We start from the raw sequence: 56315 nt of genomic DNA on the forward strand, positions 1-56315 counted from the left end.
CGCCAGGGGCGCCGCCGCTCCGGGAGCAGCAGCGACGCCCGAATCCCGCCCACTCCGGCACCGGCCGGTGAATTCCATGCCGCTCCCCTCGGAAATCGGCACCCCGAAGGCACAGTTGACGATCCGATCGCCGACTGCCCTGTGACGCACATCACATCATAGTTCGTCATCTCACCGTGCGCAGTTATTCGTGTGCAATGCGTCATCCCCCGGGCGGGGCAGGGGAATTGCCGAAGCCCTGCTGCCGCCCGGCCGGGGCAGGCACCACGAGCGAGGAGAGATCACCATGTCAGGTTGCATCGCCCGGAACACCGCAAGGCTCGGGATGGTGGCCGCGGCCGCCCTCGGCGTGCTCGGCACCACGACCCTGCCGGCCGGGGCCGCCGCACCGGCCGCCGACCAGAGCATCTCCGCCGGCTCGGCCGCCGCGGCGCCCGCGGCCGTCACCGCCTCCTACCACTGCACCATCACCGCCGACTACGGCTGGCGCTGGGAGGGCAACTGCCGGATCTACTCCGGCCAGCTGCGCACCATCACCTACTGCGCCAACGGCACCTCCACCACCGGCCTCTGGATCGGCGCCCGGCCCGAGCCGTGGGCGGTCTGGGGCAACTGCCCGGGCTCCAGCTGGACCAGGATCGTCTTCCAGAGCCGCGGCTGACCCGACTCACGACCGGCCGGGCCACGACCGGCCGGGCCGACCGACCCGCTCCCCGACCCGCCCGCGGCAGCACGCCCGGCCGACGGGCACCGACGGCGTGAGGGGTGCCACCCGCACGGGTGGCACCCCTCACGCCCCTGCCGCGCAGGGCCGTCGGACACGCCCCGAGGCGTGTCCGACTCCGCCTCAGCCGAGGGGCGCCCCCGCGTCGGCCAGCAGGCGGGCGGCGTGCACCCGGCCGGCGTGCTCGACCAGGTTGATCAGCACCTCCTTGCCCGAGGCGCGGCGGCGCGCATCGCAGAGCACCACCGGGGTGCCGGACTCCAGGTCCAACGCCCGGGCGACCTCGTCGGCCCCGAAGTCCCGGGTGCCGGCGAAGCGGTTGACCGCCACCACGAACGGGATGCCCCGGTGCTCGAAGAAGTCCACGGCGGGAAAGCAGTCCGTCAGCCGGCGGGTGTCGGCCAGCACCACCGCGCCGAGCGCGCCCTGCGCCAGCTCGTCCCAGAGGAACCAGAACCGGTCCTGGCCCGGGGTGCCGAAGAGGTAGACGGACAACCCCTCGCGGATGGTGATCCGGCCGAAGTCCATGGCCACCGTGGTGGTGGTCTTCTGCTCGACCCCGCCGGTGTCGTCCACTCCCCGGCCGGCCTCGGTGAGCAGCTCCTCGGTGCGCAGTGGGCGGATCTCGCTGACCGAGCCGACCAACGTGGTCTTGCCGACCCCGAACCCGCCCGCCACCAGGATCTTCAGGGCGAGCACCGGGGAGTCCGCCGGGGTCTCCTCCTCCTCGTCCTCGGGTCCGGGTCGGGGTCCCGGTCCGGGTCCGGGTCCGGGTGGGCCGTCCCCGTACAGGCGGTCCGCGGAGGAGCGCTCGCGGTGCGGCTGGTCGGTACAACACCCCTCGGTGCAGGACCCGTCGGTGCAGAACTCGTCGGCATGCGGGTGGCCGTGGCGCGGGTGGTCAGAGTGCGCGGAGTCCATGGACGACCTCCTGGAGGATGCGCTCGTCAGGGAGCAGTGCGGGCGGGACGGGGCGGCCGACCCGGATGTACCCGGCCGCCAGCAGGTCGCCGAGCAGCACCCGCACCACGCCGAGCGGCAGGTCGAGGCCGGCGGCGATCTCGGCCACCGGGAGGCCGCCGCCCCGGCAGAGGCCGAGGATCCGGGCCTGCTCGGGCCCGACCGGCAGGTCCGGCGCGTCGGGGAACCCGGCGGGGTCCGGGACCTCGCTGACCACCAGCGCGATCAGGTCGAACTCCTGCCCGCTGGGCCTCGTCCGTCCCCGTGTCATCGCGTACGGGCGGACCAGTGGCCCGGCCTCGTCGTCGTACCAGCGCGAGTGGTGGGCGGCGGCGAGCGGGTTGCGCTGCTGGTGCGGACGCGGCACCGGGTTCACCGGCCGTCCGCGCTGCGCGGTGGTGTGAACAGGTGCTCGCCGACCCGGCGGACCAGTCTGGCCATCTCGTAGGCGATCAGGCCGAGGTCGGCTTCGGCGGTGGAGAACACCGCCAGGCAGGTGCCCTCGCCCGCGGCGGCCACGAACAGGAAGCCGTGCTCCAGCTCCACCATGGTCTGGCGGACCTCGCCGGCCCCGAAGTGCCGCCCGGCCCCCTTGGCCAGGCTGTGGAAGCCGGAGGCGACCGCGGCCAGGTGCTCGCCGTCCTCACGGCCGAGGCCGGCCGAGGTGCCCATGGCGAGGCCGTCGGCGGAGAGCATCACGGCGAACCGGATCTCGGCGACGCGCGAAACCAGCTCGTCGAGAAGCCAGTTGAGCTCTCCCGCGCGGTGGGTGGTGCCGATCATGGGCGCTCTCCTTCGGGGTGGTGCGGTGGGAGTGGATGGTGCGGGGGTGGCGGTGTCCCGTCCGGGCGTCGGCCCGGACGGCCGTCCGGCCACCGCCGCTCGGGGAGCTCGCCCCCTCGGTCGTCCGGGCCCTTGCCGCGGGCCCAGCCGGCCTGGAAGGCGGCCATCGCGGCGCGGGCCGCCTCCGGGTCCCGGCCTGCCGCGCACGCGCCGGCCGGGCGACGGCGGCCGGGCCGCGGCTGCGGCGGGGCCTCGCGCAACTGCGGGACCAGGCTGGTCTGGCGGACCCGCCGGGGCAGTTCGTCCGGTTCCGCGGGCCCGGCCGGCCCGGTGAGCCCGGCAGGCCCCGCGGTTCCGGCGCCCGGCCGGGCGGCGGGGGCTGCCGGCGGGCCGTCCGCCCGGGCGCCGGAGGCCCGGAACGGGACCGGGCGCAGGACCCCGGGGTCGGCGCCCCGGGCTCCGAACGGCAGCAGCGCCCCGCCTTCCGACGACGGCCCGGTGCCCGGCAGGCCGTCCACCGGGGTGGACCCGGGCCTCACGAAGACGGGCCCGGGTCCGGGCCCGGCCGACGCGGGTCCGGGCCCGGCCGACGCGGGCTCGGGTCTGCCCTCGTGCTTGGCGAACGCGTGGGGTTGCACGGCCTCGGGCCCGTCGGCCTCACCCGCGGGGAAGGCGTGTCCGGTGTGCCGGGGCCCACCGGCCGGCCGGCCGGTGGGCCCACCCACCGCCGGTTCGACGTCCAACTCCGGTACCGCCGCTGGGCGTTCCCTGCGCCTCCGCGGGCCGTCACCGGCCAGCAGGGCGGTGGGCAGCAGCACCACGGCGGTGGTCCCGCCGTAGGCGGAGGTCTGCAACGACACCCGGACGCCGTGCCGTCGGGCCAGCCGGCTGACCACGAACAGGCCGAGCCGGTCGCTGTCGAAGAGATCGGTCTGCTCGGCCGCGGCGATCCGCCGGTTGGACTCGGCGAGCACCTCCGGCCCCATCCCGAGGCCGCGGTCCTCGATCTCCAACGCGTAGCCGTTGCCGACCTGTTCACCCCGGATGCGCACTCTGGTGTGCGGCGGCGAGAAGCCGGTCGCGTTCTCGACCAGTTCGGCGACGAGGTGGGTGAGGTCGGCGACGGCCTGGCCGGTGACCGCCACGTGCGAGAGCCGGTGCACCTCGACGCGGGCGTACTCCTCGACCTCGGAGACCGCGGCGCGCACCACGTCCAGCAGCGGGACCGGCTTGCGCCAGGCCCGGCCGGGGGCGGCACCGGAGAGGATGATCAGGCCCTCCGCATGGCGGCGCATCCGGGTGGTGAGGTGGTCCAGCCGGAAGAGGTCAGCCAGCTCGGCCGGGTCCTCGGTCCGCCTCTCCATGGCATCCAGCAGGGTCAGTTGGCGGTGTACGAGCACCTGGCTGCGCCGGGCGAGGTTGACGAACACCCCGGAGACCCCGGAGAGCACCTCGGCCCGTTCGACCGCCGCGGTGACCGCCGCCCGCTGGACGGTGCCGAGCGCGCCGTGCACCTGGCCGATCTCGTCGCCGCCGTACACCGGGGCGGACACCTCCGCGTCGATGTCCACCTCCTCCCCCGCGCGCAACCGCCTGATCGTGGCGGGGAGTTTGCGTCCGGCCAGCTCAAGTGCCGAGTTCCGCAGGCCGATCAGCTCGGTGACCAGCCCGCGCCCGATCTGCACCGAGATCACCAGTGAGGCCACCACGCCGACCAGCCCGAGCAGCACGGCCAGCCCGGCCGGGGTGAACAGGCCCAGCGCATACGGGTCCTCCCGCTCGGACGCCGCCCGGCCCGCCGTCTCCTCGACGGCGCGCAGGTCGCGGGCGACGTTGCCGACCGTCACCGACCACCGGTCGGACGGGACGGCGGCCACCGCGGCGCGCCCGTCGGCGGCGGCGCGGACCCTGTCCTCGTAGGAGACGAGGTCCCGGTGATCCTGGCCGCCGGTGACGGCGAGCAGGGCTGCGCGGTCCCCGGGGCGCAGATCGGCGGCCGAGCCCTGCTCGAACTGGCGGCGGGCGAAGGCGGCGCCGGAGAACTCGCGCAGTTGCTCCTCGGTGAGGCCGCCGGCGAGCTGGGCGGTGCGCAGCAGGGCGTCCTCGCGGCTGAGGAGTTCACGTGAGCGGGCGAACTCCAGCAGCACCCGGGCGTCCGAGGCGACCCGGTGGTCCTGCATCGGTGTGAGCGCGCAGGCCACCGCCAGCGCCCGGTCCACGGCGGCACCGTACGCGGCGTAGGCCTCGGGCCAGCCGACACCGCGGGCCGGCACCCGGCTGCGCAGCTCCGGCAGCGCGCCGACGGCCGCGCCGAGCGCGTCGAGCCGGGCGGTGGCCTCCGGACCCAGTCCCAGGGCGTCGGCCCGGTTGTACCCCTGCCCGTTGTCGCCCTGCCCCTTGTCGCCCTGCCCGCCGGGCCCCTGGCCGCCCGGGGCCCGGCCGCCGCCCGGCCGGGTGTCGAAGAAGAGCGGGGCGAGGGCACGGTCGGTGGCGGCGGCGGCCTCGCGCAGGGCGCTCTCCCGGGTGGCCCCGGGGGCGGCCAACACCTGTCCGGCGGCGGCGCGTTCGGCCTGGAGTCCGGCCACGGTCGCGCCGACGGGGGTGAGGACGGTGCGCTGGGCCTCGCGCAGTCGCATCAGGTCCCAGACGTCCTGGGCGGCGGTGACGCTGGCGAACCCCCAGAGCGCCAGGACGGAGACGACGGGGACCATCAGCAGCGCCACGATCCGGGCCCGCACGGTCCGGGGTCGCAGGGCGCGCAGCCCGCGCTGCCCGGGACGGGGGCTGCGGCGGTCGGCTTCACGAGCCGGCCGGACGGGCGGCCCGGCGTGGGAACCCCGGCGGGTACCGGGCGCGGTACCGCGGCTTTCGCGCATGGGTGAGGAGCCTTTCGGGCGAGGCGGGACGGGGCGGTGAGGGGGATCCGTGCAAGGGAGCGGCGGAGCGGTCCGGCGAAGGCGCGCGACGGCCGACGGCCGGCTTCGGGCTTCCGGCTTCGGACTTCCGGCGGCCGGCGGCCGGCTTCCGGCTTCCGGCTTCCGGCTTCCGCGGACGGCGTCGGCCGGGGCGGCCGGCCTGCTCAGGCCGCGCGGTGGTGCTCCCCCGGCGCCGGGCTCGCGGCCGTCGTCGGGAACTCCTCGATGGTCAGCTCACCCGCCTCCCGGTAGGCGGCACGCTCCTGGGCCGTCGGGGAGAGGGCGACGAAGGCCGAGGTGAGGAAGAGGAAGGAGCCGAGGCCGACCGCGAGCGGGAAGACGAACTCCATCGGTGCGGCCCCGCCGAGCCCGCTCCGGACGGGCTCCAGGTGGACGTGGACGGCGGCCATGCCGGTGTAGTGCATACAGCTCACCGCGAGGCCCATCACGAGTGAGGCGCCCACCGCGGCGTACACGTTGCGGATGGTCACGGCGGCCCAGAGGGCGGCGGTGGCGGCGCCGACGGCGATCAGCACGGAGAGCGCCACCGTGCCCGGGTCGTAGTGCAGGCCGCCGTGCAGCCGCAGGGCCGCCATGCCGAGGTAGTGCATCGCGGCCACGCCGAGACCGGTGGTGAGCCCGCCCGCCAGCAGTGCCAGGCCCCGGTGCCGCCCGTAGCCGACGGCGACCGTCCCGAGCCCGGTGACCAGGACCGCGACCAGCAGGCTGAGCACGGTCAGCGGGACGTTGTAGCGCAGCTCCGTGCCGTCGACCGCGAAGCCGAACATGGCGACGAAGTGCATCGTCCAGATGCCGGACCCGATCGCGGCGGCCGCCGTGAGCAGCCAGTTCCGGCGTGAGGCTCCGGTGGCGGCGAGGCCGCGCAGGGTGCAGCGCAGGCCCAGCGCGGCCCCGGCGCACGCCACCACGTAGGAGAGCGCGGGCGTCAGCCAGCCGGAACTGAAGTGGTTCATCGTGCCCATGGGACCTCCGGTCGACCGGTCGGGCCCGGGGGCGGTGGACGCCGGGCCCGGGCTCCCTGGGCCGGGCGGACTCCGAGTGGAGGGCATCGGGCGGTGACCGCTCCGGGCCGGTCGGGACCAGTCCGGGGGATCGATCACCCGTCATATGCCAGCCGCACGTGCGCTTCTGGTCCGGGGTGCGTGGGACGCTATCGGGGCCCCGAACGGGTTACGCGAAGATGTGAAAAGCTGCCCGTGCCGTGCGGGAGCTGTGTTCGAATGGGTTGGTCCTGTGCCCGCGCGCTCCGTCCCGCGCGCCCGGTCCCGCGCGCCGGCTCCCGCCCGCGTGACCGCTCCCGCCCAGGCACCAGGTCCGGCCCCGGACCCGGCGCGGTCCGCCCCCGGGCCGCGGCCGAAGCACGGCGGGGAACGGCGGGGAACGGACGACGACGGCCCCGTCAGCGTGGCGCGACCCGAATCCGCATCGGGCTGTCCACCCGCAGCGTGATGCCCTGGCTGAGCGCCACCCGGCGATCGATCAGCTCGAAGTCGAAGTCGCGCAGCAGCACTCCCAGGGCGAGCACCGACTCCAGCATCGAGAAGTGCTGCCCGATGCAGGCCCGCGGGCCGCCGCCGAACGGGTACCAGGCGTACCGGTGGCGCCCCTTCTCCCGCTCGGGCAGGAACCGGTCCGGGTCGAACCGCTCCGGCTCCTCCCAGTGGTCGGGGTGCCGGTGGGTCACCAGCGGCGCCACCAGTACCTGTGCACCGGCCGGGATGACGTGCCCGTCGATCACCGTCTCGGCCACCGCCCGGCGCCCCGTCGCCGAGGCCGCCGGGTAGAGCCGCATCGCCTCCTTCACCACCCGGGTGAGGTACGGCAGGGCGTCCAGGTCGGCGGCGGTCGGCTCGCGTCCGGCGAGCACCGACTCCGCCTCCTCCTGGGCCCGGCGCCGCTCCTGCGGGTGCCCCGCCAGCAGGTGGAGGGCGAAGGCGAGCGAGGTGGCCGTGGTCTCGTGGCCCGCCAGCAGGAAGATCAGCACCTGGTCGCGCAGCTCGGCCGGGTCCAGCCGCTCGCCGTCCTCCCCGCGCGCGAGGGTGAGCAGCGCCAGCAGGTCGTCCGACCTGCTCCCGGCGTCCGGGCGGAGGGCGCGCTCGGCGATGATCCGGTCGCAGATCGCGTAGAGGTCCCGCTGTGCCTCGGCGCCGCGCCGGTTGGCGGGGGTCGGCCAGCCTCGCGGTGTGCGGACGGGCGAGAAGCCGCGTCCCAGGATGTACTCCGCCAGCGCCGGGAAGCTGCGGCGCACGACGTCGACCGCCTCCTCCACGTCGGCGCCGAACAGGATGCGGGAGACCGTGCGCAGCGCGAACCGGGACATCTCGTCCGCCACGTCCACCACCCCGCCCGGCACCGCCCTCCAGCGCTCGGCCAGCGCCTGCGCCTCCAGGGCGATCGCATCCGCGTAGCCGTCGACCCGGCGGCGGGTGAAGAGCGGCTGGATCAGTCGGCGCTGGCGCTGGTAGTCGCCGTCCTGGCTGGTCAGCAGGCCGTTGCCGACGCTGGTCCGCAGCTCGTCGTAGAAGGCGTGCTCCTTGCGGAAGTTGGCGGCCTCGCTGCCGAGCACCTGCTGGACGCCCTCCGGCGAGAAGATCAGGAAGAACTCGGCCCTCAGCCCGGGCGGCCCGGCGGTGATCCGGACCACGTCACCGTAGTCGCGCCGGGCCGCCAGGTAGGTCCGCAGCGGGCGGCGGGTCAGGTCGAACATCGAGCCGATCAGCGGGAGTCCGGGCGGGCCGGGCACCCGGGCGTTCGCGGTGGTCATCTGGGCCTCCTCCAGTGGCGACCCATCAAAGTAACTGACGAGTAGCCATCGGTGAAGGGTGCGCGCCCGGGGTGGCCACGGTCCTCCCGCGGCCGCCCCGTCGCACGACGCCCCGCCCTGCCCCCGCCCCGTCGGCCCACCGGATCCGCCGGAGGCGGCCCGGTCACTCGTACTCGGTGCCGCCCTTGCGCGTCAGGTAGGCGTCGCCGACCACCTTCGCGATCGCCCGGCCGCCCACCACCGGACTCCAGCGCTCGGTGACCGGGCGGATCACCACGCCCTCGCGAACGTGCAGTTCGCGCCCGGAGACGGTCTCCCGCCCCTGGGCGAACGCCAGCGCGGTGTCCGGATCGAACGGCCCGCGCCACAGCTCGGGCACCACCGGCAGCTCGCCGTCCAGCAGTTCGGCGGCCGGCAGCCAGCGCAGTCGCCCCTCCACCACCGCCGAGACGTCGAACGCGGCGTAGCCGGGCAGCTCGGTGCGGCCGGACTCGCCGTAGGTGAGGTCCTGCACCCCCGCGCCGAAGACCTCGCCGAAGACGCCGACCCGCTCGGCGCCGAGCCGCTCCGCCAGCCGGGCGGCCACCTCCGGTATGCCGTGGGCGCGCACGGCCCGCCAGTAGAGGTTGTGCTCGTCCTCGGCCAGGGCCAGCCCCTGGGCGCCGATGCCCTTGGACGAGACCTGCACCTCGCCGGTGGCGGCGTGGTAGGTGACCAGGCAGCAGCTGCCGTGCAGCTTCTCGGTCAGCACGACCGGCTCGCCGGGCTCGAAGATCCCGGGAAACCGCTTGAGGTTCTCGATGTCCACCCAGGGCAGCAGGTCGGGCGCGCGGACCACCTCGCCGTTCATGGAGGTGGGGATCGGCGGCCGCCACTTGGTGACGCCCAGCAGTTCGGCGAAGTCCTCACCGCTCTCGGCGGCGGCCGCCAGGTCGGTCCCGGCCAGCGCGCCGGGCCGGCAGACGATGCCCTGCGACAGCTCGCCGCGCAGCCGGACCGCCCTGACCCGGTCGGCCTTGCTCCCGGCCAGCCGTCCGGTCAGGCCCAGCTCCTCGATCAGCTCGGCGGGCAGCACGGCCTGTTCGGGGATGTACACGGCATGGTCCCCGGTCCGGTACGCGCCCTTGGCGACCACCGCGCGGTAGAGGCCGACCTGGGCGAGTTCGAGGGCGTCCGCGTTCGGATGGGCCAGGATGATCAGCCGCTCGGCGGTGACGCGCAGTGTGGACATGGGTGTGCTCCTCCCCCTCGGCCCGGCCGGTCGGCCGGCGATGCGTACAGGTCGTCCGCACGGGCCGCTCCCGCGACCGGAATGCGGACGGACGACGACCACTCTGGCGCCTCGGGGCCCCCGTGCGCGAAGGGTTTTCCGCCGGTCAGTGCCACGGCCGAGCCGATGGCGGACGCCGCGCGGGACCGGCGGCGGACGCGGCGCCGGGTCGGCCGCAGCGGAGCGGCACGCGCCCGGTGTTGAGGCTTCCGACAGCCCGCCGGCGACCGCCGGCACTGCTCGCCTGTGCGATGCGACAGACGATTTTCCGCTGGTATTTGCGGCACTATGATCGCTGTAACGGCCGCAGCTGCGGCAGCGTCCCCGCGCCCCTTCCGGCGCGCCCAGGAGGGGAATACCGATGAGCACCCGCACCACCCACCCCCGCAGACTCGCCGTCGCCGCCGCTGCGGCCCTCGTCCTCAGCCTCGGGGTCACCGCCTGCGGCAGCGACGGCGGCACCAAGGCGTCCGGGACGTCCACGAGCACCGCGCCGACGGGTGCCGCCACCGGCGACGCCGCCACCCCGAAGGCCACCGGCGACATCACGGTCTTCGCCGCGGCCTCCCTCAAGGAGAGCTTCACCGACCTCGGCAAGAAGTTCGAGGCCACCAACCCCGGCGCCAAGGTCAAGTTCAACTTCGGCGGCAGCTCCAGCCTCGCCACCAGCATCAACTCCGGCGCCCCGGCCGACGTCTTCGCCGCCGCCAGCCCGGCCACCATGAAGACGGTCACCGACGCGGGCGGCGCCACCGGCGAGCCCAGGACCTTCGTCAGGAACACGCTCACCATCGCCGTCCCCAAGGGCAACCCCAAGCACCTCGCCGCCCTCAAGGACCTCGCGGCCCCGGGCGTCAAGGTCGCGCTGTGCGCCAAGGAGGTGCCGTGCGGCGCCGCCGCCCAGACGGCGCTCAAGGCGGCCGCCGTCGACCTCACGCCGGTCACCCTGGAGCAGGACGTCAAGGGCGCGCTGACCAAGGTCGAGCTCGGCGAGGTCGACGCGTCGCTGGTCTACAAGACCGATGTGAAGGCCGATGCTGCGAAGATCGACGGCGTGGACTTCCCCGAGGCCGGCAAGGCCGTGAACGACTACCCGATCGCCGCGCTGGCCAAGGCCCCCAACAAGGACGGCGCCGCGGCCTTCGTCGCCTACATCCAGTCGCCCGAGGCGCAGCAGGTGCTGACCACGGCGGGGTTCCAGGCACCGTGAGCCGTCGCACCACCCGGTCGGCCGCCGGGGTGGCAGCCCCGGCGGCCGACCTGCCGCCCCGTCGACGGCGCGCGAACCGCGTCCCGGTCACGCTGCTGCTCCCGGCGCTGCTCGGGCTGGCGTTCCTGATCCTGCCGCTGGTCGGGCTGCTGGTCCGGGCGCCCTGGAGCGACCTCTCCGACCAGCTCACCAGCACCGAGGTGTGGGACGCGCTGCGCCTCTCGCTGGTCTGCGCCACAGCGGCCACGGGGGTGTCGCTGGTGCTCGGGGTGCCGCTGGCCTGGCTGCTGGCGCGCACCGAACTGCCCGGCCGGCGGGTCGTCCGGGCGCTGGTCACGCTGCCGCTGGTGCTGCCGCCGGTGGTCGGCGGTGTGGCGCTGCTGCTGGTGCTCGGCCGGCGCGGCATCGTCGGCTCCTGGCTGGACTCCGCCTTCGGCATCACGCTGCCGTTCACCACCACCGGTGTGATCGTCGCCGAGACGTTCGTGGCGATGCCGTTCCTGGTGATCAGCGTGGAGGGCGCGTTGCGGGCCGCCGACCCGCGCTACGAGGAGGCGGCCGCCACCCTGGGCGCCTCCCGGCTGACCGCCTTCCGGCGGGTGACGCTGCCGCTGATCGCACCCGGCATCGCCGCCGGCGCCGTCCTGGCCTGGGCCCGTGCGCTCGGCGAGTTCGGCGCGACGATCACCTTCGCGGGCAACTTCCCCGGCCGGACGCAGACCATGCCGCTCGCGGTCTACCTGGCCATGGAGTCCGACCCGGAGGCGGCGATCGCGCTCTCGCTCGTGCTGCTGGTGGTCTCGGTCGCCGTTCTGGTCGGCCTGCGCGAGCGCTGGATGCCCACGCCGTGAACGCCTCCGGGTACACCTGCGCCAGCGCCTTCGTACGCGCCCTGCCGCCGTCGCCACCGCCGTCGGCACCGCTGTCGCCGACGGCGGTGGCGGTGGTGGTGGCGGACAGGGCCGGACCGGCCGGCCTCCCGCTCCGCCCCGCGCACCGTGCCCAACTCGACCACGCCCCCCACTGGACGCCCACACCGTGACTGCCGACGCCCCCGCCCTCGACGCCCGGCTCCGAGTGGACCGTGCCGCCTTCAGCCTCGACCTCTCCCTCACCGCCGCCCCCGGTGAGGTGGTCGCCCTGCTCGGTCCGAACGGCGCCGGCAAGTCCACCGCCCTGCGCGCCCTCGCCGGCCTGCTCCCGCTCACCGGCGGCCATCTGCGGCTGGACGGCCGCATCCTGGAGGACCCGGCCGAACGCCTGCACACGCCCGCCGAGGAACGCCCGGTCGGCGTGGTGTTCCAGGACTACCTGCTCTTCCCGCACCTCAGCGCGCTCGACAACGTCGCGTTCGGCCCGCGCTGCCAGGGCCGCCCCAAGCGCGAGGCCCGCGCCGAGGCGGCCGACTGGCTGGAACGGATGGGCCTGGCCGAACACGCCGCCGCCCGCCCCGGCCGCCTCTCCGGCGGACAGGCACAGCGGGTGGCGCTCGCCCGGGCACTGGCCGTCCGGCCCCGGCTGCTGCTGCTCGACGAGCCGCTGGCCGCCCTGGACGCCCGCACCCGGCTCGACGTGCGCTCCCAACTACGACGCCACCTGGCCGAGTTCGAGGCGATGGCGGTCCTGGTGACGCACGACCCGCTGGACGCGATGGTGCTGGCCGACCGGCTGGTGGTGATCGAGGGCGGGCACGAGGTGCAGTCCGGCAGCCCGGCCGAGATCGCCCGCCGGCCACGCACCGACTACATCGCCCGGCTGGTCGGCCTCAATCTGTACCAGGGCAGCGCGGAGGGCCACCTGGTCACGTTGGCGGACGGCACGGTGCTGGCCACCACCGAGGAGCTGACCGGCCCCGCCTTCGTGGCGTTCCCGCCGTCCGCCGTGACGCTGCACCGGGAGGAGCCGCAGTCCAGCGCGCGCAACGTGTGGGAGCTGAAGGTCGCGGGCCTGGAGCTGCACGGCGACCAGGTCCGCACCGACCTGGCCGGCGCCCTCCCGATGGCCGCCGACCTGACGCCCGCCGCAGCGGCCGAACTCGACCTCGCCCCCGGCGCCACCGTCTGGGCGTCGGTCAAGGCGGCCCAGACGCACGCGTACCCGGCCTGAGCCGGGACCGGCGGGCCGGTGCGGGCCGGCGCGGGGGCCGCGGCGGGGACAGGCGGGGGCAGGGCCGGCGCGGGGCCGGCGCGGGGGCCGCGGCGGGGGCAGGCGGGGGCAGGGCCGGCGCGGGGCCGGCGCGGGGGCCGGCGCCGGGCTACTCCGCCGGCTCCACGAAGCCGGACTCGTACGCGGCGATCACCGCCTGGGTGCGGTCCCGGGCGCCGAGCTTCCCCAGCACGCTGCTGACGTGCGTCTTCACCGTCTGCACGCCGAGGAACAGCCGATCGGCGATCTCGCCGTTGGTCAGCCCGCGCGCCACCAGGCGCAGCACCTCGGCCTCACGGTCGGTCAGGGCGGCGCGCGCCATCGTGGCACGCGCCTCCCGGTTGCCCTGGCCGGCGGCGAGGCGGCGGATCGCGGTGGGGAAGAGCAGCGACTCGCCCGCCGCGACCAGCCGGACGGCATGGGCGATCTCGGCCGGCCGGGAGCGCTTCAGCAGGAAGCCGTCGGCGCCCGCGCGCAGCGCCTGGTAGACGTAGTCGTCGATCTCGAAGGTGGTCACGACCAGGATCTTCGGCGCCCACCCGCCCGGGGCGGCCGCGCCCCGGACCAGTTCGCGGGTGGCCGCCAGGCCGTCCGTCCCGGGCATCCGGACGTCCATCAGCACCACGTGCGGCCGCAGTTCGCGGGCCAGGGCGACCGCCTCGGCGCCGTCGCGGGCCTCACCGACCACCCGCAGGTCGCCCTGTGCCTCCAGTACGGCCCGCAGTCCGGCCCGGACCAGCTCCTCGTCGTCGGCCAGCAGAATGTCGATCATCACGCGCCCAAGCGTAGGGGCACCCGCACCGCCAGCACCCACTCGCCGGACTCCGCCCCGGCGGAGGCCTCACCGCCGAGCAGCACGGCGCGCTCCCGGATGCCGCGAAGTCCCTTGCCGCCCCGGCGCGGTGTGCCGCGGGCGGACGCGACGGCGCCGCCCAGCGCGTTGGCGCAGCGCAGCTCCAACCGGTCGTCCCGCAGGGTGACCCGGACGCTGATCGGCTCACCGGGCGCGTACTTGAGGGCGTTGGTGACGCCCTCCTGGACGATGCGGTAGCCCTCGCGGGAGAGCACTCCGGGCAGTCGCCCGGACGGCACGTCGATCCACGCCTCGACCGGGCTGCCGGCCGAGCGCGCGGTGTCGAACAGCCCGGGCAGCTGCTCGATGCCGGGGCGTTCCCGGGCGTCGCCCGCGCCGGGGGCGCCGGGGGTGGCGCCGGGGCCGCGGACGGCACCCGGTTCGCCGGTGTCCCGGAGCAGGACGAGGGTGCGTTCCAGGTCCTCCATCGCCTTCCGCCCGGTGTCCTCGATGACTTCGAGCGCCTTGGCGACGAACGCCGCGTCCCCCACCTCGCGCGCCGCACCGGCCTGAATGACCGTCACCGTCAGGGCGTGGCCGATGGAGTCGTGCAGCTCGCGGGCCAACAGGTTGCGTTCGAGAAGGCGTTCGGCCCGCAGTTCGGCGGCGGCCAGCCGTTCGGCCGGGGACGGACCCAGCAGCCGCCGCGCCATGGCGAGTTGGAGACGGCCGGCCCAGACGACCAGCCAGCCGAAGGCGAACAGCAGCGCCGGCGCCAGCAGCGGGTACCACGACAGCCCGTCCCCGGCGGGGAGTTCGAGGCCGCCCGGCGGCCGCGGTTCGGAGCGGAACAGCAGGTCGAAGGCGGCCGCCGGCACCAGGACGGAGAGGATCCCGACGGCCGTTCCGAGGGCGGTCCGGCCGACCAGCCAGACCGCCGTCCGCCGCCGGTCGGCCCACGTCCGGGCGGGTTCGGTGGCGATGTCCTCCTCACGCTCCGGCATCAGCAGCAGCCGCGCCTGCACGCCCTCCGCCCGACGCATCGCCGGGAGCATCGCCACCAGCACCAGCAGCGCCACGTCCGCCGGCACCGCGCGCAGCACGATCCCGCCGAGGCTGAAGCCGTACGTCCCCGGATAGACCATCAGCACGACACCGGAGAAGACCCATCCGACGGCCAGGTGCAGCCACCTCACGTAGGTGGCGGCGCTCAGCAGGGGCGCGAGTATGCGGGGCATCCCGCCATCCTGCCAGGTCAGCGCAGTACGACGCCCTCCCTCCCGAGAGGGAGTCAACTCCCCTCCCCGGCGGGATCCGCCGGGGAGGTCCGTTCCGGTCGAATGGGGCCATCGACAGCGGGACCGGCCGGACGGGCCGGCCCGGCAGGGAGAGCGGCCCGGCAGCGACCGGGCCGCAAGAACGACAGGGACAGGGAGGGCAGCCGTGATCCAGGTTCAGGGCCTCACCAAGGAGTACGACGGGACGCGTGTGGTCGACGACCTCTGCTTCGAGGTCCGACCCGGAGTGGTCACGGGCTTCCTCGGGCCGAACGGCGCGGGCAAGAGCACCACCATGCGGCTGGTCCTCGGCCTGGACCGGCCCACCGCCGGCCGCACCCTGGTCGGCGGCCGCCCGTACGCCGAGCTGGCCGACCCGCTGCGGCAGGTCGGCGCGCTGCTCGACGCCCACGCCGTGCACGGCGGCCGCACCGCCCGCGGCCAGCTGCGCTGGCTCGCCGCCAGCAACGGCCTGCCCGAGCGCCGGGTCGACGAGGTGCTCGCCCAGGTCGGCCTGGCCGACGCGGCCGGCCGCCGGATCCGCGGCTTCTCGCTCGGCATGCGCCAGCGCCTCGGGGTGGCCGCCGCACTGCTGGGCGACCCGCCGGTCCTCATGCTGGACGAGCCGGTCAACGGCCTCGACCCGGAGGGGATCCGCTGGATCCGTACCCTGCTCCGCGACCTGGCCGCCGAGGGCCGCGCGGTCCTGGTCTCCTCGCACCTGATGACGGAGATGGCGCTCACCGCCGACCACCTGGTGGTGATCGGCCGCGGCCGGCTGCTGGCGGACGCCGCCACGTCGGAGTTCATCGACCGGCACGGCCGCACGCGGACCAGGGTCCGCGCCGTGGACCAGACCAAGCTCGACGCCCTGCTCCGCGACTCCGGCCTGGCCGCCGAGCCGGTGGACGGCGGCGCCTGGGAGGTCACCGGCGCCGAACCCGAGCAGATCGCCGCACTGGCCGCCGCCAACGGCGTGGTGCTGTACGAGATCGCCGTCCAGCAGGACTCCCTGGAGGAGGCCTTCATGCGGATGACCGCCGACAGCGTCGAGTACCGGGCGGTGGCGGCATGAGCACCCCGGCCGGGCCGGCCACCACTGTTGCGAACGTCCTCCGGTCCGAGCGGATCAAGCTCGCTCACCACCCTCCGCTCGCTCTGGATCACCCCGCTGCTGTCCGTCCTGCTCACCGCCGGCCTCACCATCGCCGTCTCCGCCGCGCTCGGCGGCAAGGACCACAACCTCACCGACGACCCGGGCGTCGGCATCCACTACGGCCTCAACTTCGGCCAGGCGGCACTGGCCTGCTTCGGGATCCTGCTGGTCGGGCAGGAGTTCAACACCCGCATGATCGGCACCTCGCTCACCGCGGTACCGCAGCGCGGGCGGCTCTACGGCGCCAAGCTCCTGCTCGGAGCGCTGGTCGCCCTCGGCGTCGGCCTGGCCGGGGCGGCCGGCTCCTTCGCCGGGTACGCCGCCTTCACCCCCGGCGAGTGGGACGGGCCCGCGTTCGTGCGCAGTGCCACCACCGCCGTGGTCTACCCGGCGCTGCTGGTGGTGCTCTGCCTCGGCCTGACCGCCATGATGCGCAACCTCAGCGCGGCGATGGGCGTGCTGGTGCCGACCGTCTTTCTGCTCTCCCCGCTGCTCGGCGGCCTGCCGGGCGTCCGCCACGTGGTCCAGTTCCTCCCGGACCGCGCGGGCCAGTACGCCCTGCGCTACGCCGACGACCCCCAGGTCGTGTACGGGCACTGGACCGGCCTGCTGATCATGGCCCTCTGGGCCGCGGCGGCGGCGTACGGCGGCCTGCGCTCGATCCGCCGCTACCAGGCTTGAACCCGGGCGGCCCGCCGCCGACCACCCCCTCACCGACGACGACCTCCCGCGCCCTGCGGCGCCAAGGAAAGGAGAGCTTCCGATGACCACCACCGCCGCCGTACTCCGGTCCGAGCGGATCAAGTTCACCACGCTCCGCTCCCAGTGGATCGCCCCGATCGTGGCCGTCGCGCTCACGGTCGGCATCACCCTCGCGGTCAACGCCGCGTACGGGGAGGTGGACCACACCCCGGGCGAGGACCCGGCGGGCGGGATCTACTACGGCCTGCTGTTCGGTCACGTCGCCGTGGCCTGCCTCGGGATCCTGCTGATCGGGCAGGAGTTCAACACCCGCATGATCGGCACCTCGCTCACCGCCGTGCCCCGGCGCGGGCGGCTGTACGGCGCGAAGCTCGTCCTCGGCGCCGGGATCGGGCTGCTGCTGGGCCTGGTCTCCACGGCGGGCTCGTTCCTCGCGGTCGCCGGCACCGTCGGTCTGGACCTCTCCGTCCCGGGCATGGGGCGGAGCTTCCTGGCCGGGGTGCTCTACCACCCGCTGCTGGTGGTGTTCTGCCTCGGCCTGACGGCCATGATGCGCAACTTCACCGCCGCCCTCGGCCTGCTCACGCCGATGGTCTTCCTCGGTACCACGGCGCTGGCGGCGATACCCGGGGTGCGCGAGGCAGGCCAGTTCCTGCCCGACCGGGCCGGCCTGTACGCGATGCTCACCCAGCCGGACCCGGCCGTCCACTACAGCCACTGGACCGGGCTGCTGATCATGGCGCTCTGGGCCGCGGCGGCGGCGTACGGCGGCCTGCGCTCGATCCGCCGCTACGAGGCCTGAACCCGGACGGCCCCCGTTGGCCAGCCCCCGCCCGCCGGCCGTCAGCCGACGGCGGGGCGTGGGCACGCCTCCCGGCAGGCCCACGCCGAGCGCCTCCCGCTCAGCCGCGCAGGGCCGGGTGGTCCGCCACCACCGTGCAGCTCCCCGGGGCGATCTCCGTGAAGCCCGCGTCCTGGACCAGCGGCAGGCCACTGCCGACCAGCTCGGCCCAGGCATCCGGCGTCGCCGTGCGGACCGCCAGCGCGAAGCCGGACTCGGCCCACTCCTTGCGCTGTGCGTCGTCCAGCCGCCACCAGGCGAGCTGGGCCGCGTGGCCGGTCTGGGCCATGGTCTTCCCCGCGCTCATCTCCAGCTCGGGGTTGAGCCAGAGCACCGGCACGCCGGCTTCGGCGGCGTCCACCGGGCCGGTCTCCTCCAGATCGGTGCCGGAGACCTGGAGCTTGGCGAGCTCCTTGGGCCAGCCGTCCAGCGGGATCGGCGGGAACACCCGCACCTCCGCCTCCCGGCCGCTCACCGTGATCCCCGGCAGCTCGCAGGCCCGGCGCCACTCGCCGCCCCGGGCCCGCCGGACCACCTTGCGGATCCGGGCGTCCTCCCAGGCCGCCACCCGCTGCGCCCACTCGCCGTCCGGCCCGGTGACCCGCGGGTCGGCCAGCAGGGTGAGCACGGCCCGGGCCGAGGTCTCCAGCGCGTCGGTCCGCCCGGGCGGGGTGTCCCGCTCCAGCCGGACGACGAGCGGCAGCACGTACTGCGGCCGGGCGTCGCGTTCCTCGGGGGCAGGGTCAGGGACGGGGGCGTCGAACGGAGAAGTCACCCGTCAAGCATGCCAGCCCCCGTCCTCCGCGATCACGCCAGGTGAAGGTCGCACCGGGCGGACCCGGCGGCCGGGAGGACGGGGAGGACCGCACCGCGGGAACGGGGAGGGCCGGGCGGACCGGTGGAGGTGGGAGCCCCGGGCGGGCGCGGGTCAGGACAGGTAGTCCTCCAGCCCGCCGTCCCGCCGGATGTCCAGGGTCACGCAGTGGAAGCCCCCGCCGAGGACCCGCGAGTGGCGTAGCCGGTGCGGCAGGACGGTGATGCCCGCGTGTTCCAGCTGCTTGATCAGGCTCTGCTGGCCGGACTCCACGATGGCCGTGTCGGGGCTGACCATCAACAGGTTCATGCTGATCCAGCTCTCGCTGAGCGCGTGCTCGGGCGAGGCCACGGCCGGCTCCGCGGGCGGGCACCAGAGGATGTCCCAGCCGCGCAGCGGCTCGGGCACCGTCTCGGGGCTGATCCGCTCCGGGTTGAGCAGCACCAGGCCGGGCCGGAGCAGCGCGATGGTGCTGTCGATGTGGGTGTAGCCGTAGATGCCGCGCAGCGGGTGCAGCCGCAGGTCACCGAGCAGTCCGAGGGTGGACTCCAGCCATGTCAGCCCGAGTTCGTTGCCGCTGCGGGACACCTGGTAGAAGACGTCACGGCCGAGCCGCAGCACGTTGGCGGCGTCGAAGACCGGTTCGGCCTCGCCCAGCAGGGGAAGCCCGTCGGCGTCGAACTCGAAGAGCCCGTCGTCCAGCCGGGGGCGGGGGGCCGCCAACCACCGCGCCCCGCCCCGCAGGTACTCCTGGAAGAGGTCGCGCAGGCCGAACACCTCGAAGTAGCGGTGGCGCATCGGGCTCGCCACCTCGATCACCGTCTCGCCGACGACCAGCGTGAGGTCGCGCGGGCAGTAGGAGTGGAATCCGCCGTCGGCCCGCCAGCTCGGCGCGGCGAACTCTGCGGCGTGGTCGATGACTTCGGGCTGGTGCACGGTGACGCCGAGTCCGCGCAGGGTCGCGACCAGCGCGTCCAGGTCCTCCTCGGTCTCCTCCACCACCTGCTGCGAGTACGCGCCGACCGGGATCGTGGCCAGCTCGGCCGCACTGGTCTTCGGGAAGCAGGAGAGCCAGGACGAGGGGTCGGACTGCTCGGGCAGCCGCGCCCCCACCGCGGTGCCGACCACCACCTCGCGGAGCGTGCTGAACTCGTCCCAGCTGTGCACCGGACGGGCCGGCGGGGCCGGGCTGGCCGTTTCGGACATGACTCCCCCTTGACACGGATTCGGGAATGGCGGGCCGCACGAGCAACGGGAACAGCAAGAACAACGGGAAAAACGAGGACAACGGGAACTGCCGCAACATCAGAAACATCAGTAGCAGTCGCACCAGCCGCACCAGCAGAAACAACAGAAACAACCACGACGGAGGACTCGGCGAAACAGCCGGAAGCAGCGCGAAAGCCCGCAGGAAGCGAATGCCGGAAACGCCGCTCCGGTGATGGAATGGGCCAGGACGTCGGAGAAACCGCCGGGCCGGCACCGGCCGACCGTGGCGGGAGGTGAATCCACGGCCGGCCAGGCGAATTCGGAAGGTTGCCGGAGCCGGGATCGATCGCCAAGCTACCCGGCCGCCCGACGGCCGCGCAAGCAGGTGATCGACATTCCCGAGGCCGCCCGGCCGACTTACCGAATAACCGGGCCGTTGTTCAACTCCCCTTGTTCCGGGGCCGATCAATCCCTCCAGCCGCGCCGGATCCGGTGGCCGCCCGCCAGGGTGAGCAACGCCCCGCCGGCCGCCGCCAGCCCGGCCAGCGCCAGACTCTGCCGCCGGACCCGCCGGCGGTCGTCGGCGGCCGCGCGGACCGCCGCCGACAGGAACGCCCGCTCGACCCCGCCCGACGCCAGTTCACCCGCCGCCACCCGCCGCCGGACATGGTCCAACCGGGCTCCCCGGTAGAGCAGTTCGGGATCCTTGTCGGCCGCCGCCCAGCTGCGCGCGGCCGCGGTGAGCCGCCGCTGCTCGCCGAGCGCCTCCCGGCCCTCGGCCAGCCAGTCCCGCAGCCGGGGCCAGGCTTGCGGCAGGGCGTGGTGGGACAGCTCCACGGTGTCCCGGTCCAGCACCACCAGCCTGGCCCGGACCAGCCGTTCGAGCAGAGCCGGCACCCCGGGATCGTCGAACTCCCCGCGCCTGACCGGCTTTCGCACGCTGTCGCCGCCGGCGCCCGGGGCCGGTTCGCCGCCGAGCCGTACGAACACCGCCCGGGCCCGTTCCCGGTCGGCCGCACCCAGACCGTCGAACAACGCCTCGGCGGTCCGCGCGAGCGCCCCCTCGAACCCGCCGGTGGCCTGGAATCCGGCCAGGGTGAGCGCGTTGCCGCTGCGCCGCCGCCACGTCTCCAGCAGCGCCGCCGACAACAGCGGCAGCGCGCCGGGCTGCTGGGCCACCGCGGAGATCAGGACCGCGAGCAGCGCGCCCTCGACGGTGCAGCCGGCCCGCAGCGCCGGCTCGGTGATGGCCCGGCGCAGTTCGTCCGGCGCGGGTGCGCCGACGGTCAGCACGGCGCCCCGGCAGGCCTCGGCCAGGGCGGGGTGCTCGGCCCGCAGCGCATCGCCCTGGTCGGACCGCACCACCAGGACCACCCGGCACCGGAGGCCGTCCGCACCGCCGGCCCCGCCCGCCTTCCGGCCCGTCCCCTCCGCGGCCGCGACCAGCGCGTCCAGGAACCGGGCCCGTTCCCGGGCGTCCCGGCACCGCGTCCGCAGCTCCTCGCCCTGGTCCACCACCAGCACCGGATCCGCGGCCCGCGCCCGCTCGCACCCGGCGGCCTGCAGTCCTGCGCGCACGCCCCGCGTCTCCCCGGCCCGCTGCCCGAGCCGGGCGAGCGCCAGCGCGTACGCCTCCATCGGCCGTTCGCCCGGGGTGAGCAGCGCCACCGGCACCGCACGGGCGCCCGGCCGCGCCGCGCCCGCCCCCCTGCGCGGATCCCTCGCACCGCGGGGGCCCGCTCCGGTGCGGGCTCCGGCTCCGGAGCGGGGGCCCGCACCGGCGTTCGGGCCCGCGCCGCCGGGGCCACCGCTGCCGCCCAAGCCGCCCATCCGGGCCAGCAGACCCGCCCTGACCAGCGATGACTTGCCCACCCCGGACGGCCCGGTGACCATCACCAGGCTCCGCTCGCCCAGCAGCCCGACCAGCCGGTCCAGCACTGCCTCGCGCCCGTAGAACCGCTCCGCGTCCGCCGCCTCGTACGCCGCCGCACCCGGGTAGGGGGCGCAGCCGGCGTCCTGGGCGCGCCTCCGGGCGGCGGTGTCGGCTGCCAGCTCGGCGGCCAGCAGCTGCCAGCGGTGCTGCCACTCGCGGACGTCGCCGCCGCAGGCCTGCACGTAGGCGAGGGTCACCGCGAGGCTGGGCAGCCGGCGCCCGCCGGCGGCTACCGAGAGACTGGCGGCCGAACAGTGTGCCCGGAGGGCCAGTTGGCGGTACGGCGGGGTACCGGCCCGTTCCCTGAGCGCCCGTAGGTCGCCGGCGAACCTCAGCAGCGGCCCGTCCCCCTGGTCGAGTGGACTCTCCCGACGCGGCACAGCAGCCCCCTTCTCCGTTGAAGTGGTGACCTTCCTGTCCATCCCCCAAGATTCATCATGCGCAGGACAGTTGGCGCCAAACAATCGGACCTCCGGGCCGGTTGTTCCGAGTTGATGTTCAATGTCCAGCCGCACGGCGCCGAACAATGCCGGTGGGATAGAACCGGGAGCCGCAGCCTTCGCTGACTTCGGAGATTTCCATGAAGTTCACGCGCTACTGCCGTTCCCTGCTGTCCACACCCGCGATGGCGGTGGAGCGGTACGCCAAGAGCCACCAGTCCGGGGCCGATATCGCCATGGTCGACCTGGAGGACTCGGTCCCGCCCGCACGGAAGGAGGAGGCCCGCCGACTCGCCGAGGAGTTCTTCACCCTGCCGTCCAGCAAACTCGCCCGGAGCGCGGTCCGCATCAACTCCCTCTCCGGCCCGGACGGTCTGCGCGACCTGATCGCCATCACCCGGTACCGGGTGAAGCCGGACATCGTGCTGATCCCGATGGCGGAGTCCCCCCGCGACATCGAGATCGCGGCCGGAACCCTCGGACCGGACTGCCCGCAGACGGAGTTCCTCGCCGTCGTCGAGACGCCGCTCGGGATCGAGCACGCACCCGCCGTCGCGGCGGCCGGACACCGGCTGCGCGGACTGGTCTTCGGCTCCGCCGACTACGCGTTCGCGGTCGGCGCCGGGCTCTCCTGGGAGGCGCTGGCGCACGCCCGCGGCCGGGTGGTCAACAGCGCCCGCGCCGCCGGGGTGGAGGCGATGGACGCGCCGTTCTTCGAGGTCGCCGACGTGGCCGGGCTGCGCCGGGAGGCCGCGCTCGCCCGGGACTTCGGCTTCAGCGGCAAGATCGCCGTCCACCCGCGCCAGCTTCCGCTGATCAACGAGGCGTTCAGCCCTGACGAGGCGCTGCTGGAACGGGCCCGGCGGGTGGTCGCGGCGGGACGGGAGAACGGCCGCTCGGTCACCGTCGTGGACGGGGTGATGGTCGGCATGCCGTTCTTCGAGGCCTGCCAACGCCTGCTCGAACAGTTCGCCCCGCCGGAGCCGCCGCTGGCGCCCGCCCCGCCCGCACCCCCCGCACCGCCGGCCCGGCCCGCCCCGGCCGGATACCCGGCCCCGGCCACGCCAACCAACACCAGGGAGAAGTGACCATGACCGCAAACGCCGGATCGATCCAGGGCCCCCGCCGGTACCGCAACGCCGAGACGATGCTCGCCACCGCCGACCCGGTCTGGCAGGCCGCCGGTGCCAACGGCCTGATCGGCATCAAGGTGGACTCGGAGTCCAACAACCGGCTGATCGTCCGCGAGACCGGCCACGAGTTCGCCAACATGGTCTCCTGTGCGTACCTCGGCCTGAACAACCACCCGCAGGTCGCCGCCGGCGCCGTGGACGCGCTCACCGAGTCCCGGAGCACCTGGCTGGTCACCTCCACCACCCGGATCCGGCACAACCTGCTGGTGCAGTTGGAGGAGGAGCTGGGCGAACTCTTCGGCGCGCACATCCTGCCGGGCGCCTCCTGCACGGCGCTGACCGCGGGCATCCTGCCGCTGATCGCCTCCGGCCACCTCGACGGCACCTGCGACGGCAGGGGCGGCGGGCCCCGGGTCATGGTCTTCGACCGGTTCTGCCACTTCTGCATGGCATACGTGAAGCCGATCTGCGCGGACGAGACGCTGGTGCTCAACTGCCCGCACAACGACCTGAACTACCTGGAGGACATCTGCCGCAAGTACCCGCGGGTCGCCTACGTGGCCGACGGCGCGTACTCGATGGGCGGCGCGGCGGCCCTCGACGGACTGCTCGAACTCCAGGACCGCTACGGGCTGTTCCTCTACATCGACGACTCCCACTCGCTCTCCATCATGGGCGGGCGCGGCGAGGGCTTCGTCCGCTCCAGGCTGGAGATGAACCCGCTGACCGTCATCGCCGCCAGCCTCGGCAAGGGCTTCGGCACCGGCGGCGGCGTCGCGATGCTCGGCAACCGCGAACAGTTCGAGTTCCTGCACCGGCACGCCGGCCCGGTCGGCTGGTCGCAGAACGTCGCACTGCCGCTGGTGGGGGCCTCACTGGGCGCCGCCGCCATCCACCGCTCGCCCGAACTCGGCGAGCTCCAGGGCAGGTTGAACCGCAACATCGATCTCTTCGACGAACTCCTGCCGACCACCTTCGCCGGCAACGGCCTGCCGGTCCGCCGGGTCGACGTCGGCGACGCCGACCGCGCGGTCAAGCTCTCCGCCCAGCTCTTCGAACGCGGCTTCTACAGCTCGGCGGTGTTCTTCCCGATCGTCCCCAAGGGCGAGGCCGGCCTGCGGCTGATGCTGCGCGCCGACATGGACGAGCGCCTGATCACCGAGTTCGCCGGCCACGTCAAGGAACTCACCTCCGACCTCTGACACCTGGGAGCAGCGCATCATGGACGAACCCGAGCCGGCCGGCTACCGGCTGATCGGCGAGCGGCGCTACCGCGAGGTGGTCGGCCGCTACTACGAGGAGTTCACGGTCGGCGACGTGATCGAGCACCGCCCCGGACGGACGGTGACCGAGATGGACAACGTGCTGATGAGCATGCTCAGCATGAACGACGCCCCGCTGCACATCGACGCCGCGTACAGCGAACACACGCCCTGGGGGCGGCCGATCGTCTCCAGCCTGGTGACGCTCAGCATCGTCGGCGGGATGACCGCCCGCTCCACCAGCGGGCGGACCATCGCCAACCTGGGCTGGGAGAACATCCGGATGACTCACCCGGTGTTCGCCGGGGACACCCTCTACGCGGAGACGGAGACGCTCGCGAAGCGGCTCTCCGAGAGCCGCGCCGGGCAGGGAATCGTCAGCTGCCGCACCACCGGCGCCAAGTCCACCGGCGAGGTGGTGGTGGTCTTCGAGCGCAGCTTCCTGGTCCCGTTGCGCGGCCACGGCCTGGACGAGGTCGCGGGCTACTGAGCGGGGCCCGTGGGGCGGCGCCGCCCCACGGGCCTCCCCTCAGGTCTCCCGCCGCACGTCGACCAGCACCTTGCCCATCGTCTCGCGCGCACCCAACGCCCGGTGCGCGCCGGCGACGCCGTCGAGCGGGACGACCCGGTCGATCCGCGCGGCCAGCCGCCCCTCGCGCGCCAGCCCGAAGAGCCGCCCGGCGACGCCCGTGAACAGCACCCGGTCGTCCAGTACGTGCTGGAGCCAGAACCCCAGCACGCCGGCCGAACCCCCGGCCAGCTCGTCCACCGAGAAGGACTCCTCCGGTCCGCCGCGGGCCCCGACGCAGAGCAGTCGCCCGAACGGCGCCAGCGCCGCCAGCCCGGACCGCAGCACCTCGCCGCCGACGGAGTCCACGAAGAGGTCCACACCGCCCGACTCGCCGAGCCTGGCGGTAAGGTCCGGGCCGGCCGGGTCGAGCGCGGCGTCCGCGCCGAGCGACCGGACGAACTCCCGCTTGGCCTCCGTCGACGCCAGGCCCACGACCCGACCGGCGCCCAACTCCCGGGCCAGCTGCACCACCAGGTGCCCGACCCCGCCGGCCGCGGCCGTCACCGCCACCCGCTCGCCCGGCCGCAGCCGCCCGAGCAGGGTCAGCGCGCCGTAGGCCGTGGCACCCTGCTCCAACAGCGCCAGGGCCTGCTCGTCACCGACCCCGTCCGGCACCTCCACCGTGAACGCCTGGTCAGCGCAGGCCACTTGGGCGTATCCGCCGCCGGAGCGGAGCAGTGCGACCACCCGCCGGCCGTCGCCGCGGCGCCGCCCGACCACATCCACGCCGAGCACGGCGGGCAACGGGTTGCGCTGGTACTCGCCCTCACGGCAGTGCAGGTCCGCGTAGTTGAGGCCGGCCAGGGTGACGTCGATCAGCACCTGGCCCGGCCCGGCGGCCGGCTCGGACACGGTCTCGGTCCGGAACTCCTCGGGCCCGCCGTAGCGGTGGATCACCGCCGCCCTCATCACCGGCGGTCCCACGGCGCCGGTGTCCGTCACCGCGCGAAGAGTGTGAGCAGCCGGCCCTCCGCCGCCCTGGCCGCCGCCGCGTCCTCGGCGATCACGCAGTACATCACCGAGCCGTCGGCCGGGCCGAAGTCGGCGCTGAACACCACGCCGGTGCGGGTCACCGGGTCGAAGGCCAGTCCGGCCCGCTCGACCGCCGCGACGGCCTCCGGGAAGGACGGCACGTGGAGGCCGGCCAGCTCCAGGATCACCCGGGCGGCGCGGTGCCCGGCACCGACCAGCCGGGCGAACAACGCGTCGTGCAGGTGCGTCGAACCGGTCAGCCGTCCGTTGGTCTCGGTGAAGTACAGCTCGCCCTTGGGCGTGAGCAGGGCGTCCGCACTCAGCGTGCCGCGGTAGCCGAGCACTCGCAGCGACTCGCACAACCGGGCCGCCCGGTCGACGAGTTCGGCCAGGGTCCCGGCGTCCGGGGTGACCGGCGGGGTGATCTCGCCCACCACCACCGGGTCCATCACCATCTCCCCGCAGCCCGAGAGCACCGATCCGTGCGCGCCGATCGCGAACTCCGCGTACAGCGGTACCGCGTCCGCGAAGTACCGCTCCACGACGACGCGTTGGTTGCGCCCGCCGGTCAGCCAGTCCCAGCGCCCGGCGACGTACTCCGCGACCGCCGCCCGGTCCGCCAGCGGCACCACGCGCTGCGCACCGGCCGGGGTGACCTGCTCGTCCCGGCTGAGGACCTCGTTCCCGAAGCCCCCGGCCTGGTACTCGACCTTCATCATCACGCTGTGGCCCTGCTCCAGCAGGCCGTTGACCGCCGCCTCCACCTGCTGCGGCGAGGTGGCGACCGTTCCCGGCGGGACGGCCACGCCGGCGCCGGCGGCCAGCGCCCGGAACACCGCCTTGCTGTTGACCAGCGCATTGCCGCCCTGTGCGGCGAACTCGTGCCCCGGCACGGCGTGTCCGGCGCCGAGCGCGTCGGCGAGGTCGGCCACGGCCGCGTTCGGCGAGATCGCCAGCACCCTTCCCACCGGCCGCCCGTCCAGCGCGCGGCGCAGCTCCTCGCGGAAACCCGGGTCTGCCAGCCGGTCCGGGGTGAGGATGCCGTCGCCCTCGGCTCCCGACGGCGGTACGACCACGGTCAGGCTCTGCGCCCGGGTGCCGGTCAGCCCGGTGACGTACGCGAGGTACGCCGGGTCGGGCGCCCAGGGCAGCACCAGGACGTCGTCGTCCTCGGCGAACCAGAGCATCCGCTGGGCCCCGCAGCCGGCGAAGAGCCGCTCCAGCGGCGTCATCCCGGTGAGGTCCCCGACCATCTCCTCGGTGCGGTTGTTTCCGATGCACAGCGTCGTCATCTGCCGAACTCTCCCCATCGCCGGTCGGTGCAGCGCTCCAGATGTAGCGCACCGGGGTTGTTCGGGTCCGGGGCTCGGTCATTGAACAAAAACGGTGAACAACACCCGGCGCAGGACTCGGCGCAGGCGCCGGTGAAGGAGTCGGCGCAGGCGTTGGCGCAGGGCTCCGCGCAGGGCTCAGCGCAGGCGTTGCCGCAGTTCGTCGACGGCCGCGCGGATGCCGGCGCTGTACTCGTCCTCGGGCAGCGCGTCCAGGCTCAGCACGGCGCGCTCCAGCTGGTCGCGCGCCTGGTCGGGCTCACCGAGCTTGAGGTGGTCGGAGGCCAGGTTGAGGTGCAACGACGGATAGAAGGCGCGGACCTGGAGGGCGGACTCGTAGGTCTGCGCCCGCTCGGCGGTCAGCGAGTCGGCGGCGGCCAGCGCCCGCCGGTCCCACTCCAACTCGGCGCGCGGGTCGTCCTGCAGGTCGGCCAGGTAGTGGGCGAGGACACAGCGGTGGAACACGTCGCGTTCGCCGAGCGCCTCCCAGAGCCGCTCGAAACTCTCCCGGGCCTGCGCCGTCCGCCCGCGCTGCGCGGCCTGGACACCGTCGAGGCCCAGCGCGACCCGGGCCAGCACCGGATCGTCGGCCGCACCCGGTCCCCCGCCGGACACCTCACCGCCGAACACCCCACTGCCAGACATATCGGACATGCCCGCAGCCTAACCGTCCGCCACGCACCCGTGCCGGACCCGGCGGCGGCCGTACGACCGGCGGCGGCCGCGGAGCCGGCGGAAGCGGCGGAACCCGCGAGCCTCGGTTCCAGGCCCTCGGCCCTCGATCTGCGGCCTCAGCCTGCCTCAGCGCCGGTAGCCGCGCTGCGGGTCCCGCTCCTCCGCGTCCTCGTACACCAGGAACCAGCCCTCCGGGTGGGTCGCCGCGAGCAGCAGCTCGGTGCGCTGCTCGGCGGTCAGCTCCGGATCGCCGTCGTCCGGCCCGAAGACACCGAACAGCTCGTCGTGGCAGCCGTCCCAGTCGTAGTCGTAGAGGTCGGCCGGCAGGTCGCCCATCATGTCGGCGACCGATTCGGGCTGCGCACCGAGCAGTGCACGGGCGTCCACCAGTGCCATCCTCAGGGCGATCTCCTCGGCCAGGCAACGCGGCAGCGGCCACTCGCCGAGCGCGAGGTCGTCGGCCAGGTCGTCGAAGGAGCGGGCCATCGCCCGGCGCCAGCCCCGATGCAGGCGCCAGGTGCGCTGCGGCAGCCGGCCGAAGACGGTCCAGTCCGACTCCTCGCCGTCGGCGACCGGCTCGTCCTCGTGCTCCTCCAGGTCGTCGTAGGCGGCGTCGGCCAGGCCCAGCAGCTGGGCGTGGAGGAGGCAGGCGGTGCGCGGGGTGAGGGTCCAGTCGCCGGTCCCGCCGCCGTCCTCTTCGCCGTCGCCGCCGTCCAGCGGGAAGAGCTCAGCGAAGTCCGGCGCGAAGTCCTCGGTGACGCTGATCTCCAGCGTCCCGCCGATGGCCTCGACGCCGGGGATCGCGGCCACCAGCCGGTCCGGGTGGAGCAGTGCACCGAGAGCCGCGTTGGCGTCCTCGGCCACCTCGCGCAGCAGTTCGCGCCGCTGGCCTGCCGGGTCGATTCCGGCGAAGTCCAGCTCCTCGACGGCCGCGATCGCGGCCGCGCGCAACGCCGGCCAGTCGGTGATCCGCAGGCCCAGCACCACCGTCGCCTCGATCTCCTGCGCGCCCGAGTCCTCCGCCGCGCCCGGCCCCTGTGGATGATCGCTTCGCTCGCCCATGGGGCTACGGTACGGCTTTTCGGCCGCCCGATCACCGGTCTGTCCGAGCTTCCCCGTCCGACCCCGTCCTTCCCGACGCTCCCGGGCCCACTTCTCCGCGCCTCCGCTGTCTCCTTCCGGGAGCCGCTCCGTCCTCCTCCGTCCACCTCCGCTGCCCTCCGTCCTTCTCCTCCGGCCTGCTTCCGCTCCCCGCGCCCCCCTGCGACCCCTTGCGGCCTTCCGCGGCCCGCCCCGGCCACGCCTCTGGGCCCGGACGCCGTCCAGCCCGCAGGATGGGCCCATGGCGAACATCGACGAATTCGGCGGCGGGCAGCGCCCGGACGCCCAGGTACTGGTCGTGACCACCAACGACATCCCCGGCTTCCGGGTCGACCACGTGATCGGCGAGGTCTTCGGCCTGACCGTCCGCAGCCGGCACATCGGCAGCCAGATCGGCGCCTCGTTGAAGTCCCTGGTCGGCGGCGAGCTGCGCGGACTGACGAAGACCCTGGTGGAGAGCCGCAACGAGGCGATGGAGCGGCTGGTCGAGCAGACCAAGGCGCGCGGCGGCAACGCGGTGCTCATGTTCAGGTTCGATGTCACGGAGGCTGCTGACGTCGGGACAGAGGTCTGCGCGTACGGCACCGCCGTGGTGATCTCCCCGGCGACCTGATCCGGCCGCCCGGCCCGGCCTGCTGATCCGGCCTGCTCATCCGACTGCCTGCCCGGGCCGCTTCGCGGCAGCGGGAACAACTCCCGGGCCGCCCGATGTTTCACCGGCGTGACTGTTTACGGTGCAACCAACGACGGTGCGGCCGATGCCGGAACCCCGGCCGACGGGACCCGGAGGGTCGACGTCCTGGTGGTGGGCGCCGGGCAGGCGGGCCTGTCCGCCGCCTACCACCTGCGCCGCCGCGGCTTCGCCCCCTACCGGGCGGACGCCGACGGCGGCTTCGTCGTGCTCGACGCCGACGACGCCCCGGGCGGCGCCTGGGCGCACCGCTCGCCCTCCCTGCGGATGGCCACCGTGCACGGCTTCCACGACCTGCCCGACTTCGAACTGCCCGAGCCCGACCCCGACGCCCCCGCCCGCGAGGTGGTCCCGGGGTACTTCGCGGCGTACGAGGCGAAGCACGCGCTCCCGGTCGTGCGCCCCGTCCACGTCCGGGCGGTCCGCTCCGAGTCCGACCGCCCCGGCTCCCGGCTGCTGGTCGAGACCGACGCGGGCACCTGGTCCACCCGGGCGCTGATCAACGCGACCGGCACCTGGACCCGCCCCTTCCTGCCGCGCTACCCCGGCCACTTCGCGGGCCGGCAGCTGCACTACGCCGAGTACCGGGGGCCGGAGGAGTTCGCCGGCCGCCGCGTCCTGGTGGTCGGCGGCGGCGCCTCGGCGATCCAGGTGCTGTCGGAGGTCGCGGCCGTCGGCGAGACGGTCTGGGTCACCCGGACCCCACCGGTCTACCACGACGGCCCGTTCACCCCCGAGTACGGCCGGGCGGTGGTGGCCAAGGTCGAGGAGCGGGTCCGCCAGGGCCTGCCGGTGCAAAGCGTGGTGAGCGTGACCGGGCTCGGTCCGTCCGTCGCCTACCGCCGTGCCGAGGAGTTGGGCGCACTGCACCGCCGCCCGATGTTCGACCGCCTCACCGAGCACGGCGTCGCCTGGGGTGAGGGGCCCGGGAGCGAGGAGCTGCCCGTCGACGCGATCGTCTGGGCCACCGGTTTCCGGCCCGAGGTCGGCCACCTGGCCCCGCTCGGCCTGCGCTCCCCCGGCGGCGGCATCGCCCTCACGGGCACCGCCGCCACCGCCGACCCCCGCGTCCACCTGGTCGGCTACGGCCCGTCGGCCAGCACCATCGGCGCCAACCGGGCGGGCCGGGCCGCCGTCAACGCCCTCGTCGCACTGCTCGGCGAACCGGCGCAGGACGCCGCCGTGCCCGCACAGCAGTCGTAGCCGCGCCCCTCGACGGTCGTGGCCGCACAGCCGGTCGTGGCCGCGCCCGCTCGGCGGTCGTGGCCGCACAGCCGGTCGTGGCCGTACCCCTCGACGGTCGTGGCCGCACAGCCGGTCGTGGCCGTACCCCTCGACGGTCGTGGCCGCACAGCCGGTCGTGGCCGCGCCCGCTCAGCGGTCGTAGTCGACCGTCACCCGGTCGGTGAGCGGGCGGGCCTGGCAGGTCAGCACGTAGCCGGCGGCGAGCTCCTTCTCCTCCAGTGCGAAGTTGCGGCGCATCTCCACCTCGCCCTCGGTGACCAGGGCGCGGCAGGTGCCGCAGACTCCGCCCTTGCAGGCGAACGGCAGGTCCGGGCGGGAGCGCTGCGCGCCGTCGAGGACGGAGCGGTCGCGCGGGAGGGAGAGCGTGCTGCCACGCCCGTCGAGGACGACCGTGACCTCGCTGTACGCACCGTCCGCCGGCCCGTCCGCGGACTCCTCGGCGCGCTCGGCGACCGGCTCGTCCTCGGCGTGGAACAGCTCCTGGTGCACCCGCTCGCCCGGCACGCCCAGCCCGGCCAGCAACTCCTTCGCCCCGGCGACCATCCCGAACGGGCCGCAGAGCCACCAGTGGCCGACGCGCTCCACGTCCACCAGCGCCTTCAGCAGCGCGCCGACCCTCTCCGGGTCGAGCCGGCCGCTGAGCAGCTCGGCGTCCCTGGTCTCCCGGGAGAGCACGTGCACCAGCTGGAACCGGCCGAGGTAGCGGTCCTTCAGGTCGGCCAGCTCGTCGGCGAACATCACGGTGTCGCTGCGCCGGTTGCCGTAGAGCAGGGTGACGGTGGAGGTGCGGTCGGCGGCCAGCACCGACGCCGCGATGGAGAGCATCGGGGTGACGCCGGATCCGGCCGCCAGCAGCACGTGGTCGGCGGGCTCGCCCAGTTCGGGAGTGAAGAGGCCCGACGGGGTCAGCACCTCGACCTCCTCGCCCGGCGCGGCCTCGCGCACCAGCCAACGGGAGAACAGCCCGCCGGGCACCTCGCGGACCGCGATCCGCAGCGGGCCGCCGACGGGGGCGCAGATCGAGTACGAGCGGCGCTCGTCGGCACCGTCCACCACCCGGCGCACCGTCAGCGTCTGTCCCGGCCGGAACGCGAACTGGTCGGCGAGCCCGTCGGGCACCTCGAAGGTCACCGCGACGGCGTCCTCGCAGAGTCGCTCGACCGCGGCGATCCGCAGATGGTGGAAGGCCGGACGGCGGGCGGGACGGGCCGCCGGCGCCGGAGCGGCGGGGGTGTCCACGGGGCGGGCCGTGCTGGCGGGACCGGCGGCCATTCAGATCTCCTTGACGCGTTCGAAGGGCTCGCGGCAGTCGCGGCAGCGCCACAGCGCCTTGCAGGCGGTCGAGCCGAAACGGGACAGCTCCTCGGTGTCGCTGCCGCCGCAGAGCGGACAGGCCACGAGGTGGCGGGTCGGGCCGAGGGTCAGCAGGCCCGGGGACGTCCGGCGCCCGGCGGCGGGCCCGGGCGGGGCGATGCCTGCCTCGGCGAGCTTGCGGCGGCCCTCCGCGGTGATCAGGTCGGTGGACCACGGCGGGTCCAGCCGCAGCCGGACCCGGACGTCCGTGTACCCGGCCGCGCGCAGCCGCCGGTCCACGTCGGCCGCCATCTCGGCGACGGCCGGGCAACCGGAGTAGGTCGGGGTCAGCCAGGCGGTCACGGTCCGGCGGCCGACCGCACCGCCCGTCTCACCGCCCGTCTCTCCGCCCGCCCCGGTGCCCGTCCCGTCGCCGGCCGCGCCACCCACCTCGACCTCCGCCAGCACCCCGAGGTCGGCCAGCGTGAGCATGGGCAGCTCGGGATCGGGGACGGTGGCCGCGATCTCCCAGGCGTCGCTCAGCACGGTCACCACGTCGCCCCCGGGTGTGCGCGGGCCACCACCTGGAGTTCGGCCAGCAGCGGGCCGAGCGCCTCGGTGTGCACGCCGTCCCGACCGGCCCGGCCGCCGACCGTGGCCAGCGCCGGCGCCTGCGGCACGGTCAGCCCGGCCTCGGCGAGGACGGCGGCCAGCTCCCGCAGCACGGGTTCGCGCAGCGTCGCCGGGTCCACGCCGACCCGCAGCTCCACCGGGTGGGCCGTGAACAGCTCCTCCAGCAACGGCCAGACCGCGTCCAGCCCGTCCTGCATCCGCTGCGCCGAGAGCGGCGTGCCGTCGCCGAGCCGCAGCGTCCAGGCGGTGGCGTACTCGCGGTGGTAGGCCAGCTCCTTGACGCCCCGCGCGGCGACCGCCGCCAGCACCGGATCGCGGTGCCCGGCCAGCGCCTCGTACAGGGTGCCGCGCGCGGTCGCGAAGAGCAGCAGCCGGGCGACGGAGTACGCGAAGTCCCCGTTCACCGTCTCGACCAGGCGGACGTTCCGGAAGTCGTGCTCCTCGCGCCAGTACGCCAGGTCGTCCTCGGTCCGGCCGGAGCCGTCCGCCTGGCCGGCCCGGGTGAGCAGCTGACGGGCCTGGCCGAGCAGGTCGAGGCCCAGGTTGGCGAGGGCGACCTCCTCCTCCAGCTCCGGCGCCCGGGTGCACCACTCGATCAGCCGCTGGGCCAGGACGAGCGCATCGTCGCCGAGCATCAGGCAGTAGGCGGCGAGGTCGGCGCCGTCCAGGCCGGCCGGGACGGCCGTGTCCACGCCGAGCAGCGGGTCCGCGAAGCCCGTCCCGTAGGCCCAGCGGCCCTCGCCCTCGGGCCCGGGGGACGCCTCGGAGAGGCTCAGATAGAGGTGGTCGTCGTTGTGGGCGTCGTGGCTGACGTGGGCGCCGTGGTTGACGTGCGCGTCCTGGTTGACGTGCGCGCCGTGGTTGACGTCGCTCTCATGGCTGTCATGGCGGCCGGTCACGGTGTCGTCGGCCACGGTTTCGCCGGTCACGGTGTCGTCGGTCATGGTTCTGGTGCTCCCCGTCAGATGTGCGGGACATCCTCGGGGATGTCGTAGAAGGTCGGGTGGCGGTAGACCTTGTCGCCGCTCGGCTCGAAGAACGGGTCCCGCTCGTCCGGGGTGGAGGCGGTGATCGCGTCGGAGCGGACCACCCAGAGGCTCACGCCCTCGTTGCGCCGGGTGTAGAGGTCGCGGGCTGCGAGCAGCGCCATCCGGTCGTCGGACGCGTGCAGCGAGCCGACGTGGACGTGGTTCAGCCCGCGCCGGGGGCGCACGAACACCTCGTACAGCGGCCAGCCGGCCTTGGACTCGGTCACTTTCCGTTCTCCTGTTCCGCGTGGTGCTGGGCCTCGGTGTCGGACTGGGCCCCGGTGTCGGGCTGGGTCTCGGCGCGGCGCTTCCGCGCGTAGGCGGTGGCGGCCTCGCGGACCCAGGCGCCGTCCTCGTGGGCGGCGCGGCGGCGATCGATCCGCTGGGCGTTGCACGGGCCCTGGCCGTGGATGACGCGGGTCAGCTCGGACCAGTCCGGCTCCCCGAAGTCCCAGCCGCCACGGTCCTCGTTCCACCGCAGCTCGGGGTCGGGGAGGGAGACGCCCAGGTGCTCGGCCTGCGGGACGGTCATGTCGACGAAGCGCTGCCTCAGCTCGTCGTTGGTGTGCCGCTTGATCCGCCACGCCATCGAGCGGGCGGTGTTCGGCGAGTCGCCGTCCGAGGGGCCGAACATCATCAGCGACGGCCACCACCAGCGGTCCACCGCGTCCTGGACCATCCGGCGCTGGGCCTCGGTGCCGCGCATCAGCGTCATCAGCAGCTCGTAGCCCTGACGCTGGTGGAACGACTCCTCCTTGCAGATCCGGACCATGGCGCGGGCGTACGGGCCGTAGCTGCACCGGCAGAGCGGCACCTGGTTGCAGATCGCGGCGCCGTCGACCAGCCAGCCGATCACGCCGACGTCGGCGAAGGTGAGGGTCGGGTAGTTGAAGATCGAGGAGTACTTCTGCCGCCCCGAGATCAGTTTCTCGGTCAGCTCCGCGCGGTCCACGCCGAGGGTCTCGGCGGCGGCGTAGAGGTAGAGGCCGTGGCCCGCCTCGTCCTGGGCCTTGGCGAGCAGGATTGCCTTGCGGCGCAGCGACGGGGCCCTGGTGAGCCAGTTCCCCTCGGGCTGCATGCCGATGATCTCGGAGTGGGCGTGCTGGGCGATCTGGCGGATCAGGGTGGCCCGGTAGGCGTCGGGCATCCAGTCCCGGGGTTCGATCCGCTGCTCGGCGGCGACGACCGCCTCGAACCGCTCCTCCTGCACCTGCGCGGGGACAGGCTCGGCCACCTCTGTTGTCACCACGGTCCCCTCTCACGTCCTGCGGCGCGCTCGCTGCCGCGTGCCGCCTGCTGTCGTACGGCGCGGGCCGGGAGGCGGCTGGTCCGCCACCGCCCACGCTACCGACTGACCGTTCGGTCGGTTCCATTGTGCGTGGTGAGGCGGTGGCCTGACAAGGGAATCAGGCCGCCGTCCGCGACGCGCCCGGAACTCCTGCCCCGTGCACCCGGGGCCGCCGTCCAGCAAATGATCTTGCCCTCCCGCCCGGACCGGGCCGCCTGGGACGGCCCGGGACGGGCGCGGCCCGTTGGGGCAGGCCCGCTCCGAGGGGGAGGGTCGCGGATCGACAGGCGCGGGCTCGGACGGGCCCGAAGCCCTCCGGACGGGGCGGCTCGGCCATCTGTTCGCGTCGCGGAGGTCCGAGAAGTGGACGGGCGGATCCTGCGGATCGGCGACCGGTCCACCGCCGCGAACGCGCGAACGGAGGTCCACCACCGGACCGGGCGCTTCTGCCCGAGCCAGTGCATCGAGGGCCGCCAGCCCGGCGAGCCCCGATTCGTGCACCGCTACCGGCTTCGGTGGCTCATTCAACTGGCCCCGCACCCGCACCGGGAGGCCACCTACGGCCGTCGGTCGGCCGAGGCCGACGGCCCAGGACACTGCCTGGTCGAACGGCCGGGTGGGACGGACGACTGGGACGGACGACTGGGACGGACGGATGGGAGGGACGGATGGGAGGGACGGCTGGGAGTGACCGGCGCGGGAGATCGGCAGCACCCGGCGGCTGGGCAAGCCATCGACGGGGCGGGCCACGCGCAGGGTGGGCCACGGCGGGGCGGGTCACCGGCGGGTCGGGCCCCGGGCAAGGCGGGTCACGCGCAGGGTGGGCCACGGCGGGGCGGGCCGACCAGCAGGCCGGCCGACCTGCGTCACGGTCGACGGCGAGGTCGGCCGTCGACATTCGATACCGGACGGCACAAGGGCCGCAAAGCCACCGGGCGCCGGACTCCACGACGCGGCATGACGCACTCCACCCGTTTCTGCGACCCCGCCACCCGGGCGGCCTCCCGCTCGCATCGCCGATCCTGCACGCCCGGAGCAATCCGGTTGATCAGTCGCCGGGCGACGCCCAGGCCGACGGCCTCAGGCGGGCCAGCTCCTCCGCGCGGGCGGCGCGCTTGGCAAACACCTTCTCCTTGCGGTCCTCCATCCGGCGCAGCGCGGTGCGCCGGCCGCGGTGCGAGAGCCGGTCGATGTAGAGGCCGCCGTAGAGGTGGTCGGTCTCGTGCTGGAGGCAGCGGGCGAAGTAGCCCCGGCCCTCCACCACCAGCGGGCGGCCCTCCAGGTCGTGGCCGCGCACGACGGCGAAGTCCGGGCGCGCCAGCTCCAGGTACGGGCCGGGCACGGAGAGGCAGCCCTCCTCCACCTCGGCCAGCCGGCGGGCGTCGGAGGGCAGGTCGTCCAGCACGGGGTTGAGGATGTGGCCGACGTGCCGGACGCCGTCCTCGTCGAGGCAGTCCCAGACGAAGACCTGGAGGTCCACGCCGATCTGGTTGGCGGCGAGGCCGGCCCCCTCGGCCACCCACATCGTGGCGAACATGTCGTCCACCAGTCGTGACAGCTCCGACGTGCCGAACTCGTCCTCGGCGACCGCCCGGCACCGGCGGTGCAGTACTTCCTCCCCGACCACGGTGATCCGCCGCACCTCCCCGCGCAGCGCCTCCGGCGGCACCTCCGGGTACGCGGCCACCCACTCCCCCTGCACCCGCACCGACCCGCGAACCGTCTTCGTGGACGTCCGTTCGGTCATGGTCGCACTCCCCTCCGCTGAGTCTTTGGTTGCGCCTATCCAACTTTGCAAAGTGTCACTTTGCAAATAGTGGGCGGGGGCGATGGCTGTGAACTGGGGTGTTTTGGGGCCCTTGGCTTGCCAGACACTTTGCAAACAGGCATCTTTGCAAAGTGACCACCGACGAGACCCTGCCGACCGGGCCCGTGGACCCGATCGAGGCTGCGGCTGTGACCGAGGCCGCGACCTCGGCCTCGGCCACAACCGCTCCGACGCCCGCGCTTGGGCCCGCTCCCACGCCCGCGCTGAGGCCTGTGCCCACGCCGGGGCCCGCGCCCGAGCCCGGGAACTCGCTGGACGCCGCGAGTCGTCCGGAGGCGACCCGGGGGCCGAAGCCGCTGGAGGTACCGCCGAACCGGCCGCTGCCGGACCACCCGATCCGGCTCGCGCTGCTGGACCTGATCGCCATCTGGGGGAAGATCACCTCCAACCAGGCGGCGCAGCATCTGCACCAGAGCTCCGGCACCTGTTCGTTCCACCTGCGCCAGCTCGCCCGCTACGGCCTGATCGAGGAGGCGCCCACCGTCGACGGCCGCTCGCGCCCCTGGCGGCTGCGGTGGGAGGGCTCGCTGATGCCCGGCGAGGCCACCGGGCCGGCCGGCGCGCCGGGCTCGTCCGGTGCCGGGGCCTCCTCCGCCCAGGCCGCACCGCAGCCCCTGCGGCTCGCCCCCGGCCTGGCCGCCGGTCTCGCGGAGGACTTCGCGGAGGACCTTGAGGACACCAGCTACCGCCAGTGGCTCGCCCACCGGGCGCAGGCCCCCGGCGAGTGGCAGCGCGACGAGGCGTCGAGCGACGTCCTCCACCTCACCCCCGAGGAGCTGGCCGACCTCGGCGCCGCCGTCCGCGCCCTGCTCGCCCCCTACCGGCGCCGCGAGCCGGCCCCCGGCACCCGCCCGGTGGCCGCGGTCACCCGCCTGTTCCCGCTGCTCGACCACCCGTCGGAGGGCGACGGCCGACCGTAGCGGCCCCGGCGGGCCCGTTGTACGAACCGCCCCACGACGATGGGGCGCGACCCGCTGAGCGACCACGGGCCCGCCGCCCGGCCTGCGCCGGACGACGGGCCCGTTCACCTCGGGGTCGCTGCTCCGGAACCCCGGCGTCGCCGCTTCGGACCCGTTGCGCCGGGCCCGTAACTCCAGGCCTCTTACTCCAGGCCCGTTGCAGCGGGCCCGCCGGTCCGGGCCCGCCGCTCCGGGGCCGGAGCCGCGTCAGCCCTCCGACCGGTCCCGCAGACGTGGCAGCGGTACGGCGAGAAGCGCCGCCAGCAGCGCGATCCGGGGGGCCAGCTGGTCGATCCGGATGTGCTCGTGCCGGGCGTGTGCCCCGGCGCCGACCGCGCCGAAGCCGTCCAGCGTCGGCAGCCCGCGCGACCCGGGCAGATTGGTGTCCCCGGCCCCGCCGGCCGGTGCGCCGTCCAGCTGCTGCCCGAGTACCGCCGCGAGGGAACGGACGTGCCGCAGCAGCGGGTTGGCCGAGCGTTCCTGCCAGGCCGGCCGGCTGGACAGCACCTCCGTCCGCACCCGGGCCCCCGGGCGCAGCGCGGTGAGGCGGGCCAGGCTGTCGAGGGTGCGGCGCTGTGCCTCGGCGGTGGCGAAGCGCAGGCCGAGTTCGGCCTCGGCGCGGCCGGCGATGACGTTGGCCCGGGTGCCGCCGCTGATCCGCCCGGCGTTGAGTTCGGTGCCGGGCTGGCCGGCGAGTCCGCGGACCGCGACCAGCTGGTCGACGAGTTCGTCCACCGCGGAGACGCCCTGGGCCGCGTCGTTCCCGGCGTGCGCCTCGCGCCCGGTGACGGTGAGCCGCACCCGGGTGCTGCCGCGGCGGGCGGTCTTGAGCCGTCCGTCCGGATGGGGCGGTTCGAGCCCCAGGACGGCTGCCGCACCGCGCAGTTGGCGCTCGACCAGGCGTCGGCCGTCGGGGCTTCCGACCTCCTCGTCCGAGACGACCACCAGCCGGACGGTGCGGTGCGGGCGCTGCCCGAGGTCGGCGAGCAGGGCGAGGGCGCCCTCCAGGATGGCGAGTCCGCCCTTCATGTCGACGACGCCGGGGCCGCTGAGGGTGCCGTCCTGTTCGGTGACCGGCCAGTCGTTGAGGATGCCGGCCGGCCAGACGGTGTCGTGGTGGCCGACCACGAGGAGGTGCGGCAGGCTCTCGTCCTGGCCGTCCCACTGGAGGACGAGGTGGTCCCCGGCCGGGCCGGGCTCGCGGTGGACGGTGGCGCCGGTGGCACGGAACCCTGCGGCCAACTCCTCGGCGAGGGCGTTGAGTCGGGGGGCGTCGCCGCTGGGCGACTCGATCCGGGCGAGGTCGGCGCAGCGGCGGCGGACGGCGCCGGCCAGGGTGCGGGCGCGTGAGCTGAGGGCCTGGGGCAGTCCGGGGAGGGCGGCGGTGGGGCCTGCTTGGCTGTCGCCGTCGGTGGCGGGCGGGGTGGCCGATGGAGCGCTCGTCGGGACGGTCGGCGGGACCAGCGCGGTGACGGTCATGGCGACGCCCTTGGTGACGCCGGCAGCGACAGTAGCCGGGCCGGTAACCGTTGGCGTTGCCGTCGACGTGGCGGCGGCAGTCGTGGTGACCGTGGCGGTGGCGGGCGGGGCGGGTGGGAGTGCCGTGGTCGTGGTCGCGGCGGTTGCTCCGGTGACGGCCCCGACTCCCGTACCCAGGGCGGGAACCACGGCCGACGCAGGTGCGGAGACCGGTGCGGCGGCGGAGGCGGAGCTAGTGGCAGTGGCGGCGGCAGTGGCCGGGGTGCGCGTGGCTTCGGTGGTCTCGGTCGGCGCCGCGGCCGGCCGGGCGGCTTGGGGACTCAACGCTCGCCTCCGCGGCCGCCGCCGGTATTCAGCGGCCGCACCGGCCGGCCGGACCAGCCCGGGTGCCCGGACCAACCGGGGCGTGCGGCCCCGGCCAGGCGCAGGGCCCGCCAGGGCGGCCCGTCTGGCCCAAGTGCGGTGGAACGGCTGGGCGGCATGCTTGGCATTGCGTCCTCCTCGCTCGATCCGGTGGCCCCGGTCGGCCCGGAGCCCCGTGGACGGCGGCTTCGATGCGGCGGGCGCAGTGACTGCACCGCCGCAGGGAAGCCGAGATGTGAGCCTAGAAGAACCGTTCGGTTTCCTGCGAGGTGGCCCTGCTCCCAGCGTGCCGGAGGCCGGGCCCGCCTCGGGCGCCCGCCTTCGATCGGTGGCAGGCGTACGGCGCGCGGGCCTGGGTCGGCGCGCGAGCGCGGTCGCCGGATCGCGCCCATCTCCACCATGGACCCCGCGCCCGGGTTCGGCAGCGCAAACGGCCAAGGCACGGCATTTCCACGCCGGATGGGTGACAGCGGCTCAGCGCTCGATACCAGACGACGGGTCGCTGGACCGGGGGTTAAGGGCACGAGGGTTGCGGACGGACGGATACGCACGGGGGTGCCACGGGGTGGACTTCGGGGGCGAGCGGTGGTCAGCGGCCGGCGGCCAACGAGCGGCGAGCGGTGGTCAGTGGCCGATGCCCTCGGCCGGCGGCCATCGGCCGATGCCGTCCATCCCTGCTGTCCGCCCCCTGCTGTCAGTCGCCGTCGTCGGCCGCCGCCGTCAGCCCCCGTCGTCGACGACTCCGGCGTCGCGGGCGAGCAGCGCGGCCTGGACGCGGTTGCCGACCCCGAGTGCGGTGAGGATCCGGCTGACATGGGCCTTGACGGTGCTCTCGCGCATCCCGAGCACGCCGGCGATCTCGGCGTTGGACAGCCCGCGGGCGAGTTCGCGGAGCACGTCCGTCTCGCGCGGGGTGAGCCCGGCTGCGCGGGTGCGGGCAGCGACCGAACGCGGTGCGCCGCTGCGGTGGTAGCGGTCGATGAGGCGGCGGGCGGCTGACGGGTGCAGCATCCCCTGGCCGTCCGCCACGATGTGGACGGCGCGGGCGATCTCGGCGGGCGGGGTGTCCTTGAGCAGGAAGCCGTCGGCGCCGGCGGCGAGCGCCTGGTAGACGTACTCGTCCAGGTCGAAGGTGGTCAGCGCGATCACGCGCGGGGCTTCGGGCAGCTCGCGCAGGCGGCGGGTGGCAGCGATGCCGTCGAGCCGGGGCATCCGGATGTCCATCAGGGCGACGTCGATGCGTTGGCGGCGGGCGAGCTCCACGGCCTGCAGTCCGTCGGCGGCTTCGGCGACCACGGTGAGGGCCGGGTCCTGGGTGAGCAGGTCGACGAGGCCGAGGCGGACCAGCGCGTCGTCGTCGACCACCATGGTGCGGATCATGCGCCGTCTCCAGGTCGGGCCGGACGGGGCTCGGGGGGCGGGGCGGGCGGATGCCCGGGCGAGGGGAGGCGGGCGGCGAGGCGGAAGCCGCCGTGCCCGTCGGCGCCGGCGTCGAAGTGGCCACCGAGCGCGCCGACCCGTTCGGCGAGCCCGACCAGCCCGTACCCGCCGCCGGTACTGGCCCCGGACGGCGCCGGACGGCCGGGGCCGTTGAGCACCTCGACGGTGGTCGCCGGGGCGCCGTAGCGGACGCAGACCGAAACGGGTGCGGTGTGCGCGTACTTGCGGGCGTTGGTGAGCGCCTCCTGGACCAGCCGGTGGACGGCCAGCCGGTGGGTGGTCGGGACGGTCTCCGGATCACCGGCGAGGGTGAGTGCGACCTTCTGCCCGGCCGCGGCGGCCTCCCCGACGAGTTCGGTGAGATCCCGCAGGGCGGGCGCCGCCACGGGAACGGGGGGACGGGCGGGGTCGGGCCGGGATGGTGTGCTCCCGGACGGGCGGTGTGCTGCCGAGGTCGCCGCGACGTGCCGCGGGCCGGACACCAGCGCCCCCGGACGGTCGGGTGGCCGTGGCGGGTCGGGTGGCGGGGGCGCAGCGGGTAAGGGCGGCTCCGCCGGGAGGCGCGGCCCGTCCAAGAACCGGGGTTCGTCCGGGAGACGCGGCTCGGACCGGAGGGCGCCGAGGACGTCGCGCAGGTCGTCGAGGGAGCGGGCGGCCGTCGAGCGGAGGAGCTCCAGCCGGTGGGCGAGCCGGGCGGGGTCGTTGGCGACGGTACCCGCCTCGGCCTGGTCGCGCAGCACGCCGGCGTGCAGGACGAGCAGGCTGAGGCGGTGTGCCAGGACGTCGTGCATCTCCCTGGCGATCCGGGCGCGTTCGGCGGAGCGGGCCTGCTCGGCGCGGAGTTCGCGCTCGCGGCGCAGCGCGTCGACCTGGGCGTGCAGGGTGCGGATCAGGACGCGGCGGCCGTGCAGCCAGAGGCCGAGCGAGAGGACGGCGGCTTCGACGAGCAGTTGTGAACCGGCGGTTCCGGCCCAGCCGAGGAGCGAGTCGGCGCGGACCGCGCTGAGCACGGCGATGGTGGCCCCGCCTGTCATGGCGGCGCCGACCCGGCCGGTGGAGGCGAGGTGGTAGACGCTGAACAGGCCCGGGAACGCACGGTTGAACAGCCCTGCCGTGAGGACGGGCAGGACGGCGGCGGCGACCGGGTGGCGGCGGGCGAGGACGAGGGAGAGGGAGGAGAGGACGGCTGCTGCCATGCGCAGCGGTCGGAGGGGGGCGTCGACTACTGCCCACTGGGCGTACGCCTCCTCGGCCGCGAGGAGGAGGACGGTGAGCAGGAGCAGGCTCTCCGTCCAGCGGGGGCGGCCGGGCGGGTACCAGCCGAGCAGGGCGGTGGCGGGCGGAGGTGGGTCGGGGTACGGAAGGTGGCCCGGGTACCCCGGGAACGGCGGGCGGTCGACGCCCCGCCCGTGGCCGGGGCGGTCCACGCCCTGCACGTGGTCGGGGTGGTCGGGGCCTTGTAGCTGGTCCGGTTGCTGCGAGCGGTCGGGGTGGCCGGGGTGCAGCGGGTGGCCTGTGGTCACGCAGTCTCCTCCCGTCGGCCTGGGCCGATGCTACGGGCCGCCCCTGCCTCCGGTCCCCCGTCCAAAGACCAGTGCCACCCTCGACTTTCGTCGGGGGTCGGCGCCGCATGCCGGCCGATTCGGGTGGGTGCGGGCGTCCCTAGCTTCGGTGTCATGACGACAGATCAGCTCGGTCCACGCCCCCACTCCCCTGCTCGGCCGTCGTACGGCCGGCCCGGCCGCCCTGCCGGTGACCGGTTGCTGTTCCTCGGCGAGGCGCTGCGCACGCTTCAGAGTACGGGCGCGCTCGCACCGAGCGGGCCGGAGTTGGTGAACGCCCTGGTGGTCCCGGTGACCAGCCGTCCGGACCGTCCGTTGTCGGTGCTGGAGGTCGGCGCCGGGACGGGGGTGGTGACCCGGCGCCTGGTCCAAGTGCTGCGCCCGGGCGACCGGTTGCACGTGGTCGAGGCGAATCCGCGGTTCGCGGAGCGGCTGCGGGAGGATGCGGAGCTGGCCCGGCGAGGGCCGGAGATCGGGCTGCGGCTGTCGGCCTGCCGGGTGGAGGAGCTGCCGGAGTGCCGGCCGGCGGCGGGGCGGGGCAGGGACGGGGGCACCAGCGACGGCAGCCCGGGCAGCGGCAGCGGCGACAGCAGCACAGGCGAGCGGTACGACGTGATCGTCTCCGGTCTGCCGTTCACCAACTTCGACCCGGCGCAGGTGCAGCACATCCTGGACCTCTACCTGCGGTTGCTGGTGCCGGGCGGCGAGCTCACCTACTTCGGGTACCTGGGCACGACGGCGGCCCGGACGCTGGCCTCGGGACCGCGGCGCGGGGCGCGGCACCGCGCGGTGGTACGGCTGCTGCGGCGGTTCGAGGCGGCGTACGGGCTGGGGAACCGGACGGTGTGGCGCAACCTGCCGCCGGCCCGGGCCCATCTGCTGCGCGCTCCGGACTGCGGCCGGGTGCCGCAGCCGTCCGCCGGTCCGTCCGCCGGTCCGTCCGCGGGGGCGCCGGCCGGGTCGACGGGCGGGGCGGCGAGCCGCGCTCGATGATGGACCGGGGCCGGCCCCGGCTCCGCGTCCGGCAGCGAGGAGCCTCCGATGACCGTCACGGTGCGCGACATCGAAGCCAACAGCCGCTTCGAGGCCTGGGCGGGCGACACCCTGGCCGGGTTCGCCGAGTACATGCGCAGCGACCACCTGGTGGTGTACCCGCACACGGTGGTGGAGCGGGCCTTCGAGGGGCAGGGGGTGGGCGGCGCACTGGCCCGGGCCGCCCTCGACGACGCCCGCAGGCGCGGGCTGCCGGTACTGGCGACGTGCCCGTTCATCAAGGCCTGGATGCTGCGCCACCCCGAGTACGCGGATCTCGCGTACGAGAACCGCAGCCGGGTGTCCGACTGATGGGCGGCGGGGAGACCGGCGGGGACACGGGCGAGGCGGCCCGCCGGGAGACCGGCCAGGACACCGGCGAGACGACCGGCGGGCGGACGGGCGGGCGCCGTCGGCCGGGCGCGAAGACGTACGGGGCCGCGGGGATCGCCGTGTCCTTCGACCCGCAGGTATGCCAGCACGCGGCCGAGTGCGTCAGGGGGCTGCCGTCGGTCTTCGACACGGCGCGGCGGCCGTGGGTCACGCCGGACGCGGCGGAGCCGGGGGTGGTCGCGGAGGTGGTGCGGCGCTGTCCGACGGGTGCGCTCCGCTACCGGCTGGCGGACGGCGGGACGGAGGCGCCGGAGCGGCCGACGTCGGTGCGGCGGACGCCGGACGGGCGGCTGCTGCTGCGTGGGGAGCTGCGGGTGACGGACTCCGAGGGTGCGGTCCGGGAGACGCCGAGGGCGATGCTGTGCGGCTGCGGGCGCAGCGCCGGGCAGCCGTACTGCGACCGGAGCGGGGCGTGCGGCGCCGCGGAGGGCGGCGCCGCGGAGGGCGGTGCGGCGGAGGGCGGCCGTCCGCCGGTGGCTGACAGATAACAGAAGACAGATAACAGATGACCACTAACAGATTTTGAATTCTGTCAGCGCCGGTGCCATAGTGGAACTCGGCCGCCCACCACCTCCGGCCACCCTCCCCTCCCCTGTCAGGAGCACCCCGTGTCCACCTCCCCCCGGATCCGCCGGCGCGCCCTCGGCTCCACCGGCCTCACCACCTCCGCCCTCGGCCTCGGCTGCATGGGCATGTCGGACCTCTACGGCCCGGCCGACGAGACGGAGAGCGTCGCCACCATCCACGCCGCACTCGACGCAGGCGTCACCCTGCTCGACACCGGCGACTTCTACGGCATGGGCCACAACGAGCTGCTGATCCACGACGCGCTGCGCGGCCGTGACCGCGGCAGTGTCCGGATCAGCGTGAAGTTCGGCGCCCAGCGCGGGCCGGACGGCCAGTGGCTCGGCTACGACGCCCGGCCGGCCGCCACCAAGACCGCCCTCGCCTACACCCTGCGCCGCCTGCGCACCGACTACATCGACGTCTACCGCCCGGCCCGCCTCGACCAGAACGTCCCGGTCGAGGAGACCGTCGGAGCGATCGCCGACCTGGTCAAGGCCGGCTACGTCCGCCACATCGGCCTCTCCGAGGTCGGCGCCGACACGCTGCGCCGCGCCGCCGCCGTCCACCCGATCAGCGACCTCCAGATCGAGTACTCGCTCCTCTCGCGTTCGGTCGAGGACGAGATCCTCCCCACCGCACGCGAGCTGGGCATCGGCGTCACCGCGTACGGGGTGCTGTCGCGCGGCCTGCTCAGCGGCCACTGGAACAACGACCGTGCTCTCTCCGGCACGGACTTCCGTGGCCACAGCCCTCGCTTCCAGGGCGACAACCTCACCCACAACCTCAACCTCGTCGAGGCGCTGCGCGCGGTCGCCGCCGAGCGGGGCGCCAGTGTCGCCCAGGTCGCGATCGCGTGGGTCGCCTCGCGCGGCGAGGACATCGTGCCGCTGGTCGGCGCCCGCCGCCGTGACCGGCTCGCCGAGGCCCTCGGCGCCCTGGACGTCACGCTCACCGAGTCGGACCTCGCCGCCATCGAGGCCGCCGTCCCGGCCGGGTCCGCCGCCGGGGACAGGTACGCTGCCGCTCAGATGGCCCACCTCGACAGCGAGCGCTGACCGCGGCACCCGCCCCGGCCGCCGGTCCGCCGCCGGGGCCGGGCGGTCACCGCACCACAGGCGCACCCGGACCGGCCCGTACCACCCCCGCACCACAGCCCCACCGCACGACCGCACGACCGCACCACCGGGCCGGCCGCGCCACCCCGTCAGCCGCACACCGCCAGCCGCACCACCGTTAGGACGTACCTCCCCGTGACCACGGACAGCGCACTCACCCCCGAGCAGATCCTGAGCGCGACGGAGGACGTCCTCAGGCGGTTCGGACCGGCCAAGGCGACGGTCGTGGACGTCGCCCGGACCCTCGGTGTCAGCCACAGCAGCGTCTACCGGTTCTTCCCGAGCAAGGCGGCGCTGCGCGAGGCCGTCACCCAGCGCTGGCTCGACCAGGCCCACCACGACCTGCAGTCCATCGCCGCCACGCCCGGGTCGGCCGTCGACCGGCTGCACCGCTGGCTGGAGACGCTGTTCGCCGCCAAGCGGCGGAAGGCGCTCGACGACCCGCAACTGTTCGCGACGTACATGACGCTGGTCTCGGAGAACAGCAGCACCGTCGAGAAGCACCTCGACACCCTGATCGGGCAGATCGGGCAGATCGTCCAGGACGGTGTCGGGTCCCGGGAGTTCAGGCCCGCCGACACGGCCTCGACGGCCCGCGCCGTCTTCGAGGCGACCGCCCACTTCCACGACCCCGCGTACGCTCCCGAGTGGGCCGGCCCGAACGCCGGGGAGCGCTTCGAAGCCCTCTGGACGCTCATCCTCGGCGGTCTTCGCGCCCATGAGGACCCGTCCGGCAGGTGATCACCCGGAGGGTTCGCGCGGCCCGGCGGTCGGCGACGCTTCCACACGCGCCAGGGTCGCAGCCCGACGGTCAGCGGCGCGTCCGCGCGCCCGGGGAAGGCGCCGGGCCGGGCACTCAGAGTCCGGCGAGCGCGGCCAGGCGGATCGCCTCGTCCTCGGACAGCGACCGGATCGGCTCGCCGGTCACGACCTGCCGCTTGGACTTCCACCCCCGCAGCCAGAGGCCGGTCGCCCAGCTCACTTCGAGCTCGTCGCGTCCGAACCGCCGGCCGGCCACGTCCTGGTATGCCGAGAGGAACGCCGCCGACTCCTCCACGGCCGGGGCCACATAGGCTGCGGCGATGCCCACGACAACGGCCTCGGTGTCCACGATCGCACTGTCCCAGTCGTACGCGACGTAGAGCTCCTCACCGCGCCAGCGGAAGTTGTTCCGGTGCCAGTCGCCGTGGCCGACGACCTTCGGCGCCCGCCAGCCGGCGATCCGTTCGTGCGCACCCTTCCCGGCCCGTTCGAGCCAGTCCGGACCGGCCACCGAGTGGAAGGGACGGTCGACGTCCTCGGCGGTCGACCACACTCCGGGCCCGTCGTGGTCCCAGCGGTTCCAGGACGGCTTGGGTTCGAGGTCGACGCGCGGGGCCATCGGGGCGGCGATGCGCACCATCGCTTCGAGCGCCGACGCGAACGGCCGCGGATCACGCCCCGGGGACGGGAGTTCGCCGCCTCCCCCGACCAGCGATTCGACGGTGGCGGTCCACCGCCCGAACGGGGTGGGCGGCAGCACCGGCGCGGGAGCCGGAAAGCCGGCGGCGTGCAGGAGGCTCTGGACGGCGAAGCAGCCTTCGAGGCGGGCGGCCGGCTCGCGGACCTTGATGACGACCTCCCGGCCGTCGGCGAGGAGGACGCCGGTCACGGCCCCGAGCCGACCGCTCCGGAAGCGCTCGGCCGCGATCCTCGATCCGAGGTGCTGCGAGCACCACTCGTCGAGCATCCGGCCATCGACACGGGGGAAGTCCATGGTTCGGACCCTACTCATCGATTTAGAACCGTCACAAGATCAGTTGTCGGACAGCCCCTGGCACCCGCCGCAGAGTCACGCCAGGGCATCCCTTCCGGGCCCCGCCCGCCAGGGACGCGCCACAGGCCCGCGCCCCGCAGGCCCGGCCGGCGGTAAATCCACTCACCGGTAAATCCACTCGCCGGCCCGCACCACGACCCGGCAGACTGGCGCACACAGTTGATCTCACCTGGAGGATGACATGCGCGCCACCGTTGCCACCCTGGACAGCCTGCAGGGGCTCGCCCTCGGGGACGCCTTCGGCGACCGCTGGTTCTCCGTCCCCCCGGACGAGGCGCCCGCCGCCCTGACGGCCCGGCTGCCCCGCCCGGCACCCTGGCACTGGACCGACGACACCGCGATGGCGCTCGTCCTGGTCCGGCACCTGGTCCGCAACGGCGAGGTGGTGCAGGACGCGCTGGCCGGGGAGTTCGCCGAGGAGTACGCCGCCGAGTACGGCCGCAAGTACGGGCCGTCGATGCACGGCGTGCTGCGCGACATCGGTGCCGGCGCCGACTGGCGGACCGTCACCGCGCAGCAGTTCGGCGGCCAGGGCTCGTACGGGAACGGCGCCGCGATGCGGGTCGCGCCGCTCGGCGCCTGGTTCGCCGACGACCTCGACACCGTCGCCCGGCAGGCCGAACTGCAGGCGCTCACCACGCACTTCCACCCGGAGGCGGTGACGGGCGCGGTCGCGGTCGCCCTCGCGGCGGCGCTCGCCGCCCGCAGCCGCGGCGGCCGCCCGCCGGGGCGGGCCGAGCTGCTGACCGAGGTGGCCGGCCGGCTGCCCGACAGCGATGTCCGCTCCGGGCTGCGGACCGCCGCCCGCCTGCCCGGGCACACCTCCGTCCGGCACGCCGCGACCGTCCTCGGCTCGGGCCTCCAGATCTCCGCGCCGGACACCGTCCCGTTCGCACTCTGGTCCGCCGCGGGGCAGTTGGACTCCCTGCCCGAGGCGATCTGGCAGACCCTGGAGGGCTGGGGCGACATGGACACCACCTGCGCGATCGCGGCCGGCGTGGTCGCCGCCCGGACCGGCCTCACCGGCGTGCCCGCCGCCTGGCCGGCCGCCCGCGAGGACCTGCCCGGCTGGGTCGCCGAGGTCTGACGCGGCCGGGATCCACCCGGCCGGGCCCGGCCCGACGTGGGCCCGGCGTCTGCCGGTGGCCGGCGTCAAGTCGGCGGCCGGCGTCGGCCCGTGACCGGCGTCAGATCGGTGACCGGCGTCAGGTCGGCAGCAGGCGTCAGGTCAGCGGCGGGAGTTGCCGAAGAGGATCCGGTACAGCACCAGCAGCACCAGCGCCCCGCCGATCGCCGACACCCAGGTGGCCAGGTCGAAGAAGTGCGTGGCCACCGGGCGGTGCAGGAAGTGCGAGGAGATCCAGCCGCCCACGAAGGAGCCGGCGATGCCGATCAGGGTGGTCACCACCAGACCGCCCGGGTCCCGGCCCGGCAGCAGCAGCTTGGCCAGGGCTCCGGCCACCAGGCCCAACACGATCCACGCGACGATGCCCATACGTCCTCCCGCCCTCCTGCGACGGCGGCCCCGTCCGGACCGCCCTGCCGCGAAGGACGCACCCGTGCGCCCCCGCGGTTCCCGTGCGCCGGGCGTGGCACCCGCCACCGGCGCGGCACGCGCCGCGATACTGCGGCCATGCGCATCCTGATCGCCACCGCCGGCTCGCGGGGCGACGTCGCCCCCTTCACCGGGCTCGGCGCCCGGCTCCGCGCAGCCGGCCACCAGGTCGCCGTCGCGACCCACGACACCTTCGCCGGCCCCGTCCGCGCGGCCGGGCTGGAGTTCCGCGCCCTGCCCGTCGACCCGCGTGCCGAACTGGCCTCCACCGCCGGCCAGCGTCTCCTCCGGGCCGGCGCCGGACCAATCGCCGTCCTCCAACTTCTGCGCCTGGGACGGTCCTTCATACCGGCCCTCGGCGACGGCATCGCTGCGGCGACCGAGCAGGGCGCCGACCTCCTCCTGACCACCAGCACCACCTCCGCACTCGGCCAGGTCGTCGCCGAGGCCGTCGGCATCCCCACCCTCGGCCTCTACCTCCAACCCCTCTCCCCCACGAGGGAGTTCGCTCCCGCCGTCACCGGCACCCGGTCGCTGGGCCGCACCGGGAACCTGCTCGCCGGCCACGCCGTCCAGGCCGCCACCGACCGCCTCTTCGCCCCCGCGGTGCGCCGGCTCCGGCGCCGGCTGGGCCTGCCGGCGCACGGCGTCGCGCGGTCCCGGCGTCACCACCCCGTCCTGCACGGCTTCTCCCCCGCCGTCGTCCCGCGCCCCGCCGACTGGCGCCCCGGCCTGGACGTAGCCGGCTACTGGTGGCCCCACCCCGACCCCGGCTGGCAACCCCCGCCCGAACTGGCCGACTTCCTCGCCGCCGGCCCGCCACCCGTCTTCGTCGGCTTCGGCAGCCTGGTCGTCCCCGACCCGGAGCGCGTCACCGCCACCGTCCTCGCCGCCGTACGGACGGCCCGCGTCCGCGCCGTCGTCCAGTCCGGCTGGAGCGGCCTGGCCGCACCGGACGGCGAGACCGTCCTCACCATCGGCGACGCCCCGCACGAGTGGCTCTTCCCGCGCACGGCCGCCGTCGTCCACCACGCGGGCGCCGGGACCACCGCCGCCACCCTCCGCTCCGGCACGCCCGCCGTCCCCGTCCCCGCCCAGCTCGACGCACCCTTCTGGGCCGCGCGCCTCACCCGCCTCGGCGTCTCCCCCGGGCCGGTCCCCCTCCCGGCCCTCACGTCGGCCCGCCTGGCCGCGGCGATCCGGCAGGCCGTCGACGACCCCCGCCACCGCACCCGCGCCCGGGCGGTCGCGGCGGCCCTCCGCGGGGAGGACGGCACCGCCAAGGTCCTCGCCGCCGTCGACCGCCTCACCGGCTGAACCACGCCCCGCCGAACCACGCCCCGCCGACCCCGGCCCGGGCGGGCACCGTCCGGGCGGGCACCGTTGGAGCGTCAGTCCCGCCGGCCGCGCCCCGTCGTCACGGTGAGTGCCGTGTAGAGGGCCAGGGACGAGGCGACGCCGACGGCCCAGCCGTAGTCGGCGAGGGGCTTGAGGAGCGGAACGAGGCCGTCCGCCGGGAACGGGCCGCCGTAGGAGCCGCCGACGGCGAGGAGGCCGCCGGCCAGCAGGGCGACGACGGCGCGCCAGTTCCAGCCGGCCGTGTACCAGTACGCGCCGTGCGGGCGGTAGAGGTCGGCGAGGTGGAGCCGGGTGCGGCGCAGCAGCCAGTAGTCGGCGATGAGGATGCCGGCGACGGTGCCGAGCAGGCCGCCGACGACGCCGAGCCAGGTGAAGATGTAGACGTGCGGGTCGGAGATCAGCTTCCAGGGGAAGACCGCGATCCCGACGACGCCCGTGACCAGCGCCCCGGTACGGAAGTCGACGAGGCGGGGCAGCAGGTTGGCGAGGTCGTAGGCGGGTGAGACGACGTTGGCGGCGATGTTGACCGACAGGGTCGCGACGAGGACGGTCAGCAGCGCGAACAGGATGCCGGCCGGGTTCTCCATCTTGGCGGCGAGCGCGATCGGGTCCCAGACGGGTTCGCCGTAGACGGCCTGGGAGCCGGAGGTGACCAGGACGGAGAGCAGCGCGAAGAGGGTCATCGTCGTCGGCAGGCCGAGGGCCTGGCCGCGGATCTGGGCGCGCTGGCTGCCGCCGAAGCGGGTGAAGTCCGGGATGTTGAGGGAGAGGGTCGACCAGAACCCGATCATGCCCATGAGCGCGGGGAAGAAGACCTTCCAGAAGTCGCCGTCCCAGCCGAGCCTGGAGGGCTGGTCGAGCAGCGGGCCGAAGCCGCCGGCCTTGACGGTGATCCAGGCGAGCAGGGCGAGGGCGCCGACGATGACGAAGGGCGCGGCCCAGTTCTCGAACCGGCGCAGGGTCTCCATGCCGCGGGCGATGACGGCCATCTCGACCAGCCAGAACAGCAGGAAGGAGAGCCACTGCGTCCACGGGTAGCCGCCGAACTCGGCCGCGGTTCGCCAGGATTCGCCGAGGAGCTTGCCGGCGAGCAGGAAGATGCCCTCGCCGCCGATCCAGGTCTGGATGCCGAACCAGGCGCAGGCGACGGCGGCCCGCAGGAGGGCGGGCAGGTTGGCGCCGCGCAGGCCGAAGGCGGCGCGGGCGAAGACCGGGAACGGGATGCCGTACTTGGTGCCGGCATAGCCGGTGAGCAGCATCGGCGCGAGCACGATGAGGTTGGCCAGGGCGATGGTGAGGACGGCCTGTTTCCAGTCCATGCCGAGCGCGACGAGACCGGAGGCGAGGGTCCAGGAGGGGATGTTGTGGGCCATGCCGACCCAGAGGGCGAGGAAGTTGTAGGTGGTCCAGGTCCGGCGGGCGACGGGGACGGGGCGCAGGTCGTCGTTGGTGTAGCCGTTGGCGGGCAGGGCCGGGGCGGCCGGGTCCAACTCGACCCGGCCGTCGGCGTGCCGGAGTTGCGGCCCCGGCCCGTCGGCCGGGGCGCCGTCCCCTATCTCGGCGGTCCCGGTCACGGGCGGTCGCCTTCGCGGTCGCCTTCGCGGTCGCCTTGGCGGTCGGCTTCGCGGTCGGCTTCGCGCAGTCGGGGGATGACGTCGGTTCCGTAGGCGTCGATGGTGGCTTCGACGGCGTCGTGCATGGCGTAGACGGCGAACTGGTCGACGCCGAGGGCGCGGAGCCGGTGGAGGCGTTCGAGCTGGGCGGCGGGCGGGCCGATGAGGCAGAAGCGGTCGACGATCTCGTCGGGGACGAAGGCGGTGTCGGGGTTCCCCGCCCGGCCGTGGTGGCTGTAGTCGTAGCCCTGGCGGCCCTTGATGTATTCGGTGAGGGCGTCGGGGACGAGGGCGGAGTGCTCTCCGTAGTGGGTGACGAGGTCGGCGACGTGGTTGCCGACCATGCCGCCGAACCAGCGGCACTGTTCGCGGGCGTGGGCGAGGGCCTGCGGGGAGTCGTCGGGGGTGACGTAGGCGGGGGCGGCGACGCAGATGGTGAGGCTGCCGGGGTCGCGGCCGGCCTCGGCCGCGGCCTTGCGGACGGCCTTGATCATGTACTCGGTGAGGTACGGGTCGGCGAGCTGGAGGATGAAGCCGTCGGCCTGACGACCGGTCAGAGCCAGCGCCTTGGGCCCGTACGCGCCCATCCAGACGGGCAGCCGGGCGCCGTCGCCGACCCAGGGCAGGTGCATGTCGGTGCCGTCCACCTCGACGGTGCGGCCCTCGGCCAGCTCCTTGATGGCGTGCATGGCCTCGGAGAGCCGGGCGAGGGTGGCGGGGTGGCGCCCGGCGACGCGCATCGCGGAGTCGCCGCGGCCGATGCCGCAGACGGTGCGGTTGCCGTACATGTCGTTGAGGGTGGCGAAGAGGGAGGCGGTGACCTCCCAGGTGCGGGTGGAGGGGTTGGTGACCATCGGGCCGACGGTCAGCCCCGTCGTCTCGGCGAGGATCCGGCTGTAGACGACGAAGGGCTCCTGCCACAGGACGCAGGAGTCGAAGGTCCAGCCGTGGGTGAAGCCGGCCTGCTCGGCGCGGATCATCCGGTCGATGAGCAGGCGGGCGGGCGGGTCGGTCTGCAGGACGAGGCCGATGTCCATGAGGTCTCCAGGGGCGTCGGGGGCGGAGGGTCTGCCCGGTGGTTGCCGGTGAGGGTGAGGGGTGTGCCCGGGGTTGCCGGGGTGTTCCGGCCCGGGGTTGCCGGGCACGGGTCCGGGGAACGCCGGACCCGGGGCCGGAGGACCGGCCCCGAGCGGCGTGGCGGAGGTCAGACGAGGTACTGGCAGGTGTCGCGGCGCAGGAAGGTGCCGTGGCCGGCGCGGCCGAGCCACCGGCCGTCGTCGAGGACGACGGTGCCGCGGGAGAGCACCGTCCTGGCGCGGCCGGTGAGCCGGCGGCCCTCGTAGGCCGAGTAGTCGACGTTCATGTGGTGGGTGGCGGCGGAGACGGTCTGCACGGCCGTGGGGTCATAGACGACCAGGTCGGCGTCGGCGCCGGGGGCGATGGTGCCCTTGCGCGGGTGGAGGCCGAACATCCGGGCCGGGGTGGTGCAGGCGATCTCGATCCAGCGGCGGCGGCTGAGGCGCCCGTCGACGACGGCCTGGTGGAGGAGGTCCATGCGGTTCTCCACGCCGGGCAGGCCGTTGGGGATCCTGGAGAAGTCGCCGCGGCCGAGCTCCTTCTGGCCCACGTAGCAGAACGGGCAGTGGTCGGTGGAGACCACCTGGAGGTCGTTGGTGCGCAGGCCGCGCCAGAGCGCCTCCTGGTGCTCGCGGGGGCGCAGCGGGGTGCTGCACACGTACTTGGCGCCCTCGAAGCCGTCGGCGCCCTCCTCGGCGAGGTTGTCGGTGGAGAGGAAGAGGTATTGGGGGCAGGTCTCGCCGAAGACGTTGAGGCCGTCGTCGCGGGCGCGGGCGAGTTCGGCGAGCGCCGAGGCGGCGGAGACGTGGACGACGTAGAGGGGGCTGCCGGCGACCTGGGCGAGCTTGATGGCGCGGTGCGTGGCCTCGGCTTCCAGGAGTTCGCGGCGGACCTCGCCGTGGTACCGGGGGGCGGTCCGGCCGGCGGCGAGGGCCTGTTCGACCAGGACGTCGATGGCGATGCCGTTCTCCGCGTGCATCATGGTCAGCCCGCCGTTGGCGGCGCCGCGCTGCATGGCGCGCAGGATGCGGCCGTCGTCGCTGTAGAAGACGCCGGGGTAGGCCATGAAGAGCTTGAAGGAGGTGGACTCGCCGGAGTCGACGAGGGCGTCCATCTCCTTGAGGACGCCGTCGTTGACGTCGGAGACGATGGTGTGGAACGCGTAGTCGACGGCGCAGTTGCCGTCGGCCTTGGCGTGCCAGGCGTCGAGGCCTTCGCGCAGGGAGCCGCCGACGGGCTGGACGGCGAAGTCGACGATGGTGGTGGTGCCGCCCCAGGCCGCGGCGCGGGTGCCGGTCTCGAAGGTGTCGGAGGCGGCGGTGCCGCCGAAGGGCAGCTCCATGTGGGTGTGGGCGTCGACGCCGCCGGGGATGACGTAGTGGCCGGTGGCGTCGATGACGGTGTCGGCGGTCCAGGCCCGGGCGGCGTCGCTGCCGGTGGCGGCGAGGGCGGCGATGCGTTCGCCCTCGACGAGGACGTCGGCGTGGAGTTCGTCGGCGGCGGTGATGACGAGGCCGCCGCGGATCACAGTACGGCTCACAGCGTTCGCCCTCCTCAGGCCTCGGTCAGGGGTCCGTAGGCCTCGGGGCGGCGGTCGCGGTAGAACGCCCACTGTTGGCGGACCTCTTCGATGAGGCCGAGGTCGAGGTCGCGGACGACGAGCTCCTCCTCCTTGTCGGAGGCGACGTCGCCGACGAACTGGCCGCGCGGGTCGACGAAGTAGGAGGTGCCGTAGAAGTCGTTGTCGCCGTACTCCTCGGTGCCGACGCGGTTGATCGCGGCGACGAAGTACTCGTTGGCGACGGCGGCGGCGGGCTGTTCGAGCTGCCAGAGGTAGGCGGAGAGGCCGCGGCTGGTGGCGGAGGGGTTGTAGACGATCTGGGCGCCGGCCAGGCCGAGGGCGCGCCAGCCCTCGGGGAAGTGGCGGTCGTAGCAGATGTAGACGCCGACCTTGCCGACGGCGGTGTCGAAGACGGGCCAGCCGAGGTTGCCGGGCTTGAAGTAGTACTTCTCCCAGAAGCCCTTGACCTGGGGGATGTGGTGCTTGCGGTACTTGCCGAGGTAGCGGCCGTCGGCGTCGATCACGGCGGCGGTGTTGTAGTAGACGCCGGGCTGATCCTCCTCGTAGACGGGGACGACCACGACCAGGCCGAGTTCCCGGGCGAGGTCCTGCATCCGGCGGACGGTGGGGCCGTCGGGGACGGCCTCGGCCCAGCGGTAGTGCTCGGGCTCCTGGACCTGACAGAAGTAGGGGGCGTTGAAGACCTCCTGGAATCCGATGATCCCGGCTCCCTGGGCGGCGGCCTCGCGGGCGTACCGCTCGTGGAGGGCGATCATCGTCTCCTGGTCTCCGGTCCACCGGGTCTGGACGAGGGCGGCGCGGACGATCTGCGACATGGGTACCTCCGCAACTCCGCGGCCCGGCCGGGGGGTCGGGCCTGCGGTCTGAGGGTTGGCGGGGCGGTTCTGCCTGCGGGTTGACGCGTGTGTCGACGACGCATCTACGTGCGTAGAACGTGGTGCGTAGACCGTAGGCCCGGCCTCGGTGGCCTGACAATACGTCGGGCGCAACGCGGCTGGGGCGATCTTGTTACGCGGACACGCGGGGGCGAGTAGATGGGATGAAACGGTCATCTACCCCGCTACCGCTCTCCTTACTCATTCGGGTGAATCCTGTGCGAGGCACTGCGCATCGGGGTAGAACGCGCCATGATGCTGCTCCGGTGCGTTACCAGGCAGTGGCCGACAGTGATCCGCGCCGCCCGGGCGGCCGGGTCCCGGGGTGCACGGGGAGGTGGGTGTGGTGGCGGTGTCCGAGGAGTCCTCCGCTCTCGTTCCGCGCCCGGTCCCGCCCTGGGCCGGGGTGCTGCTCGCGCTCGGCGTGCCCGTACCGCTCGCGCTGGGGTGGCTGCTCTTCCACCACTGGGCGCCGTCGGTACGGGGTGTGGCACTGCAGCTGGCCGGCACCCGGGAGGCC

The 56315-nt window shown here is 74.6% G+C and carries 54 protein-coding genes (2 of these 54 cut by a window edge); 22 read left to right on the forward strand and 32 right to left on the reverse strand.

All coding sequences use genetic code 11. The annotated features are described in order from the left end of the window. A protein-coding gene (locus C2142_RS08490; protein WP_277347245.1) for a sigma-70 family RNA polymerase sigma factor crosses the window boundary here: on the reverse strand, nt 1–78 show its start. 738 nt of this gene lie to the left of the window's left edge; only the first 78 of its 816 coding nucleotides appear in the window; it begins with the start codon at nt 76–78; its stop codon lies off the left edge, out of view. A 208-nt stretch (nt 79–286) separates the two neighbouring features. On the opposite strand from C2142_RS08490, the gene C2142_RS08495 reads away from it, so the two are divergent. Further along, nucleotides 287–661 carry a hypothetical protein gene (locus C2142_RS08495; RefSeq protein WP_148641827.1) on the forward strand — a complete coding sequence of 125 codons (375 nt, stop codon included), beginning with the start codon at nt 287–289 and terminating at the stop codon, nt 659–661. Nucleotides 662–847: 186 nt separating this feature from the next. Here the strand turns inward: C2142_RS08495 and C2142_RS08500 are convergent, their stop codons facing one another. The 7 genes from C2142_RS08500 to C2142_RS08530 all read right to left on the reverse strand — a co-directional run bounded on the left by C2142_RS08500 (nt 848) and on the right by C2142_RS08530 (nt 9398). After that, nucleotides 848–1423 (reverse strand): ATP/GTP-binding protein, encoded by a 576-nt coding sequence (locus C2142_RS08500; protein ID WP_241003145.1) that lies wholly within the window; start codon nt 1421–1423, stop codon nt 848–850. A 202-nt stretch (nt 1424–1625) separates the two neighbouring features. After that, nucleotides 1626–2051, reverse strand: a complete 426-nt coding sequence (locus tag C2142_RS08505) for a DUF742 domain-containing protein (protein ID WP_241002453.1) — start codon at nt 2049–2051, stop codon at nt 1626–1628. A 5-nt stretch (nt 2052–2056) separates the two neighbouring features. Then, complete coding sequence (locus C2142_RS08510) at nt 2057–2467, reverse strand: roadblock/LC7 domain-containing protein (protein ID WP_148641829.1); 411 nt, start codon at nt 2465–2467, stop codon at nt 2057–2059. After that, the gene (locus C2142_RS08515; protein WP_241002454.1) at nt 2464–5343 is read right to left on the reverse strand and encodes a nitrate- and nitrite sensing domain-containing protein; all 2880 of its coding nucleotides are present in this window, start codon (nt 5341–5343) and stop codon (nt 2464–2466) included. Before C2142_RS08515 ends, C2142_RS08510 begins: the two co-directional genes overlap by 4 nt. A 203-nt stretch (nt 5344–5546) precedes the next feature. Continuing rightward, a complete protein-coding gene (locus C2142_RS08520) occupies nt 5547–6365 on the reverse strand; it encodes an MHYT domain-containing protein (protein ID WP_148641830.1) in 819 nt (272 codons plus the stop codon). 437 nt (nt 6366–6802) lie between these two features. Continuing rightward, nucleotides 6803–8167 carry a cytochrome P450 gene (locus C2142_RS08525; RefSeq protein ID WP_148641831.1) on the reverse strand — a complete coding sequence of 455 codons (1365 nt, stop codon included), beginning with the start codon at nt 8165–8167 and terminating at the stop codon, nt 6803–6805. 163 nt (nt 8168–8330) lie between these two features. Then, on the reverse strand, nt 8331–9398 hold the full coding sequence (locus tag C2142_RS08530) for an RNA ligase (ATP) (RefSeq protein WP_148641832.1): 1068 nt from the start codon (nt 9396–9398) through the stop codon (nt 8331–8333). A gap of 400 nt (nt 9399–9798) precedes the next feature. Between C2142_RS08530 and modA the strand changes: the two genes are divergently transcribed. The 4 genes from modA to C2142_RS08550 are packed head-to-tail and all read left to right on the forward strand — an operon-like array spanning nt 9799 to nt 12753. Continuing rightward, nucleotides 9799–10647 (forward strand): molybdate ABC transporter substrate-binding protein, encoded by an 849-nt coding sequence (gene modA, locus C2142_RS08535; RefSeq protein WP_148641833.1) that lies wholly within the window; start codon nt 9799–9801, stop codon nt 10645–10647. 29 nt (nt 10648–10676) lie between these two features. Further along, nucleotides 10677–11498 carry an ABC transporter permease gene (locus tag C2142_RS08540; protein WP_241003146.1) on the forward strand — a complete coding sequence of 274 codons (822 nt, stop codon included), beginning with the start codon at nt 10677–10679 and terminating at the stop codon, nt 11496–11498. Next, complete coding sequence (locus C2142_RS08545; protein WP_162600484.1) at nt 11495–11689, forward strand: hypothetical protein; 195 nt, start codon at nt 11495–11497, stop codon at nt 11687–11689. Before C2142_RS08540 ends, C2142_RS08545 begins: the two co-directional genes overlap by 4 nt. After that, a complete protein-coding gene (locus C2142_RS08550; protein WP_241002455.1) occupies nt 11686–12753 on the forward strand; it encodes an ABC transporter ATP-binding protein in 1068 nt (355 codons plus the stop codon). Before C2142_RS08545 ends, C2142_RS08550 begins: the two co-directional genes overlap by 4 nt. A 148-nt stretch (nt 12754–12901) precedes the next feature. Here C2142_RS08550 and C2142_RS08555 read toward each other — a convergent pair whose 3' ends face one another. Continuing rightward, nucleotides 12902–13567: a response regulator transcription factor gene (locus C2142_RS08555; protein ID WP_148641835.1), complete on the reverse strand. Its 666-nt coding sequence runs from the start codon at nt 13565–13567 to the stop codon at nt 12902–12904. Next, complete coding sequence (locus C2142_RS08560) at nt 13564–14823, reverse strand: histidine kinase (RefSeq protein WP_148641836.1); 1260 nt, start codon at nt 14821–14823, stop codon at nt 13564–13566. The genes C2142_RS08555 and C2142_RS08560 overlap by 4 nt, the downstream gene beginning before the upstream one ends. Nucleotides 14824–15028: 205 nt before the next feature. Between C2142_RS08560 and C2142_RS08565 the strand changes: the two genes are divergently transcribed. The 3 genes from C2142_RS08565 (at nt 15029) to C2142_RS08575 (ending at nt 17522) form a co-directional block, all read left to right on the forward strand. After that, nucleotides 15029–15937 (forward strand): ATP-binding cassette domain-containing protein, encoded by a 909-nt coding sequence (locus C2142_RS08565; RefSeq protein WP_241002456.1) that lies wholly within the window; start codon nt 15029–15031, stop codon nt 15935–15937. Nucleotides 15938–15964: 27 nt separating this feature from the next. Beyond that, nucleotides 15965–16699 (forward strand): ABC transporter permease, encoded by a 735-nt coding sequence (locus C2142_RS08570; RefSeq protein ID WP_148641838.1) that lies wholly within the window; start codon nt 15965–15967, stop codon nt 16697–16699. A gap of 82 nt (nt 16700–16781) precedes the next feature. Next, nucleotides 16782–17522: an ABC transporter permease gene (locus C2142_RS08575; RefSeq protein ID WP_148641839.1), complete on the forward strand. Its 741-nt coding sequence runs from the start codon at nt 16782–16784 to the stop codon at nt 17520–17522. A 100-nt stretch (nt 17523–17622) separates the two neighbouring features. Here the strand turns inward: C2142_RS08575 and C2142_RS08580 are convergent, their stop codons facing one another. From C2142_RS08580 to C2142_RS08590, 3 genes are all read right to left on the reverse strand, one after another. Further along, nucleotides 17623–18336, reverse strand: a complete 714-nt coding sequence (locus C2142_RS08580) for an aminoacyl-tRNA hydrolase (protein WP_148641840.1) — start codon at nt 18334–18336, stop codon at nt 17623–17625. 153 nt (nt 18337–18489) lie between these two features. After that, a complete protein-coding gene (locus tag C2142_RS08585) occupies nt 18490–19581 on the reverse strand; it encodes a scyllo-inosamine-4-phosphate amidinotransferase (protein ID WP_148641841.1) in 1092 nt (363 codons plus the stop codon). Between the two features lie 468 nt (nt 19582–20049). Next, nucleotides 20050–21939: an ATP-binding protein gene (locus C2142_RS08590; RefSeq protein WP_148641842.1), complete on the reverse strand. Its 1890-nt coding sequence runs from the start codon at nt 21937–21939 to the stop codon at nt 20050–20052. 158 nt (nt 21940–22097) lie between these two features. Here C2142_RS08590 and C2142_RS08595 point away from each other — a divergent pair, with 158 nt between their 5' ends. The 3 genes from C2142_RS08595 to C2142_RS08605 are packed head-to-tail and all read left to right on the forward strand — an operon-like array spanning nt 22098 to nt 24842. Continuing rightward, the gene (locus C2142_RS08595) at nt 22098–23045 is read left to right on the forward strand and encodes a CoA ester lyase (protein WP_148641843.1); all 948 of its coding nucleotides are present in this window, start codon (nt 22098–22100) and stop codon (nt 23043–23045) included. 2 nt (nt 23046–23047) lie between these two features. Next, entirely contained in the window at nt 23048–24292 is a 1245-nt protein-coding gene (locus tag C2142_RS08600; RefSeq protein WP_148641844.1) for an aminotransferase class I/II-fold pyridoxal phosphate-dependent enzyme, read from the forward strand. Between the two features lie 19 nt (nt 24293–24311). Further along, the gene (locus C2142_RS08605; RefSeq protein ID WP_148641845.1) at nt 24312–24842 is read left to right on the forward strand and encodes a MaoC family dehydratase; all 531 of its coding nucleotides are present in this window, start codon (nt 24312–24314) and stop codon (nt 24840–24842) included. A gap of 39 nt (nt 24843–24881) precedes the next feature. Here C2142_RS08605 and C2142_RS08610 read toward each other — a convergent pair whose 3' ends face one another. The 4 genes from C2142_RS08610 to C2142_RS08625 form a co-directional block, all read right to left on the reverse strand. Beyond that, nucleotides 24882–25865 (reverse strand): zinc-binding dehydrogenase, encoded by a 984-nt coding sequence (locus C2142_RS08610; protein WP_241002457.1) that lies wholly within the window; start codon nt 25863–25865, stop codon nt 24882–24884. After that, nucleotides 25862–27187, reverse strand: coding sequence for a peptide ligase PGM1-related protein (locus C2142_RS08615; protein WP_148641846.1), 1326 nt, complete (start codon nt 27185–27187; stop codon nt 25862–25864). Before C2142_RS08615 ends, C2142_RS08610 begins: the two co-directional genes overlap by 4 nt. A gap of 177 nt (nt 27188–27364) precedes the next feature. Next, on the reverse strand, nt 27365–27880 hold the full coding sequence (locus C2142_RS08620) for a hypothetical protein (RefSeq protein ID WP_206670933.1): 516 nt from the start codon (nt 27878–27880) through the stop codon (nt 27365–27367). 147 nt (nt 27881–28027) lie between these two features. Continuing rightward, a complete protein-coding gene (locus C2142_RS08625; RefSeq protein ID WP_148641847.1) occupies nt 28028–28963 on the reverse strand; it encodes a hypothetical protein in 936 nt (311 codons plus the stop codon). Between the two features lie 280 nt (nt 28964–29243). Here C2142_RS08625 and C2142_RS08630 point away from each other — a divergent pair, with 280 nt between their 5' ends. Both C2142_RS08630 and C2142_RS08635 read left to right on the forward strand, forming a co-directional pair. Continuing rightward, the gene (locus C2142_RS08630; RefSeq protein WP_148641848.1) at nt 29244–29615 is read left to right on the forward strand and encodes a YbjQ family protein; all 372 of its coding nucleotides are present in this window, start codon (nt 29244–29246) and stop codon (nt 29613–29615) included. Nucleotides 29616–29801: 186 nt separating this feature from the next. Beyond that, nucleotides 29802–30896 carry an NAD(P)-binding domain-containing protein gene (locus C2142_RS08635; RefSeq protein WP_241003147.1) on the forward strand — a complete coding sequence of 365 codons (1095 nt, stop codon included), beginning with the start codon at nt 29802–29804 and terminating at the stop codon, nt 30894–30896. Between the two features lie 171 nt (nt 30897–31067). Here C2142_RS08635 and paaE read toward each other — a convergent pair whose 3' ends face one another. From paaE to def, 6 genes are all read right to left on the reverse strand, one after another. Further along, on the reverse strand, nt 31068–32210 hold the full coding sequence (paaE, locus tag C2142_RS08640; RefSeq protein ID WP_148641850.1) for a 1,2-phenylacetyl-CoA epoxidase subunit PaaE: 1143 nt from the start codon (nt 32208–32210) through the stop codon (nt 31068–31070). Further along, the gene (gene paaD / locus C2142_RS08645; protein WP_148642283.1) at nt 32211–32723 is read right to left on the reverse strand and encodes a 1,2-phenylacetyl-CoA epoxidase subunit PaaD; all 513 of its coding nucleotides are present in this window, start codon (nt 32721–32723) and stop codon (nt 32211–32213) included. Nucleotides 32724–32779: 56 nt separating this feature from the next. After that, the gene (gene paaC / locus C2142_RS08650) at nt 32780–33808 is read right to left on the reverse strand and encodes a 1,2-phenylacetyl-CoA epoxidase subunit PaaC (protein ID WP_148641851.1); all 1029 of its coding nucleotides are present in this window, start codon (nt 33806–33808) and stop codon (nt 32780–32782) included. 17 nt (nt 33809–33825) lie between these two features. Continuing rightward, on the reverse strand, nt 33826–34119 hold the full coding sequence (gene paaB, locus C2142_RS08655; RefSeq protein WP_030234269.1) for a 1,2-phenylacetyl-CoA epoxidase subunit PaaB: 294 nt from the start codon (nt 34117–34119) through the stop codon (nt 33826–33828). Beyond that, on the reverse strand, nt 34116–35126 hold the full coding sequence (gene paaA, locus C2142_RS08660; RefSeq protein ID WP_241002458.1) for a 1,2-phenylacetyl-CoA epoxidase subunit PaaA: 1011 nt from the start codon (nt 35124–35126) through the stop codon (nt 34116–34118). Before paaA ends, paaB begins: the two co-directional genes overlap by 4 nt. A 1102-nt stretch (nt 35127–36228) precedes the next feature. Next, nucleotides 36229–36927, reverse strand: a complete 699-nt coding sequence (gene def / locus C2142_RS08665; protein ID WP_148641853.1) for a peptide deformylase — start codon at nt 36925–36927, stop codon at nt 36229–36231. 152 nt (nt 36928–37079) lie between these two features. On the opposite strand from def, the gene C2142_RS08670 reads away from it, so the two are divergent. Further along, entirely contained in the window at nt 37080–37928 is an 849-nt protein-coding gene (locus C2142_RS08670) for a winged helix-turn-helix domain-containing protein (protein WP_346766370.1), read from the forward strand. A gap of 246 nt (nt 37929–38174) precedes the next feature. Here C2142_RS08670 and C2142_RS08675 read toward each other — a convergent pair whose 3' ends face one another. The 3 genes from C2142_RS08675 to C2142_RS08685 form a co-directional block, all read right to left on the reverse strand. Continuing rightward, nucleotides 38175–39446, reverse strand: coding sequence for a M20 family metallopeptidase (locus C2142_RS08675; RefSeq protein WP_148641854.1), 1272 nt, complete (start codon nt 39444–39446; stop codon nt 38175–38177). Nucleotides 39447–40529: 1083 nt separating this feature from the next. Further along, on the reverse strand, nt 40530–41189 hold the full coding sequence (locus C2142_RS08680; RefSeq protein ID WP_148641855.1) for a response regulator transcription factor: 660 nt from the start codon (nt 41187–41189) through the stop codon (nt 40530–40532). Then, nucleotides 41186–42772 (reverse strand): histidine kinase, encoded by a 1587-nt coding sequence (locus C2142_RS08685; protein ID WP_148641856.1) that lies wholly within the window; start codon nt 42770–42772, stop codon nt 41186–41188. The genes C2142_RS08680 and C2142_RS08685 overlap by 4 nt, the downstream gene beginning before the upstream one ends. Nucleotides 42773–42925: 153 nt before the next feature. Between C2142_RS08685 and C2142_RS08690 the strand changes: the two genes are divergently transcribed. The 5 genes from C2142_RS08690 to C2142_RS08710 all read left to right on the forward strand — a co-directional run bounded on the left by C2142_RS08690 (nt 42926) and on the right by C2142_RS08710 (nt 46659). Continuing rightward, nucleotides 42926–43804 carry a hypothetical protein gene (locus tag C2142_RS08690; RefSeq protein ID WP_194235762.1) on the forward strand — a complete coding sequence of 293 codons (879 nt, stop codon included), beginning with the start codon at nt 42926–42928 and terminating at the stop codon, nt 43802–43804. 48 nt (nt 43805–43852) lie between these two features. After that, the gene (locus C2142_RS08695; protein WP_148641857.1) at nt 43853–44155 is read left to right on the forward strand and encodes a GNAT family N-acetyltransferase; all 303 of its coding nucleotides are present in this window, start codon (nt 43853–43855) and stop codon (nt 44153–44155) included. 134 nt (nt 44156–44289) lie between these two features. Beyond that, nucleotides 44290–44724, forward strand: a complete 435-nt coding sequence (locus tag C2142_RS08700) for a (4Fe-4S)-binding protein (RefSeq protein ID WP_241003149.1) — start codon at nt 44290–44292, stop codon at nt 44722–44724. Between the two features lie 120 nt (nt 44725–44844). Continuing rightward, nucleotides 44845–45858, forward strand: a complete 1014-nt coding sequence (locus C2142_RS08705; protein WP_241002459.1) for an aldo/keto reductase — start codon at nt 44845–44847, stop codon at nt 45856–45858. Nucleotides 45859–46053: 195 nt separating this feature from the next. Next, on the forward strand, nt 46054–46659 hold the full coding sequence (locus C2142_RS08710) for a TetR family transcriptional regulator (protein ID WP_148641859.1): 606 nt from the start codon (nt 46054–46056) through the stop codon (nt 46657–46659). Between the two features lie 115 nt (nt 46660–46774). Here C2142_RS08710 and C2142_RS08715 read toward each other — a convergent pair whose 3' ends face one another. Further along, the gene (locus C2142_RS08715; RefSeq protein ID WP_206670943.1) at nt 46775–47674 is read right to left on the reverse strand and encodes a phosphotransferase; all 900 of its coding nucleotides are present in this window, start codon (nt 47672–47674) and stop codon (nt 46775–46777) included. A 241-nt stretch (nt 47675–47915) separates the two neighbouring features. On the opposite strand from C2142_RS08715, the gene C2142_RS08720 reads away from it, so the two are divergent. Continuing rightward, nucleotides 47916–48821 (forward strand): ADP-ribosylglycohydrolase family protein, encoded by a 906-nt coding sequence (locus C2142_RS08720; RefSeq protein WP_148641860.1) that lies wholly within the window; start codon nt 47916–47918, stop codon nt 48819–48821. Between the two features lie 141 nt (nt 48822–48962). On the opposite strand, the gene C2142_RS08725 is transcribed toward C2142_RS08720, so the two are convergent. Then, nucleotides 48963–49229 (reverse strand): GlsB/YeaQ/YmgE family stress response membrane protein, encoded by a 267-nt coding sequence (locus C2142_RS08725; protein WP_148641861.1) that lies wholly within the window; start codon nt 49227–49229, stop codon nt 48963–48965. Nucleotides 49230–49367: 138 nt separating this feature from the next. Here C2142_RS08725 and C2142_RS08730 point away from each other — a divergent pair, with 138 nt between their 5' ends. Continuing rightward, nucleotides 49368–50606, forward strand: a complete 1239-nt coding sequence (locus C2142_RS08730) for a glycosyltransferase (protein WP_148641862.1) — start codon at nt 49368–49370, stop codon at nt 50604–50606. Between the two features lie 74 nt (nt 50607–50680). Here the strand turns inward: C2142_RS08730 and C2142_RS08735 are convergent, their stop codons facing one another. From C2142_RS08735 to C2142_RS08750, 4 genes are all read right to left on the reverse strand, one after another. Then, the gene (locus tag C2142_RS08735) at nt 50681–52204 is read right to left on the reverse strand and encodes an NCS1 family nucleobase:cation symporter-1 (RefSeq protein ID WP_148642287.1); all 1524 of its coding nucleotides are present in this window, start codon (nt 52202–52204) and stop codon (nt 50681–50683) included. A 14-nt stretch (nt 52205–52218) separates the two neighbouring features. Beyond that, nucleotides 52219–53298 carry a TIGR03842 family LLM class F420-dependent oxidoreductase gene (locus tag C2142_RS08740; RefSeq protein ID WP_148641863.1) on the reverse strand — a complete coding sequence of 360 codons (1080 nt, stop codon included), beginning with the start codon at nt 53296–53298 and terminating at the stop codon, nt 52219–52221. A 167-nt stretch (nt 53299–53465) separates the two neighbouring features. Then, the gene (gene hydA, locus C2142_RS08745; RefSeq protein ID WP_148641864.1) at nt 53466–54878 is read right to left on the reverse strand and encodes a dihydropyrimidinase; all 1413 of its coding nucleotides are present in this window, start codon (nt 54876–54878) and stop codon (nt 53466–53468) included. A gap of 14 nt (nt 54879–54892) precedes the next feature. Beyond that, nucleotides 54893–55735, reverse strand: coding sequence for a nitrilase-related carbon-nitrogen hydrolase (locus tag C2142_RS08750; RefSeq protein ID WP_148641865.1), 843 nt, complete (start codon nt 55733–55735; stop codon nt 54893–54895). A 406-nt stretch (nt 55736–56141) separates the two neighbouring features. On the opposite strand from C2142_RS08750, the gene C2142_RS08755 reads away from it, so the two are divergent. Beyond that, nucleotides 56142–56315, forward strand: the 5' end (the start) of a protein-coding gene (locus C2142_RS08755; protein ID WP_162002426.1) for a hypothetical protein. It continues 3048 nt past the right edge of the window; the window shows 174 of its 3222 coding nt (coding positions 1–174); its start codon is at nt 56142–56144; its stop codon lies beyond the right edge, outside the window.

It is taken from the genome of Streptomyces sp. CB01881 (genome assembly GCF_002953255.1).
Lineage (GTDB): Bacteria > Actinomycetota > Actinomycetes > Streptomycetales > Streptomycetaceae > Kitasatospora.

Coding starts and splice junctions, on each gene's coding strand:
- C2142_RS08495 (WP_148641827.1), top strand. CDS start 287: ATGTCAGGTTGCATCGCCCGGAACACCGCAAGGCTCGGGATGGTGGCC.
- C2142_RS08510 (WP_148641829.1), bottom strand. CDS start 2,467: ATGATCGGCACCACCCACCGCGCGGGAGAGCTCAACTGGCTTCTCGAC.
- C2142_RS08515 (WP_241002454.1), bottom strand. CDS start 5,343: ATGCGCGAAAGCCGCGGTACCGCGCCCGGTACCCGCCGGGGTTCCCAC.
- C2142_RS08520 (WP_148641830.1), bottom strand. CDS start 6,365: ATGGGCACGATGAACCACTTCAGTTCCGGCTGGCTGACGCCCGCGCTC.
- C2142_RS08525 (WP_148641831.1), bottom strand. CDS start 8,167: ATGACCACCGCGAACGCCCGGGTGCCCGGCCCGCCCGGACTCCCGCTG.
- C2142_RS08530 (WP_148641832.1), bottom strand. CDS start 9,398: ATGTCCACACTGCGCGTCACCGCCGAGCGGCTGATCATCCTGGCCCAT.
- modA (WP_148641833.1), top strand. CDS start 9,799: ATGAGCACCCGCACCACCCACCCCCGCAGACTCGCCGTCGCCGCCGCT.
- C2142_RS08560 (WP_148641836.1), bottom strand. CDS start 14,823: ATGCCCCGCATACTCGCGCCCCTGCTGAGCGCCGCCACCTACGTGAGG.
- C2142_RS08575 (WP_148641839.1), top strand. CDS start 16,782: ATGACCACCACCGCCGCCGTACTCCGGTCCGAGCGGATCAAGTTCACC.
- C2142_RS08585 (WP_148641841.1), bottom strand. CDS start 19,581: ATGTCCGAAACGGCCAGCCCGGCCCCGCCGGCCCGTCCGGTGCACAGC.
- C2142_RS08590 (WP_148641842.1), bottom strand. CDS start 21,939: ATGGACAGGAAGGTCACCACTTCAACGGAGAAGGGGGCTGCTGTGCCG.
- C2142_RS08595 (WP_148641843.1), top strand. CDS start 22,098: ATGAAGTTCACGCGCTACTGCCGTTCCCTGCTGTCCACACCCGCGATG.
- C2142_RS08600 (WP_148641844.1), top strand. CDS start 23,048: ATGACCGCAAACGCCGGATCGATCCAGGGCCCCCGCCGGTACCGCAAC.
- C2142_RS08605 (WP_148641845.1), top strand. CDS start 24,312: ATGGACGAACCCGAGCCGGCCGGCTACCGGCTGATCGGCGAGCGGCGC.
- C2142_RS08615 (WP_148641846.1), bottom strand. CDS start 27,187: ATGACGACGCTGTGCATCGGAAACAACCGCACCGAGGAGATGGTCGGG.
- C2142_RS08620 (WP_206670933.1), bottom strand. CDS start 27,880: ATGTCCGATATGTCTGGCAGTGGGGTGTTCGGCGGTGAGGTGTCCGGC.
- C2142_RS08625 (WP_148641847.1), bottom strand. CDS start 28,963: ATGGGCGAGCGAAGCGATCATCCACAGGGGCCGGGCGCGGCGGAGGAC.
- C2142_RS08630 (WP_148641848.1), top strand. CDS start 29,244: ATGGCGAACATCGACGAATTCGGCGGCGGGCAGCGCCCGGACGCCCAG.
- paaE (WP_148641850.1), bottom strand. CDS start 32,210: ATGGCCGCCGGTCCCGCCAGCACGGCCCGCCCCGTGGACACCCCCGCC.
- paaD (WP_148642283.1), bottom strand. CDS start 32,723: ATGCTCACGCTGGCCGACCTCGGGGTGCTGGCGGAGGTCGAGGTGGGT.
- paaC (WP_148641851.1), bottom strand. CDS start 33,808: ATGACCGACGACACCGTGACCGGCGAAACCGTGGCCGACGACACCGTG.
- def (WP_148641853.1), bottom strand. CDS start 36,927: ATGACCGAACGGACGTCCACGAAGACGGTTCGCGGGTCGGTGCGGGTG.
- C2142_RS08675 (WP_148641854.1), bottom strand. CDS start 39,446: ATGACCGTCACCGCGCTGGTCCCGCCGACCGTCCCGACGAGCGCTCCA.
- C2142_RS08680 (WP_148641855.1), bottom strand. CDS start 41,189: ATGATCCGCACCATGGTGGTCGACGACGACGCGCTGGTCCGCCTCGGC.
- C2142_RS08690 (WP_194235762.1), top strand. CDS start 42,926: ATGACGACAGATCAGCTCGGTCCACGCCCCCACTCCCCTGCTCGGCCG.
- C2142_RS08695 (WP_148641857.1), top strand. CDS start 43,853: ATGACCGTCACGGTGCGCGACATCGAAGCCAACAGCCGCTTCGAGGCC.
- C2142_RS08715 (WP_206670943.1), bottom strand. CDS start 47,674: ATGGACTTCCCCCGTGTCGATGGCCGGATGCTCGACGAGTGGTGCTCG.
- C2142_RS08720 (WP_148641860.1), top strand. CDS start 47,916: ATGCGCGCCACCGTTGCCACCCTGGACAGCCTGCAGGGGCTCGCCCTC.
- C2142_RS08725 (WP_148641861.1), bottom strand. CDS start 49,229: ATGGGCATCGTCGCGTGGATCGTGTTGGGCCTGGTGGCCGGAGCCCTG.
- C2142_RS08730 (WP_148641862.1), top strand. CDS start 49,368: ATGCGCATCCTGATCGCCACCGCCGGCTCGCGGGGCGACGTCGCCCCC.
- C2142_RS08740 (WP_148641863.1), bottom strand. CDS start 53,298: ATGGACATCGGCCTCGTCCTGCAGACCGACCCGCCCGCCCGCCTGCTC.
- C2142_RS08750 (WP_148641865.1), bottom strand. CDS start 55,735: ATGTCGCAGATCGTCCGCGCCGCCCTCGTCCAGACCCGGTGGACCGGA.